The 57,671-nt window shown below is 33.3% G+C and carries 56 protein-coding genes and 1 pseudogene (1 of these 57 running past the window's edge); 42 read left to right on the top strand and 15 right to left on the bottom strand.

Translation table 11 applies throughout. The features are described 5' to 3' along the window. A protein-coding gene (locus J5Y03_RS00285; protein ID WP_209401168.1) for an ATP-binding protein crosses the window boundary here: on the bottom strand, positions 1–744 show its 5' portion. The gene continues 510 nt to the left of window position 1, outside the view; only the first 744 of its 1,254 coding nucleotides appear in the window; its start codon is at positions 742–744; its stop codon lies beyond the left edge, outside the window. A 536-nt stretch (positions 745–1,280) separates the two neighbouring features. Here J5Y03_RS00285 and J5Y03_RS00280 point away from each other — a divergent pair. From J5Y03_RS00280 to J5Y03_RS00240, 9 genes are all read left to right on the top strand, one after another. Next, a complete protein-coding gene (locus J5Y03_RS00280; RefSeq protein WP_209401165.1) occupies positions 1,281–1,880 on the top strand; it encodes a DoxX family membrane protein in 600 nt (199 codons plus the stop codon). Between the two features lie 331 nt (positions 1,881–2,211). Then, the gene (locus J5Y03_RS00275; protein ID WP_209401163.1) at positions 2,212–3,189 is read left to right on the top strand and encodes a sensor domain-containing diguanylate cyclase; all 978 of its coding nucleotides are present in this window, start codon (positions 2,212–2,214) and stop codon (positions 3,187–3,189) included. A gap of 176 nt (positions 3,190–3,365) precedes the next feature. After that, positions 3,366–5,591: an arylsulfatase gene (locus tag J5Y03_RS00270; RefSeq protein WP_209401161.1), complete on the top strand. Its 2,226-nt coding sequence runs from the start codon at positions 3,366–3,368 to the stop codon at positions 5,589–5,591. A gap of 32 nt (positions 5,592–5,623) precedes the next feature. Beyond that, entirely contained in the window at positions 5,624–5,866 is a 243-nt protein-coding gene (locus J5Y03_RS00265) for a radical SAM protein (RefSeq protein ID WP_209401159.1), read from the top strand. Positions 5,867–5,872: 6 nt separating this feature from the next. Then, complete coding sequence (locus J5Y03_RS00260) at positions 5,873–6,862, top strand: anaerobic sulfatase maturase (protein WP_209401156.1); 990 nt, start codon at positions 5,873–5,875, stop codon at positions 6,860–6,862. Between the two features lie 162 nt (positions 6,863–7,024). Continuing rightward, on the top strand, positions 7,025–8,611 hold the full coding sequence (locus tag J5Y03_RS00255) for a spore germination protein (RefSeq protein WP_209401154.1): 1,587 nt from the start codon (positions 7,025–7,027) through the stop codon (positions 8,609–8,611). A 2-nt stretch (positions 8,612–8,613) separates the two neighbouring features. Further along, positions 8,614–9,834 (top strand): Ger(x)C family spore germination protein, encoded by a 1,221-nt coding sequence (locus J5Y03_RS00250; protein WP_209401152.1) that lies wholly within the window; start codon positions 8,614–8,616, stop codon positions 9,832–9,834. Between the two features lie 16 nt (positions 9,835–9,850). Next, complete coding sequence (locus tag J5Y03_RS00245; RefSeq protein WP_209401150.1) at positions 9,851–10,948, top strand: GerAB/ArcD/ProY family transporter; 1,098 nt, start codon at positions 9,851–9,853, stop codon at positions 10,946–10,948. A gap of 344 nt (positions 10,949–11,292) precedes the next feature. Beyond that, on the top strand, positions 11,293–12,408 hold the full coding sequence (locus tag J5Y03_RS00240) for a GerAB/ArcD/ProY family transporter (protein ID WP_209401148.1): 1,116 nt from the start codon (positions 11,293–11,295) through the stop codon (positions 12,406–12,408). Positions 12,409–12,433: 25 nt separating this feature from the next. Here J5Y03_RS00240 and J5Y03_RS00235 read toward each other — a convergent pair whose 3' ends face one another. Next, positions 12,434–12,652 carry a hypothetical protein gene (locus J5Y03_RS00235; RefSeq protein ID WP_209401146.1) on the bottom strand — a complete coding sequence of 73 codons (219 nt, stop codon included), beginning with the start codon at positions 12,650–12,652 and terminating at the stop codon, positions 12,434–12,436. 329 nt (positions 12,653–12,981) lie between these two features. Here J5Y03_RS00235 and J5Y03_RS00230 point away from each other — a divergent pair, with 329 nt between their 5' ends. After that, a complete protein-coding gene (locus J5Y03_RS00230; protein WP_209401144.1) occupies positions 12,982–14,655 on the top strand; it encodes a ribonuclease J in 1,674 nt (557 codons plus the stop codon). Between the two features lie 54 nt (positions 14,656–14,709). On the opposite strand, the gene J5Y03_RS00225 is transcribed toward J5Y03_RS00230, so the two are convergent. Together J5Y03_RS00225 and J5Y03_RS00220 are read right to left on the bottom strand one after the other, a co-directional pair. Continuing rightward, complete coding sequence (locus J5Y03_RS00225) at positions 14,710–15,153, bottom strand: GNAT family N-acetyltransferase (protein ID WP_209401135.1); 444 nt, start codon at positions 15,151–15,153, stop codon at positions 14,710–14,712. Positions 15,154–15,179: 26 nt separating this feature from the next. Next, complete coding sequence (locus J5Y03_RS00220; protein ID WP_209401132.1) at positions 15,180–15,836, bottom strand: nucleoside/nucleotide kinase family protein; 657 nt, start codon at positions 15,834–15,836, stop codon at positions 15,180–15,182. Positions 15,837–16,556: 720 nt separating this feature from the next. On the opposite strand from J5Y03_RS00220, the pseudogene J5Y03_RS00215 reads away from it, so the two are divergent. Next, a pseudogene (locus tag J5Y03_RS00215) lies at positions 16,557–18,178 on the top strand (lactate permease LctP family transporter). A gap of 29 nt (positions 18,179–18,207) precedes the next feature. After that, entirely contained in the window at positions 18,208–19,155 is a 948-nt protein-coding gene (locus J5Y03_RS00210; RefSeq protein WP_209401129.1) for an L-lactate dehydrogenase, read from the top strand. Positions 19,156–19,377: 222 nt separating this feature from the next. Here J5Y03_RS00210 and J5Y03_RS00205 read toward each other — a convergent pair whose 3' ends face one another. The 4 genes from J5Y03_RS00205 to J5Y03_RS00190 form a co-directional block, all read right to left on the bottom strand. Then, a complete protein-coding gene (locus J5Y03_RS00205; protein ID WP_209401126.1) occupies positions 19,378–20,619 on the bottom strand; it encodes a polysaccharide deacetylase family protein in 1,242 nt (413 codons plus the stop codon). Positions 20,620–20,641: 22 nt separating this feature from the next. Then, positions 20,642–21,391 (bottom strand): coiled-coil domain-containing protein, encoded by a 750-nt coding sequence (locus J5Y03_RS00200; protein ID WP_209401122.1) that lies wholly within the window; start codon positions 21,389–21,391, stop codon positions 20,642–20,644. 815 nt (positions 21,392–22,206) lie between these two features. Next, the gene (locus J5Y03_RS00195; RefSeq protein ID WP_407648385.1) at positions 22,207–22,647 is read right to left on the bottom strand and encodes a DMT family transporter; all 441 of its coding nucleotides are present in this window, start codon (positions 22,645–22,647) and stop codon (positions 22,207–22,209) included. Positions 22,648–22,830: 183 nt separating this feature from the next. Then, entirely contained in the window at positions 22,831–23,703 is an 873-nt protein-coding gene (locus J5Y03_RS00190) for an aldose 1-epimerase family protein (RefSeq protein ID WP_209401116.1), read from the bottom strand. Between the two features lie 167 nt (positions 23,704–23,870). Here J5Y03_RS00190 and J5Y03_RS00185 point away from each other — a divergent pair, with 167 nt between their 5' ends. Beyond that, the gene (locus J5Y03_RS00185) at positions 23,871–24,386 is read left to right on the top strand and encodes a DUF3189 family protein (RefSeq protein ID WP_209401113.1); all 516 of its coding nucleotides are present in this window, start codon (positions 23,871–23,873) and stop codon (positions 24,384–24,386) included. Between the two features lie 70 nt (positions 24,387–24,456). On the opposite strand, the gene J5Y03_RS00180 is transcribed toward J5Y03_RS00185, so the two are convergent. Continuing rightward, a complete protein-coding gene (locus J5Y03_RS00180) occupies positions 24,457–24,603 on the bottom strand; it encodes a lmo0937 family membrane protein (protein ID WP_322099537.1) in 147 nt (48 codons plus the stop codon). Between the two features lie 376 nt (positions 24,604–24,979). Next, positions 24,980–26,245, bottom strand: a complete 1,266-nt coding sequence (locus J5Y03_RS00175; protein ID WP_209401108.1) for an APC family permease — start codon at positions 26,243–26,245, stop codon at positions 24,980–24,982. Between the two features lie 131 nt (positions 26,246–26,376). On the opposite strand from J5Y03_RS00175, the gene J5Y03_RS00170 reads away from it, so the two are divergent. Both J5Y03_RS00170 and J5Y03_RS00165 read left to right on the top strand, forming a co-directional pair. Continuing rightward, entirely contained in the window at positions 26,377–27,309 is a 933-nt protein-coding gene (locus tag J5Y03_RS00170) for a LysR family transcriptional regulator (protein ID WP_209401105.1), read from the top strand. Positions 27,310–27,487: 178 nt separating this feature from the next. Continuing rightward, entirely contained in the window at positions 27,488–27,631 is a 144-nt protein-coding gene (locus tag J5Y03_RS00165; RefSeq protein WP_209401102.1) for a hypothetical protein, read from the top strand. Between the two features lie 377 nt (positions 27,632–28,008). Here J5Y03_RS00165 and J5Y03_RS00160 read toward each other — a convergent pair whose 3' ends face one another. Further along, positions 28,009–29,151 (bottom strand): metallophosphoesterase, encoded by a 1,143-nt coding sequence (locus J5Y03_RS00160; protein WP_209401100.1) that lies wholly within the window; start codon positions 29,149–29,151, stop codon positions 28,009–28,011. Between the two features lie 336 nt (positions 29,152–29,487). Here J5Y03_RS00160 and fabZ point away from each other — a divergent pair, with 336 nt between their 5' ends. The 22 genes from fabZ (at position 29,488) to J5Y03_RS00050 (ending at position 49,409) form a co-directional block, all read left to right on the top strand. Next, the gene (fabZ, locus tag J5Y03_RS00155) at positions 29,488–29,913 is read left to right on the top strand and encodes a 3-hydroxyacyl-ACP dehydratase FabZ (RefSeq protein ID WP_209401097.1); all 426 of its coding nucleotides are present in this window, start codon (positions 29,488–29,490) and stop codon (positions 29,911–29,913) included. Between the two features lie 152 nt (positions 29,914–30,065). Beyond that, positions 30,066–30,737, top strand: coding sequence for a deoxyribose-phosphate aldolase (gene deoC / locus J5Y03_RS00150; protein ID WP_209401094.1), 672 nt, complete (start codon positions 30,066–30,068; stop codon positions 30,735–30,737). A 256-nt stretch (positions 30,738–30,993) separates the two neighbouring features. Continuing rightward, positions 30,994–31,167 (top strand): 30S ribosomal protein S21, encoded by a 174-nt coding sequence (gene rpsU / locus J5Y03_RS00145; RefSeq protein WP_003152957.1) that lies wholly within the window; start codon positions 30,994–30,996, stop codon positions 31,165–31,167. 14 nt (positions 31,168–31,181) lie between these two features. Then, the gene (locus J5Y03_RS00140; protein ID WP_209401091.1) at positions 31,182–31,631 is read left to right on the top strand and encodes a GatB/YqeY domain-containing protein; all 450 of its coding nucleotides are present in this window, start codon (positions 31,182–31,184) and stop codon (positions 31,629–31,631) included. A 200-nt stretch (positions 31,632–31,831) separates the two neighbouring features. Beyond that, the gene (yqfC, locus tag J5Y03_RS00135; protein ID WP_209402160.1) at positions 31,832–32,116 is read left to right on the top strand and encodes a sporulation protein YqfC; all 285 of its coding nucleotides are present in this window, start codon (positions 31,832–31,834) and stop codon (positions 32,114–32,116) included. A gap of 49 nt (positions 32,117–32,165) precedes the next feature. Then, a complete protein-coding gene (gene yqfD, locus J5Y03_RS00130; RefSeq protein WP_209401088.1) occupies positions 32,166–33,353 on the top strand; it encodes a sporulation protein YqfD in 1,188 nt (395 codons plus the stop codon). A gap of 3 nt (positions 33,354–33,356) precedes the next feature. Next, positions 33,357–34,319: a PhoH family protein gene (locus J5Y03_RS00125; RefSeq protein ID WP_209401085.1), complete on the top strand. Its 963-nt coding sequence runs from the start codon at positions 33,357–33,359 to the stop codon at positions 34,317–34,319. 123 nt (positions 34,320–34,442) lie between these two features. After that, positions 34,443–36,548, top strand: a complete 2,106-nt coding sequence (locus J5Y03_RS00120) for an HD family phosphohydrolase (protein ID WP_209401082.1) — start codon at positions 34,443–34,445, stop codon at positions 36,546–36,548. Between the two features lie 10 nt (positions 36,549–36,558). Continuing rightward, positions 36,559–37,029 (top strand): rRNA maturation RNase YbeY, encoded by a 471-nt coding sequence (gene ybeY, locus J5Y03_RS00115; protein ID WP_209401080.1) that lies wholly within the window; start codon positions 36,559–36,561, stop codon positions 37,027–37,029. Beyond that, positions 37,013–37,396, top strand: a complete 384-nt coding sequence (locus J5Y03_RS00110; protein ID WP_209401077.1) for a diacylglycerol kinase family protein — start codon at positions 37,013–37,015, stop codon at positions 37,394–37,396. Before ybeY ends, J5Y03_RS00110 begins: the two co-directional genes overlap by 17 nt. 38 nt (positions 37,397–37,434) lie before the next feature. Continuing rightward, positions 37,435–37,845 carry a cytidine deaminase gene (locus J5Y03_RS00105; RefSeq protein WP_209401073.1) on the top strand — a complete coding sequence of 137 codons (411 nt, stop codon included), beginning with the start codon at positions 37,435–37,437 and terminating at the stop codon, positions 37,843–37,845. Continuing rightward, complete coding sequence (gene era / locus J5Y03_RS00100) at positions 37,826–38,734, top strand: GTPase Era (protein WP_209401070.1); 909 nt, start codon at positions 37,826–37,828, stop codon at positions 38,732–38,734. The genes J5Y03_RS00105 and era overlap by 20 nt, the downstream gene beginning before the upstream one ends. Positions 38,735–39,237: 503 nt before the next feature. Then, positions 39,238–39,381 carry a YqzL family protein gene (locus tag J5Y03_RS00095; RefSeq protein WP_209401067.1) on the top strand — a complete coding sequence of 48 codons (144 nt, stop codon included), beginning with the start codon at positions 39,238–39,240 and terminating at the stop codon, positions 39,379–39,381. Between the two features lie 30 nt (positions 39,382–39,411). Then, a complete protein-coding gene (recO, locus tag J5Y03_RS00090) occupies positions 39,412–40,191 on the top strand; it encodes a DNA repair protein RecO (protein WP_209401065.1) in 780 nt (259 codons plus the stop codon). A gap of 115 nt (positions 40,192–40,306) precedes the next feature. Continuing rightward, positions 40,307–40,945, top strand: coding sequence for a helix-turn-helix transcriptional regulator (locus tag J5Y03_RS00085; RefSeq protein WP_209401062.1), 639 nt, complete (start codon positions 40,307–40,309; stop codon positions 40,943–40,945). Positions 40,946–40,958: 13 nt separating this feature from the next. Continuing rightward, positions 40,959–41,768, top strand: a complete 810-nt coding sequence (locus tag J5Y03_RS00080; RefSeq protein ID WP_209401059.1) for a pyruvate, water dikinase regulatory protein — start codon at positions 40,959–40,961, stop codon at positions 41,766–41,768. Between the two features lie 1,024 nt (positions 41,769–42,792). Further along, a complete protein-coding gene (gene dnaG / locus J5Y03_RS00075; RefSeq protein WP_209401056.1) occupies positions 42,793–44,607 on the top strand; it encodes a DNA primase in 1,815 nt (604 codons plus the stop codon). Positions 44,608–44,636: 29 nt separating this feature from the next. Further along, on the top strand, positions 44,637–45,755 hold the full coding sequence (rpoD, locus tag J5Y03_RS00070) for an RNA polymerase sigma factor RpoD (RefSeq protein ID WP_209401053.1): 1,119 nt from the start codon (positions 44,637–44,639) through the stop codon (positions 45,753–45,755). A 316-nt stretch (positions 45,756–46,071) separates the two neighbouring features. Then, positions 46,072–46,611 (top strand): hypothetical protein, encoded by a 540-nt coding sequence (locus J5Y03_RS00065; RefSeq protein ID WP_209401050.1) that lies wholly within the window; start codon positions 46,072–46,074, stop codon positions 46,609–46,611. A gap of 149 nt (positions 46,612–46,760) precedes the next feature. Further along, positions 46,761–47,135, top strand: a complete 375-nt coding sequence (cccA, locus tag J5Y03_RS00060; protein WP_209401044.1) for a cytochrome c550 — start codon at positions 46,761–46,763, stop codon at positions 47,133–47,135. A gap of 451 nt (positions 47,136–47,586) precedes the next feature. Beyond that, positions 47,587–48,291, top strand: coding sequence for a tRNA (adenine(22)-N(1))-methyltransferase (locus J5Y03_RS00055; RefSeq protein WP_209401035.1), 705 nt, complete (start codon positions 47,587–47,589; stop codon positions 48,289–48,291). Next, positions 48,288–49,409 carry a Nif3-like dinuclear metal center hexameric protein gene (locus tag J5Y03_RS00050; protein WP_209401032.1) on the top strand — a complete coding sequence of 374 codons (1,122 nt, stop codon included), beginning with the start codon at positions 48,288–48,290 and terminating at the stop codon, positions 49,407–49,409. Before J5Y03_RS00055 ends, J5Y03_RS00050 begins: the two co-directional genes overlap by 4 nt. Before the next feature lie 53 nt (positions 49,410–49,462). On the opposite strand, the gene J5Y03_RS00045 is transcribed toward J5Y03_RS00050, so the two are convergent. Further along, entirely contained in the window at positions 49,463–50,407 is a 945-nt protein-coding gene (locus tag J5Y03_RS00045; protein WP_209401025.1) for a 4-hydroxy-3-methylbut-2-enyl diphosphate reductase, read from the bottom strand. A 78-nt stretch (positions 50,408–50,485) separates the two neighbouring features. Continuing rightward, positions 50,486–51,502, bottom strand: a complete 1,017-nt coding sequence (gene vrrA, locus J5Y03_RS00040) for a VrrA/YqfQ family protein (RefSeq protein ID WP_209401021.1) — start codon at positions 51,500–51,502, stop codon at positions 50,486–50,488. A 212-nt stretch (positions 51,503–51,714) separates the two neighbouring features. Here vrrA and J5Y03_RS00035 point away from each other — a divergent pair, with 212 nt between their 5' ends. Both J5Y03_RS00035 and J5Y03_RS00030 read left to right on the top strand, forming a co-directional pair. Then, complete coding sequence (locus J5Y03_RS00035) at positions 51,715–53,022, top strand: DEAD/DEAH box helicase (RefSeq protein WP_209402159.1); 1,308 nt, start codon at positions 51,715–51,717, stop codon at positions 53,020–53,022. Positions 53,023–53,145: 123 nt separating this feature from the next. Next, entirely contained in the window at positions 53,146–54,039 is an 894-nt protein-coding gene (locus tag J5Y03_RS00030) for a deoxyribonuclease IV (protein WP_209401015.1), read from the top strand. 262 nt (positions 54,040–54,301) lie between these two features. Here the strand turns inward: J5Y03_RS00030 and J5Y03_RS00025 are convergent, their stop codons facing one another. Together J5Y03_RS00025 and J5Y03_RS00020 are read right to left on the bottom strand one after the other, a co-directional pair. Continuing rightward, entirely contained in the window at positions 54,302–54,604 is a 303-nt protein-coding gene (locus J5Y03_RS00025; protein WP_209401012.1) for a hypothetical protein, read from the bottom strand. Between the two features lie 530 nt (positions 54,605–55,134). Further along, positions 55,135–55,470 carry a hypothetical protein gene (locus J5Y03_RS00020; protein ID WP_209401009.1) on the bottom strand — a complete coding sequence of 112 codons (336 nt, stop codon included), beginning with the start codon at positions 55,468–55,470 and terminating at the stop codon, positions 55,135–55,137. A gap of 238 nt (positions 55,471–55,708) precedes the next feature. Here J5Y03_RS00020 and J5Y03_RS00015 point away from each other — a divergent pair, with 238 nt between their 5' ends. The 3 genes from J5Y03_RS00015 (at position 55,709) to J5Y03_RS00005 (ending at position 57,518) form a co-directional block, all read left to right on the top strand. Continuing rightward, positions 55,709–55,912, top strand: coding sequence for a helix-turn-helix transcriptional regulator (locus J5Y03_RS00015; protein WP_209401006.1), 204 nt, complete (start codon positions 55,709–55,711; stop codon positions 55,910–55,912). 15 nt (positions 55,913–55,927) lie between these two features. Beyond that, positions 55,928–56,257, top strand: a complete 330-nt coding sequence (locus tag J5Y03_RS00010) for a hypothetical protein (protein WP_209401003.1) — start codon at positions 55,928–55,930, stop codon at positions 56,255–56,257. A 274-nt stretch (positions 56,258–56,531) separates the two neighbouring features. Then, positions 56,532–57,518 (top strand): S66 family peptidase, encoded by a 987-nt coding sequence (locus J5Y03_RS00005; protein WP_209401000.1) that lies wholly within the window; start codon positions 56,532–56,534, stop codon positions 57,516–57,518. The last annotated feature ends 153 nt before the right edge of the window (positions 57,519–57,671 follow it).

The raw sequence follows: 57,671 nt of genomic DNA, 5'->3' as shown, positions 1-57,671 counted from the left end.
CATAACTTGTATATATTCATCCTTATTTATTTCAGGGATTTCGTTTCTTTGAAATAACTGCATGAATCCATAAACTGCAGTTAGTGGGTTTCGAATCTCATGCGCAAAAGCAGCAGCTAATTCACTAATTGCATAAAATTTTTCTTCTCGCTGAATTTTCTCTTTCATTATATACTTCTCAATCATTCCTTCAATTAAATAGATAGAGATTAATCCCGTTAAGGTAATCGTGACAATATAATTGATTATAAAATGAATAAAAGTAGGAGAGATACTGCCGTTTATATTCAATTGGTTTACTAAAGCAAAGGTAGCATAAGCACAAGTGCACATAAAAATGATGAGTGCACAAAATAACATTTTTCCTTTTTTAAAATAAGGTTTTAAATATTTAAATAGTATAGTGATTGAAACAGTCATGCTATAAACAATAAGTGAAGGAATTAATCCATTTCCTCCTAAGTAAAATCGGTATGAAATATAGATGATGGTAATAATAACAAAACTTCTTAGCCCTCCATATAATAGAGCTATAATGATTGGAATTAGGCGTAAATCATAAATATATCCAGATTGATAGTGGAAAGGAAATGTCATACATAGAACAATTGCGATTGATGCAAGTATGGAAATCAATAAATCATTCTTTAAAGTTTTTCCTTCCCTATCTAACCAAAAAACTTGATAGCAAAGAATACAAAGGATAATAATGAATGCATTTAATAATAGTGTAGGTACCCCCATACTCTACTCTCCTTCTTTATATTTATATGAGTGTAAAAAGAGATCGAAAATTAACAGAATATCATAATTATTATACATTGTTTTGTTAGATAAAAAATAAGAACATTCTAAATTTTGATATAAAAATATTCAATTGTTGTTTAGTAGTTTTTGAAAAGTATTGTTTCGTATTTTTTAGTATTTTGGGCCAAAATTATATTCGAAACAAAATGAGAATCGTTTAGAAGGATATGCGGTATGAATAACATTGGAAAATTTTTGATAAAAAAGCTGTAATATACAATCTAAACTGTATGAATTAGAAATAAAAATACACCTTTCCACATATTACTTAAAATGTAGAATAATAATTTTATCCCGCATTTATGGGCAGTAAGACCCCCACCTCAAGATTAAGAGAGATGCGAAGAAGATAGGTGGGGGATAACTGCCCGTAAAAGCCCAATTGGTCGGCCTAACTAATCAGTGGGGGAAAATGAAAAACCCCACTGATGGAAGTTTCACTTTATGTAATTTGTAGAAGGGAAGGGTTACAAATGGTAAACTCCAATGTGGTGGAGCATGAAATTGTTGTTCGAGAAAATCCGGTTTCAAGATTTTTGTTTAATAGTAGTAAATCTGCGTGGATTTGGTTAATTGTTCGATTATATTTAGGCTATGAATGGCTTTCAGCTGGATGGGATAAAGTTAACTCTGAAGTCTGGACTGGATCAAAAGCTGGAATGGTAGTCAAAGGTTTTACAGAAGGAGCATTAGCAAAAGCTAGTGCAAACACACCTCATCCAGATGTATCCGGATGGTATGCAGATTTTTTGAAAAATATCGTTCTACCACATACTAAACTCTTTTCATATTTGGTAGCATACGGTGAGGTTCTAGTTGGATTAGGTCTAATATTAGGATTACTAACTGGTTTTGCTGCATTTTTTGGAAGTTTAATGAATGTTTGTTATTTATTTGCTGGAACAGTCAGCACAAATCCACTATTATTTATTCTGGCAACATGGCTAGTGTTAGCATGGAAGATAGCTGGATGGTATGGTTTAGACCGCTGGGCACTCCCATTTTTAGGAACACCATGGGAAAAAATCCATAAAAAAGAAACATCAACTGCCACTGATCAAAATGCAACTTAGTATCACACTGCTACGGAAACAGGGGCCAATCAACCAGAGTCATAATCTAAAGAAATCCTCGAGAAATTAATCTATTTCTTGAGGATTTTTTAGCGTTTTAGAAAGTTATGATGAAAATTCAGATTAACATTTCTTTAACTTTATTTAATTGGAATTACAAAGTCATGAATTCATTTTAATTCTTTATTAACTAAAAAATATCCTAATATAGGTAAATAGAATTAAGAAAATTAAAATGAACTACTATATAATAACTACGTAGTTTCGTTTTTTGAAATAATAAGGTAAAAACTCCTAGGTTTCTAAGAGCCAAGAAAGGAAAATAGTATTAATGAGAGGCGTAATTCTTATTTTAGGGATAACGATCGTATGTATTATTTGTTATAAAATTTTTCGGAAGTTATGGGTAGAAGTGATTCAAAAGGTTATCCATTTACGCACTATAGTAGAATTAGTGGGAAATTCGAGAGATATCATTTATTATTGCAAATTGAAACCAACATTAAAGTTTAGATATTTAAGTCCTTCTATTGAAACGATTTTGGGACGAAATTTAATTGAAAAAAGTATGAAAAATCCATACATTCTTTTTGAAAGAGTTCATCCGGACGATTATTACCTCTTAGAGAAAAAGTTAGCAGGAGAGATAGATTATAGTAAACCTTTAATAATAAGATGGAAAAATGATAAAGGGAAATATATATGGTTTGAAGAATATGCTACTCCTATTTTTAAATATGGTGAAGTAGTTGCATTACAAGGAATCATTCGAAATATTGATAACAAAGTACTATTACAACAAAAATTAGAGTATAAAGCTTCACATGATTCATTAACGAAACTTTTTAATAGAGAATATTTTGAAACTAAAATTAAACTGTACAACAAGCACAAAGATGTTCCAATAGCGATTGTCATATGTGATTTAGACGAACTAAAGTATATGAATGATCAATATGGACATAAGATGGGAGATAAATTAATAAAAGCAACAGCTAAACTGTTAAAAAGCTTCTCTAATGATGAAGTGGTAGTTGCAAGAATTGGAGGAGATGAATTTGCTATATTACTAGCGAATACAAATCCTTCTCAAATTGAATCGTTTTTGGAAAAAGTAAAAAATGAAATAGAAATTTTCAATCATCATCATTGTGACGTATTTAAAATTAAAATCTCAACAGGGTATGCTTATAATCAATCGTCACTTGGGAAAATGGAAGAATTGTTCGTTGAAGCTGACAATAAAATGTACGAAGAAAAAAACAAAAAACCTTCTAGTAGATATAGACAATTAGTGAGTGTGGATTAAAGAATGATTTAAAAATGAAAGAGGAAGTCTCGGTAATTTGAGGTTTCCTCTTTTTGTTTTGTTCTATTTTTAGTAACTAAATTTAAACAGTTTACTCATTATAAAACCGTGACTTTAATAAATTTCTTAATAGACATTATCCATTTTTTAAAATCTGTATGAAAGGATAGATGCTGATGGAGAACAGAACTGGGCTTGAAGATTCTAGTGAAGAATCTGCTCTCAATGTTATTTATATCGTCCTAGATGATTTAGGATATTCTGCTTTAGGATGCTATGGTTCAGAGATTGAAACTCCTCATATCGATTCGTTAGCAAGAAATGGTCTAAGGTACAATAATTTTACTGTTACTCCTTTATGTTCTCCTACGCGTGCTTGTCTTTTAACGGGTCGCAATTGCCATTCGGTAGGGGTGGGAATCGTCACCGAAATTGATTGGGGACCTGAATTTCCGAATAAACGCGGGAGAATTTCTGATTCAGCGGCTACATTAGCTGAGATGTTAAAACTACATGGGATTGCTACTTATATGGTGGGGAAATGGCATCTTGTTCCTGGTCATGAAACATCATCTAGCGGACCATTTGAAAATTGGCCACTTTCAAAAGGGTTTCAACGGTACTATGGTTTTTTATTAGGAATGACTGACCAGTTTGCTCCGGATTTAGTGTACGATAACCATCGTGCCTGTAAACCGTATCATTCTCGTTATCATTTATCAGAGGATTTACTGAATAAATCGATTGAATTTTTGACAGATCACATTTCGATTACACCTGACCGACCATTTTTTCTGTATTTGGCCTTCGGTGCACAACATGAGCCTCATCAGGTACCAAAAGAATTTATCGATAAATATGAGGAAGTGTACGATAAAGGGTGGGATCAGATTAGGGAAGAGCGTTTTCAGAGGCAAAAGGAATTAGGGGTCATTCCACCTAACACAGAACTTGTTGGTCATAATCCAGGGATTAAGGGGTGGGATGAGCTAACAACGAAAGAAAAAGAATTATTTATTAAATTTCAACAAACATATGCTGGATTTTTAACGCACACTGATCAACAAGTTGGTAGACTACTAGAATTCCTACAATCAAAAAACAAGCTAGATAATACAATTATCGTTTTACTGTCTGATAATGGAGGCAGTCAGGAAGGAGGCTGGAACGGTTCCATTAATGATACTGCTTATTTGAATGGAATTGAAGAGAGTGTTAATTCCATGTTTGAAAAGATTGATGAAATTGGAGGACCAAAGGTAAGCTCTAATTATCCTAAGGGTTGGGCGCAGGTGTGCAATACACCATTTAAATTTTATAAGCAAGATACCTTTTATGGCGGAACACATGTCCCACTAATTATCCATTGCCCTCAAAATATACGTGATCCGGGTTCCGTTCGTTCACAATTTTATCATGCGATCGATATTACACCTACTATTCTTGACCTTTTAAATATTGAAGCTCCTAAAGAATATGAAGGTGTAAAGCAAATGCCACTTCACGGTGTTAGTATGAAGGATACATTTACAGAACCATATGCCCCGTCAAAACGAAAAGTACAGTATTTTGAAATGTTAGGGCACCGGGCAATTTGGCAAGATGGGTGGGTTGCGGTCACTTATCATGAACAGGGTGTACCTTTTGCTGAAGATAATTGGGAGTTATACAATACAAACGAAGATTTTTCTCAAAAATATAATCTAGCAAAGGTGTATCCGTGGAAAGTAAAGGAGCTACAAGGATTATGGTGGGAGGAAGCCGTGAAGTACGGTGTTTTACCTTTAAATGACAATCCATTTCGAAAAGGATATGAAGGCTTACAGGAAGGACGGACATTATTTACTTTCTATCCTAATATGGCACATTTGCCAACACCAGCTGCTCCAAATCTTACACTTTCTTCTTATTCAATCACCATTCCAATTTACCGAACTGATAAGACAAATGAAGGTGTGTTAATTGCACATGGTGGCCATTCAAGTGGTTATACGATCTATATAAAAGATAACTACTTATTCTATGAATACTATTATGTTGACACTGTATATACCATTCAATCTTCTACCCCAGTACCTGTTGGGTATTCTATCATTCAATTTGATTTTATTCGGAAACTGATTCTTCAAGGAACAGGTATTCTTTCAATTAATCAGCAATCAGTTGGATCTGTATTTATGACAAAAACCTTTCCATTTTTTGTTTCTGTTGAGGGATTAGATGTTGGCAGAGATCGGTTAACACCTGTGAGTACAAACTATCCAGTCCCTGAATTTCCTTTCAGTGGTCAAATAGAAAAAGTAGTTATTGAGGTTCATGAAGATGAATTTTCTACACTATTTAATAGGATAAAAGAAGATCCTATTTCGATTAATATAAATGGAACTATCCGTTTTCTTTAATCAATATTATGGATAGTAGGATGAGGTGAAGAATGGGTAAGCAAAACGGTTTCCATATCCTTGCTAAGCCAACTGGACCAATTTGCAATCTAGATTGTGACTATTGCTATTACACTAAAAAAGAATCTTATTTTCCAAAAAATCATACCTTTCGGATGTCTGATGAAGTATTAGAGTCGTATATTAAGCAGAATATCGCTTCCCAAGACACTGAGGAAATTGTCTTTTCATGGCAAGGTGGAGAGCCGACATTAATCGGGTTGGATTTCTTTTGAAAGGCTGTGTCTTTACAAAAAAAGTATTCAAACGGAAAAAAAGTTACCAATACGATTCAAACGAATGGAACCTTATTAACGGATAACTGGTGTGAATTCTTTAAGGAACATCAATTTTTAGTCGGACTAAGCTTAGACGGACCTGAGCATATTCATGATCAGTATAGAATTGACCGTGGTGGGAAACCAACATTTGGTCTGGTCATGAAGGGACTTTCTTTATTAAAAAAACATCATGTAGAATATAACATTCTGACATGTGTCACAAGGTACTCTTCTTATAGACCTATAGAAGTCTATGAATTTTTTAAACAGGAAGATATTCAATATATTCAGTTTATCCCTGTTGTTGAAAGAAAAGAGAATATGAAAGTAAAGGAACTATCACTTCGCCATGGAACTTCTTCTGTAGAAATAAAAGATGCTCCGCATGATGTAACTCCATGGTCAGTAGAAAAAGAAATGTATGGTGAGTTTCTTATTCATATTTTTAATATGTGGGTTCGGAAAGATGTTGGTTCAATTTTTGTTATGAATTTTGAATGGGCATTAGCTTCCTGGATGGGAATCTCTTCACCAATCTGTATTTTTTCGGAAGAATGTGGTAGAGCGGTAGTAATGGAACATAACGGCGATGTATATTCCTGTGATCATTTTGTCTATCCTAGATTTCAATTAGGGAATATTAAAGAGGGCTTAGTAAATCTCGTAAATTCTTCCACGCAGCTTGCCTTTGGTAAGAAAAAAAGAGATTCTCTTCCATCTGTTTGCAGAAGCTGTGAGGTTCGCTTTGCATGTCATGGAGAATGCCCCAAAAATAGATTCCTAGTATCAGAACAACATGAACCTGGATTAAATTATTTATGTGCATCCTATAAAAAGTATTTCAAGCATATTGATCCATATATGAAGATGATGAAGCAGCTTTTACAAGAAGGATTGCCTGTTTCAAATGTGAAAGAAATAGTACGTGATTGGAATGAAAAGGTTATTTAGAAACCTCTTTCCTAAATATAAAATAGGAGAATTAATAGAAGCATGGATACTTTATCTTGCTTCTATTTTTTTTGTGTAATTGGGTTATTCTTCCTATCGTGAATAATTCTTACTTTAATTACAAATAATTGTCATGAATAAAATTCAGAATGGGGTGGAAAAATGACTCGGCGATGGGGAAGGTACAGTTTTGATAAAGATAAAAAGGAAAATGAAAAATCGGTGCCGTTTGGCGATCGTCCTTTCGTTTCTGCAGACATAAACAAAAATTTGAAACGAATCAAGCAGGATATTGGGAATAGTCCTGATATGACGGTTCGTGAATTTCAAATAAATGAATTAAGAGTGATAGCAGTTTATTCTGACAGTTTAGTTGATATTGATGTCGTAAATAACTTTATTAAACAAGCGTTAACAATGGAAAAGGGACAATCAAATGATGAAAATAATGTTTTTGACATAATTAAGAAAAACGCACTGGCCTCTCAAGAAGTCAAAGTAATTAGAGAGTGGGATGAAATCCTTCTGTCTATTCTTACTGGAGATACTGTTCTTTTAATCGATGGTTTTGCTTATGCAATCACTGGAAGTACAAAAGGTGGAGAACAAAGAAGTATTGCGGAACCAACTACTCAAACTGTCGTAAGAGGGCCTAAGGATTGCTTTACGGAATCAATATCTACAAATATTTCATTGGTTCGTAGACGTGTTTCAAGTCCTAACCTTTGGCTAGAGACAATGAGAATTGGGGAAGAAACTCAAACAACTGTCGGAATAATTTACATGAAAGGAATCGTCACCGATGGTCTCATTCAAGAGGTAAAAGAAAGATTAAATCGGATTAAGATCGATATGATTTTAGATTCAGGTCAGATTGAAGAATTTATTGAGGATCAGCCATCATCACCTTTTCCTACAATATACAATACAGAAAGACCTGATAGTGTAGCCGCTAACTTAATGGAAGGGAGAGTTGCAATCCTTGTTAATGGTTCGCCGTTTGTATTAGTTGTTCCAACAATATTTGTTCAGCTTTTCCAGTCCCCTGATGATTATTACTATCGGTTTCATATTGCCATTTTTTTAAGATTATTACGTTACATTGGTTTTTTTATTTCATTAGTAGGACCTTCAGTCTACATTGCTGCTATTACGTTTCATCAGGAAATGATTCCTACAACGCTTTTAATTAGTATAGCAGCTTCTCGTGAAGGGGTTCCATTTCCTGCTTTTGTCGAGGCACTAATAATGGAGGTTGCTTTTGAACTGATGCGTGAGGCTGGAATACGAATGCCGCGAGCGGTTGGTCAAGCTGTTTCTATTGTAGGGGCGCTTGTATTAGGCCAGGCGGCTGTGCAAGCAGGGATTGTTTCTTCCATCATGGTCATTATTGTTGCGATTACAGGAATCGCTAGCTTTACGACACCTGCTTATAATCTAGCTATTTCTGCAAGGCTGATTCGTTTTGTCTTAATGATTTTAGCGGCAACATTTGGGTTTTATGGTATTACGTTAGGATTAATCATTATTATTGCTCATTTAAATAGCTTACGGTCTTTCGGCATTCCATATTTAGCACCTTTATCTCCTTTAATCCCATCGGATCAAAAAGATGCTATGATTCGTTTTCCGCTGTGGTCTATGTTCAAAAGACCTCGCTTAATTAATCAAAACAATACAATACGGGAAAACGGTAATCTCCAGCCTTCGCCCAAGCAGAATGGAGGGGAATCTAAAAGGGAGGAATAAGTTTGAAAGTTAGAAGATGCATTGTTATCTTCACGGTATTACTCTTTGTTTTGACAGGTTGCTGGAATCGTAGGGAGCTTTCTGATTTAGCGATTGTTTCTGCATTCGCAGTTGACAAAGGGACGAAAGAAAATGAATATCTAGTCACATTTCAAATCATTAATCCAAGTGAAAATGCTACAGGTGTTGCAAGTGGTGGAGGAAAGGCAACACCTACATTTACAGTAAGTGAAACAGGAACGACCATTTTTGAAGCGATTCGAAAGGTGTCTAAAAAGTTATCAAGACAATTATTTTTTGCTCACATTAGACTTATGGTGATCAACGAAGAGTTAGCAAAAGAAGATGGTATTCTTGAGTTGTTTGATTTATTCGAGAGATCCCATGAAGCTAGGTTGACCTCAAATGTTCTAATTGCCAGAGGAACTGATGCAAAGTCTATTATTAATATGGTCACCCCGTTAGATAATATTTCAGGGTATGTGACTGTAAAGAAATTAGAGGCTACAGAAAAAGTTTGGTCAGAAAATATTAAGGTCGAAGTTGATGATGTAATTAATGGAATAGTAAGTCTAGGTTCAAGTCCGGTTATTAGTGGAGTTCGAATTGAAGGCGACCCAAAGGAAGGTCAAAAAAAATCCAATCTTGAAAGTACCGATGTACCTGCGATGATAGAAATAAGCGGAATTGCAACCTTTAGAGGTGGAAAATTGGTTGGTTGGCTAGATAATGGAAAAGCCAAAGGATTTATGTGGGTAAAAAATAAAATGAACAGCACGATTGTACGGATGGATTGTAAGAAAAAAAACGGAGGAGTAGCAATTGAACTTACTGAGTCAAAATCAAGTATAAAAGCTGAGATTCATCGAAAAAAAACAATTTTTCATGTTGATATTAAAGAAGAAGGAAATATCGCAGAAATGAATTGTCCTACCGATTTAAGTAAATCTGAAGAAATCAAAAAGTTAGAAAAAGCCTTTGCTATAGAGACGAAAAAAGAAGTAATGTCAGCTATCAATTTTGCTCAGAAAAAGAAAGTTGATATTTTTGGTTTTGGAGAAGTTATAAATCGAGAAGATCCAAAGGCCTGGGAAAAAATGAAAAAAAATTGGAATGCTGATTTTTCTAAAGCTGAGGTTAAAGTTAAGGTTGAGGCTTATATCCGAAGACCGGGAATGATTATGAAGCCTTATATTAAAGAAGTACCAAAATTGCAAGATTAGTTAAGGGGGAACAACTGTGGAAAATGTGAAAATATCTAGCAAACAACTATTTGCCCTAATCGTATTGTTCGAGCTAGGTAGTTCCCTTGTTGTTGGATTAGGGGTAAGTGCAGGTAAAGATGCATGGTTAGCTATCCTTTTAGGGTGGGTAGGAGGGATGGCACTCCTTTGGGTCTATGGATATCTTTTTCAACAATATCCGCATCTACCTTTAACTGGTTATTTACAAAAAATCATGGGGAAATATGCCGGGTGGTTCATCGGTTTAATCTATACGATCTATTTTATTTATCTCGCCGCTCGTGTACTAAGAGATTTTGGAGAATTATTATATATTTCTGGTTATGATCTCACACCTCTAATTGTTATTAATTGTTTATTGATTGTTACAATTTCATATGTTCTTCATAAAGGGTTTGAGGTTTTAGCACGAACAGGTGAGAATTTATTTATAGTAATTATCATGACTGGTTTAACTGGGATTTTACTTGTTTTTTTTTCAGGAATAGTTGATGTGAAGAACGTACTACCAATTCTTGAAAAGGGATGGAAGCCTGTATTTAAAGCAGCTTTTCCTGTTACATTTACTTTTCCGTTTGGAGAGATAGTTGCATTTACAATGCTTTTTCCTTACTTAAATAACAAAGAGAATGTACTAAAGGTAAGCTATCGTGCAATGTCATTAAGCGCTGCAATCCTAATCCTTACAACTTTTCTTAACCTTGCAGCTGTTGGATTGGATATCACTAGTCGTTCTACCTTTCCATTACTAATGACTGTCGGTAAGATTAATATTGCAAATTTCATACAGAATGTAGACTTTATTTCAATCATAACACTGATCATCGGTGGTTTTTTTAAGGTTTCTATATTTTTTTACACAGCCGTCATGGCAGCAGCTGATTTATTTAAAGTTGAGAAGAAGGAAAAATTAGTATTACCTTTTTCGATTATTATCTTGCTTTTATCTCTTCAGATTGCAAATAACTTAACTGAACATTTTAATGAAGGATTAAAAGTTGTACCACTATACATTCATCTTCCTTTACAAACAGGAATCCCTTTATTACTACTAATTGTTGTTTGGTTTCGAAAGCGATTAAATGCCAAGTAGTCATAGTATGGTGAAAGGAATAATGAAAGGGAGATAGCATTTGAAAATATGGGCTATATTTCTGTTTCTTTATTTATTGTGTTTATTATGTATTCTTTTAATTGATGGAGTACTCGGCTTAACTCTGTCACAATCATTTGATAGTTTCATTCACCCATTTAAAGTCAAGTATGGGGCAGAGGTTATAACATTAGTCATATTGTTTTCGATTTGGATAGCTGATGAGATTTTAAATTATGTAAGGAATAAAAGACTATCAAAGTTAAATGGTAAAAAAGTAGAGTAAAGAGTAAGGAATATTAAAATCCAAAGCCAAAAGTAGAAAGCATTTAGGAGGATTTAACTTGGAAAAAATTCATATTAATGGAAAACAGCTTTTTTCGTTACTTGTTTTATTTGAGTTAGGTACCGCAATAGTAGTTCCATTAGGTTTGTCTGCTAAACAGGGTTCTTGGTTAACCATTCTTCTTGGTTTAGTAGGTGGAGTTGGACTAATTCTCCTTTATAGTTATCTTTCGTGTTTATTCCCAGGACTTACACTAACTAGCTACTCTAAAAAGGTTTTTGGAAAATATGTGGGCTCTTTAATCAGTTTTGCTTATATTGTATTTTTTATTTATGGAGCTGCTAGAGATTTGCGCGACAGTGGAGAATTTTTGCAGACGGCAATGTACGATGTCACACCTATATTTGCTTTAAATGCCTTAATGATATTAACTATCATGTATGTTTTATATAAAGGATTAGAAGTATTAGCAAGAACGGGTGAAATTTATGTCGTTATCATGTTTCTTTTGCTTGGAATTGGATGCCTTCTCATATTATTTTCAGGAAATATTGAACTGCATAATTTACAACCACTTCTAGGGAAAGGATGGAACCCTATTATAACGACTGCTTATCCGAAAATGCTCATGTTTCCATTTGGAGAAGCAATCTGCTTTACGATGATTTTATCTAATTTAAATAAACCTGAAATTGGTATAAAGACAGGGATCGTAGCGATTGTAATAAGTGGAATAACTTTATGCTTAATCTCTGCATTAGAAGTCTCAGTTTTAGGTTCAGATATCGCAAGTAGATCAACATTCCCTCTATTAACTACAATTAGTAAAGTAAGCATCGCTGAATTTCTTCAGCGCGTCGATATTATTGTTGTATTAGCTCTAATAACAGGTGGTTTCTTTAAAACGGCAATTTTTTTCTATGCTGCAGTTATCGGGGCTACAGACTTATTTAAAATGAAGAAACATCAGAATCTTGTTGTACCAATTGGAATTATCATCCTTTTGTCTTCAATGTCTATAGCTAGTAATTTTATACAGCACCTTATTTTAGGAGATGTAGCACTGAAAACGATTTTTATCGTTTTTTCGTTCTTGATTCCAATCATATTACTATTAGCTGAACTAATCCGTAAGAAATTAAGTAAAGATCAGTCTACATTAATACCTAATTAAATACAAAGGAACATATTGCTAAGTGTCAATTCTGCGTTTTACGTTTTTTCCATAAGTAGCCAATTGGTTTTATCATCAAAAGTAAAAATAGTACAAAGATAATGATATATTCTGTTATCGTCATTGTCTTAAATTCACTAGTGTAATTGATAAAATTCATTTTTTCGCCCATTAATTTATACATAAAAAGGTCCATCAGAATACTAAAAAGGAATAGTGAGATAAAAATAGTAAAAATTTTCATGTTTCAATCTCCATTTTCTTTAATATGTTATGTTTGATTGAAGTTTCAATAGTTGTTTTTTGTTCATATCATCTATTTTTATGGTAGGAAATATACATTTTTTTAAGTTATTAAAGTTTGTAATGGTTATGAATTAGAGACATTGTATTTCAAAGGTTGGTCAATTTTTGGCTAACCTTTTTTAGTGGTGCCAATGTAGTTTATAAAAGGAATGTGGAAACGTTTCAGTTCAAATTCATTTACTTGTATTGTAATAATTTCAAAGGTACATACTAAGAAAAATATGGGAAAAGTATTGCTAGAAATTACTAAAAAGTAGGTGGAATTACTTGAGCTCAACAGAAAATATACTTTCAATTTTCGCCTTAGGAGGCGTAAATGAAATTGGAAAAAACATGTATGCCATTCAATTTGCTAACGATATTATCTTAATCGACTGTGGTTCTAAGTTCCCAGATGAAAGTTTATTAGGGATTGATTTGATTATTCCTGATATTACCTATTTACAAGATAATAAGGAGAAAATTCGAGGCTTATTAGTTACTCACGGTCATGAAGATCATATTGGCGGGATTCCTTATCTTTTAAAACAATTAAATATACCGATCTATGCAACACGTTTAACGCTTGGTTTAATCGAAATTAAATTGAAGGAACATGGTTTATTAGGTGACTCGCAATTAGAGTTGATTAACTCAGATTCAGATCTTCACTTTGGAGAAATAAGAGTAACCTTTTTTAAAACGAATCATAGTATCCCTGATTGCTTAGGCATTGTCTTTCAAACGCCTGAAGGGACGGTTGTTCATACAGGGGACTTCAAATTTGATTTAACACCTGTAAATAATCAATATCCTGATATTCATCGTATGGCTGAGATCGGTAGAAATGGTGTATTAGTTCTGTTATCTGAAAGTACAAATGCGGAACGTCCTGGTTCTACACCATCTGAACGAATGGTAGGAGAACATATTGAAGAAGCATTTAAGAAAGCAAATCGAAAAATCATCATTTCTACATTCGCTTCTAATGTCCACCGTGTACAGCAAATAGTAGATGCTTCACTAAAAACTGATCGAAAGCTTGCCTTGTTAGGGAGAAGTATGGTTAATGTCGTATCAGTTGCAATGGAACAAGGCTATCTTACAGTTCCAGAGGGAATGCTGATTGATGCGCAAGAAATAAACAGCTTTGCACCTGAGAAGGTAACAATCCTTTGTACAGGAAGTCAAGGAGAGCCACTGGCTGTGCTAGCTCGTTTAGCTAGTTCAAATTATAGGGATGTAGAAATTTTACCTGAAGATACCGTCATCTTTGCTGCAAGTCCAATTCCTGGGAATGAACGGAATGTAACAAAAATCATTGATAATTTATATCAGCTAGGAGCAAAAGTTATATACGGTTCAGGAAGTTCAACAGGAATGCATGTTTCTGGGCATGCTTACCAAGAAGAGCTCAAGCTTATGCTCACTTTAATGAAACCAAAATACTTAATACCGATCCATGGTGAGTTAAGAATGCTACACCATCACCGTTCTTTAGCAGAATCTGTAGGGATTGAGAAAGAAAATACGTTCATTATTAGTAATGGAGATGTTGTCGACGTCAAAGAATCAGAAGCTCGCCAAACGCGCAAAATTCCTTCTGGTAATATTTATGTAGATGGAATGGGTGTTGGTGATGTAGGAAACATTGTCTTAAGAGATCGAAAACAACTTGCTGAAGATGGTATGCTTGTAATTGTAGTGACACTTAGTAAGGCAGAAAGAAAAATTATTTCAGGACCTGATACGATTTCCAGAGGGTTTGTGTATACTCGTGATTCAGACAATCTAATCAAAGAAGTAAATCGCCTCGTCGTCACAGCAATTAAGGAATTACAAGAAGTAAACAGACATCAATGGAGTGTCATGAAGCAAAATATTAAAAAATCTGTTGGACAGTATTTATATTCGAAAACAAAGCGAAAACCAATGATTCTTCCTATCATTATTGAATTATAATATTTTTAGCGACCTAAAAAACCACCAATTTGGTGTTTTTTTAGGTCGCATTACTTATCTTTGCTTTTCCCAGTAAATCATTCCATCCGCAGCGTTCGTTTTCTTCATACCTATTTTTTCTAAAACCTTAATGGAAGGGATGTTGTCTTCAAGACACTCTGCAACTACCTTTTGTACAGAAGGTGAAGAGAATGCCCAATTCACAATCATATTAACTGCCTCTGTAGCAATCCCTTTGTTTTGCATTTCAGGTACGATACCGTAACCAACTTCTACGCTTCCTTTTTCATCTGGCTTCCCTTTAAATCCTAAATCCCCTATAATCTGGTTGCTCTCAGCTAAAGTTACATACCAGACGCCCCATCCGAGTAATTCTGAATCGTTCTTAAGTTTTTCAATGTAATTGATGATATGTTTACCTGTGTACGTTTCAGTTATTTTTTTATAATTTTCCAGGTTGAATGCTGTAAGAATTAAACGTTCAGTTGTTATTTGCAATCGGATTCCTCCTATAGTTTGGTAAGTTAACAAAAAAATGGATGATCTATATCATTATTATTAATGACCACATTTGCATGAAGTTTTGGTTCATGTTGTTCTAAATAGAGTTTTGAAGCAGAGTTATACCTCTTTTGGAAGATTTCTTCAGCTTTTTCATAGCTTCCAAAAGCCTGTTCTTCTCTTTGAGACCCTCTTTTTCTAGCCAACTCAAAGTCCGTGTCTACAAAAATTTTATAATCGAATAGGTCACGTAACTCATCTTTGAATAAAAAGGTTCCATCAATGATAAAAATCGTATCTTTATTTGCTAGTTTTGCTTCTGAATTGACAATTTCATCCTTTTCTAAATCTAAAGAAATTGTTTGATATTGACGATTTCCATCTGGACCTAAAGGAATTAAAAGTTTTTCCTTAAAAGCATTGTAGTCATGAGCATCTTCATAATAACCAATTGCTGATTCCTTTCCTTGCCTATATCGAATAACTCTTGGATTATGAAACTGATCAATGCTCGTTCTAACTACTTGTTTCTTTCTGTCTTGAAGTTCTTTCGCTAGCTCATTTGCCAAAGTTGTCTTTCCAGATGCAGTTATTCCACTAACTCCAACTCTAATGGGATGAATTATTTTTATATCTAAAATTCTATTTGCTAATTCTGAAATCAGTTCGTTTCTTAACATCAAGCTCCTACTTTCAAATTTGATTTTTAGGATGTTTTCGTAAACATTGTTGCTATTTTAGAATGCGTTAGTTGATTACAACTCCAGGACGCTCCCTTTCCGTGGGGCGAGAGCTGAGCCTCCTCGGGAAGCCTGCGGGGTCTCAGCCTTCCCGCTAATCCCACAGGAGTCTCGCACCTTCCATTGTAATCAACTTCTGTCTTCAAAGTAACAAATCTCAAAAGCAACAATCTTTTAGAAAAGAGACATCCATGCTAATAAAATTCGCACCTTGGCCATGAAAATAAGGAATTCATCTTAAAACATTTGTCTTTTAAGATGTTATTTTCAGGATAGCCTATTTTTAAATTTATGCCTCGCGTAGAGATTAACTGGATTTTTAGAAAATTCACCCAATTTTATTTTATCACATTTTAATCTCTGCATTGAATGTAAGGTATTATATAAATATTTTCACGGATGCTCTTAAAATAGAGGAATCACATTAGTTTAAGTTTATTATGTGAAACATTTCACATTTTAGCCACAAATTATGTGAAACATTTCACAAATAGGTGCTATACTTGGCTTGTCAACGTAACAAGGACTAAAAAGTAACCTACTAGTAGAAGCTCAACCTTTTTAGAACCAATTGTGAAAAAATTTTATAATAGTTCGAAGTTACGTTTATATTAACAAATAACTAAGAAAAGAACTTATCGGAACTAGGAGTTGAACAGCATGAGTCTGTGGGAACAAGTATATTTACCGTTTAGTAACATTTGGTTGTCAGCCATTGTAGCTGCAATACCAATCATCTTTTTCCTTGTTTTGTTAGTCGTATTTAAATTAAAAGGATACGTAGCAGGGGGCTTAAGTGTTATCGTAGCTGGAATTGTTGCACTCTTCGTTTATAAAATGCCAGCTACAATGGTCGTAGCTTCAGCTGGGTATGGCGTTCTTGCCGGTTTATGGCCCGTAGTATCTATTGTACTAGCAGCCATCTTTTTATATGAAATAACTGTGCATACCGGACAGTTTACGATAATAAAAAATAGTATTTCATCTGTAACAGACGATCAGCGGATTCAAGTGTTACTTGTAGCTTTCTCTTTTGGAGCTTTTTTAGAAGGAGCTGCGGGATTCGGAGTTCCAGTAGCTATCACCGCTGCAATCCTTGTTGGTCTTGGCTTTCGCCCATTATATGCCGCAGGTCTTTGTTTGATAGCTAATATTGCAGGGGGGGGTTCGGTGCAATGGGGATCCCAGTAACAGCACCTGCAATCTTAACCAATTTAAGTCCTTTAACTGTTGGAAGAGACGCAGCTTTAGTACTACCTTTAGTAAGCCTTATTGTAGCCTTTGTACTAATCTTTATAATTGATGGAATGAAAGGAATACGTCAAACTTTTCCTGCTATATTAGTAAGTGGTGGTTCATTCGCACTTACACAATTTGTGGTATTGTATTTCTTAGGAGCCGAATTAGCAGATATTTTAGCTTCTGTTGTTAGTTTATTAGCACTTATATTATTTTTAAGAAAATGGAAACCAAAAGAAATTTATAAAATGAGTGAGGCAAAAGAAAACTCATCATCAGTAAAAGAAACTTACTCAGCTGGTAAAATTGTCTACGCTTGGACACCATTTATTTTATTAACTGCGTTCGTAACGTTATTTAATCTTTCTTTCATAAAAAACTTATTTGCGCCAGGTGGTGCACTTGAAAAACTTGTTTTTCTTATTCCGATTCCAGGACTAAATAACTTAATAATTAGACATGCACCTGTAGTACCTAAAGATGTTCCATATGCTGCAGTGTTTAAACTAGATCTATTCTCATCTACAACGACAGCTATTGTACTTGCGATTATTTTTACATTAATCATATTCCGTTGTAACTGGAAACTAATAAAAGAAACAGCAATTAAAACAGTAAAAGAATTAATTTCTCCAATCTTAACAATTTGTAGTGTGTTGGCATTTGCTTATATTTGTACTTATTCTGGCATGTCATCTACGCTTGGACTTGCATTAGCTTCTACCGGAAAGATTTTCCCTCTATTTTCACCAATTCTTGGTTGGTTAGGAGTATTTTTAACCGGTTCAGTTGTAAATAGTGGATCACTATTTGCTCCACTTCAATCTGTAACGGCAACACAAATTGGGATTGCACCAGAAGCGATGGTTGCGGTCAACGTTATGGGTGGAACAGTGGCGAAAATGATTTCTCCTCAATCAATTGCAGTAGCAGCTGCAGCTGTAGGACTTGTAGGAAAAGAAAACGAATTATTCAAATTTACAATAAAATACAGTTTAGTATTCCTTGTATTAATTGGTTTAGTAAGCTGGTTACTATTTTAATCATTAACATTAAAAGGAGATAGGTCATTATGTATAAAGAAAAAGTTAATCGTGTTGTATTAGTAGGTACAGGTGCTGTAGGTTGTAGTTTTGCGTATTCAATGATAAATCAGGGTGTTGCGGAAGAATTAGTTCTGATTGATGTGAATGAAGCAAAAGCGGAAGGGGAAGCGATGGATCTTAACCATGGTGTACCATTTGCACCTTCACCAATAAAAGTATGGAATGGTTCTTATCAAGATTGTGAAAGTGCAGACTTAATTGTCATTACTGCTGGATTAGCTCAAAAACCAGGAGAAACGAGATTAGACTTAGTAGAAAAAAACACTAAAATCTTTAAAGATATTATCAAAAACATTATGCAGAGTGGGTTTGATGGAATCTTCTTAGTAGCTACAAACCCTGTGGATATTTTAACATATGTAACTTGGAAAGAATCAGGTTTACCAAAAGAACGTGTCATCGGTTCAGGAACAGTATTAGATTCTGCTCGCTTACGTTTTAGTCTTGGTAAGTACTTTGACGTAGATCCAAGAAATGTTCATGCTGTAATTATTGGTGAACATGGAGATACAGAACTTCCAGTTTGGAGCCATGCAACAATCGGAAGTGAGCAGGTTGATACAGTTTTAGAAGGAAAAAATGATCTGAAAAAAGAATGTTTAGAAGATATTTTCGTAAATGTTCGTGACGCAGCGTATCACATCATTCAGCGTAAAGGCGCAACATATTATGGAATAGGAATGTCACTTGTGCGAATTACTAAAGCGATTCTAAATAATGAAAACAGTATCCTATCAGTATCAGCTTATCTAAACGGAGAATATGGACAAAATGATGTATATATTGGAGTACCAGCAGTAATTAATCGTTCTGGTATTCGCGAAATAATCGAAATTAAGCTAAATGAAAAGGAACAAGAACAATTTAATCATTCTGTTGACGTTTTAAAAGAAACGATGAAGCCTGTTTTATAAATGAATTTAATTAAATCCATCTATTCCTACAATAAGAAATGTGAAATCTTATGGGAATGGTGATTTAAGAGATAACCTTGTTTTCATATGGTGAACTGTAATATATGAAAACAAGGTTTAAAAAAAGATCTTATAGGATTAAGTAATAAATTAACCTATAAGATCTTTTTTTATTTGTTTGAATTGATTAATGTTTTTTACACTAGTTATTCTTACATCCATTTACTTTAAGCTGATAATTTTTAGATTTTGTTCTTGCAAATGCTCAATTATTTTAGGTAATGTATCAACTACAGCTTGAGTTTCGTGCAAAAGGATTATTGAACCGGATGCTTCTGTTTTACGAATATAATTATATATTTTATCTGGATCACGAATTTTCCAATCTTTTGGATCCCTATTCCAAAGTATCATTTTATCATGGTAATTATAGATTATTTCTTTCGTCTGTTCATTTAACGCTTCATAAGGTGGTCTAAACAGGACTACTTTTTCATGTGTAATATCTTCTATTGCTTTTGAAGATTGTGTGATTTCATTTTCCTGCTTTGCATAGGAAAGATTCGACATTTTTACATGATTCATAGAATGGCTACCAATTGAATAGTTATTTGAATGGACATATTGAACAAAGTTGGGATGTTTTTTGACATTATAGCCAATAAAGAAAAAAGTACCACCAACCTTGTATTTCTTTAATATATCAACGATTTCCACAGTATACTTTGAAGGGCCATCGTCAAATGTAAGAGACACGTAGCCTTTCGGAATGTTAAATGTTATCAGGTTATTTAGTTCTATTTCTGGAAGACTAGATTGAGTAGAATAATCATTTGCTAAATTAGTAATAGGTGTAACAATGTTTTTTTTATTTTCTAAATTGACCTTGGTAGTTTCAACTTCTGAATTTAGAGTAATTGTTTTTTTGATAGTTTTGTGTTTAACATTTAGATTTTTTGAATATCCAAACAGTATAAAAAATATAACACCAATCATTGCTACCATTATTAATTTCAATGGAAGATTGTATTTCTTAGAAACCACTAAATTATTTTGCCTATTTTTCTGTTTAATCTTTTCATCATCCATTGCTAATGGATCAATGGATATAAATTTCAGTCTGTTTAAATCGTTCAAACTTTGTGTGTTTTTAATAGATTCTAAATTATTTTTGTAATGCAACGAGCAATCAAAATAAATTCGATCACTTTTATCTAGGTAAGTCCTTGTAATAAAGCTTGTATATTGTTTATTGACTGCGTCGAATTTTGTATGTAAGGATAGCCTGTATTTATGATTTTCATCAAATTCAGTAATTGTCTTTAATTTTTCAGCGGTATCACTGTCAATTTCCCAAAATAGTTCAGCTTGTTGTTCAAAGAAAAATTTTATGTGTAAATATGATTTTTCGTTACACTTTTCAATAGCTACTAGTTCAATTACTTTTCCGTGGTAGCCTGTCATGGTTGCCTCCTACTCTAATTGATTATTCTGATTCGGATAGATTAGAAGCAGTTGTATTTGTTGAGAAAGAGAAGGACATTCTTTCAGTAAAATCATTAATGGTCTGCATTAATTTAGCTTTATCATCAACAACTTTTTGATATTGTTCTACATATTTTTGATTTTCTATTTCTAGGTTTCTGATTTTTTCTTCCAGGTCGTTTATTTTCAGCATACTTTGATATTGAGCATTTGTAGATTCTTCATTAAGTTTGTTATATTTAGCTGTTACCGTATCAAGTTGATTTGAAATCTTTTCATATTCAAGGTTTGATGTAAGTTGATATTCCTTATAGTCTTCAAGGAGCTGATCATACCTCATTTGTTTGTTTGTCAGATTAGATTCTAATTCGCGAATTTCTTTATTTTTTTCTTGTAAAAGTTGGTCTCGCTTAATCTGTTCATGTTTAAAACGATTGATCGTTTCATTTGCTAGAAATAATTGTTCCTCAAGTCCTTTATATTTATAAGAAAGTAATTGACGTTCTTTAAGTATGTTTTCAATAGAAACAATTACATCTAATGCTATTTTATCCTGGTCATCTTTTGAAAAAATGTTTTTATTTGTATTAGTATCAGGTTGTTCAAATTCTTCCATAGTATTTAATGTCTCTTCTCCATTCATTTCAGTTACTACTTCTGGTTGTTCTACATTCATTTTCTTTAATTGATTTTGATTAGACAGGACGCCCTTAAACCAACTTATTCCTTTTTTTTCTATTTCACTGGCCAAACTATCATCTCCTAATTATTAAAAGCTTAAAGATTGAAGACCTTGCAACTAGGTCAAGAAAATAGCCGCAGATTTCAACGCTAATTTTAGAAATTAAAATTTCTTGCAGAGAATCCTGTTTTCTACTCTTTGCAAGAAATTCTAATCTGCTTTATTTGTAGTTCGTATCCGTTTTGTATTAGATGTGTTCTTTTTGAATTATAAGAATTCAATGTATTTTAACAACTATTTAAAATATTAACATACATAAAGTAGTATAAAATGTTAAAAAAGTCCTGATTTCATTACATAATAATGTGAAAGGATGTGAACAGATGCTGAAGTTTAGTTGTTTAAATAAAATTGCTATTAATATTGAGTTTTAGGGAATCTAGTAACTCTGTTGTAAGGTAATTAAAAAAATATATTAAAATTTTGGGTTTGACATCTCTTATATCCATCTAATTAGAAGTGGTATATTTGTACTAGCTATATTGTTTGGGTAGTTATTTAGGATGAAAAATACATATTAGTGAAGTGGGATAAAAAGCATGGTCGCCAATTTAGAAACATTACTGCGACCGTAAATAAATTAGAATTACAGAAACTCCATAGAGTATTTCAAAGTAATTGATTTCTAAATAGGAAAGACACTCTTTAGTTCATGGGGTATTTTACATATCAAAATGTTCAATTTCTTAAGAAAAAGAGTTAGGAAAAGCGAAATGCGAACTTGAATAGGAAGAAAAGGAGATTTATGTTGAGGAGACAAGTATATAATTCATGGAGATGTATTGGCACATCTCCATGTAATTAAATGAAGTTTTTCTATATCATTATTTTTTATTAAATAAGAACAATGAAACAAAAAGTAACAGAATCGCAATGATTTTTCTACCATCAATTGGAATTTGTGTTCCACCTAAAAGGCCAAAATGGTCAATAATTGCACCAATAACAAGCTGCCCAGCGATAACAGCCACTAATGTTGGAGCAACACCAATTTTTGGTACGGTAAATACCATAATAAATACATAAACAGCGCCTAATACTCCACCTAGTAGTTGCCATTTAGGAACAGTTGTCGCAGCTGATAAATTCCCTTTTCCAAAGAATATTACGACAAGTAATAAAGTTAGTGATCCGATCAAAAATGAAATAAGTGCGCCTTCAATTGCACCAACTTTTTTACCTAGTCCTCCATTTATTTGTGCTTGAAATGCAATCGCCATTCCGCCAACTAATGCAAGTAACGAAAATAATAATTTCAAATTCATTCCCCTTTTATTTTTAGACTTTACCTCTTTAAGATTAGAAAATTCCTATATAAAAATATCATGATTAAAAGTGAAATGAAACTATTCAATCTGGAGCTAAACTAATCCATCAGAAAACAAAAAAATAGGAATGGTCATCTAAGTAGATTACCATTCCTATAATTTTATGCACAAATAATATAATTATCCAATTATAATCTTGTATTCACATGTGAAGTGTTCGCCTTCTTCAAGTGTGATAATCCCTTTTTTATCCTTTAGTTTAATTGGGCTTCCGACTTCATCGGCAACTCCTTGCCATGGTTCAATACAAACAAATGGTGCTTCATTATATGGCTTCCAAATGCCTACAAATGGGAAATTAGGAAATTCCATTTTGATAAATTTTGAATTCTTTTTAGAACGAAGGGTGATTTGATTTTCTTTTAAGTTTTCAAAAATAAGTGCATCATCTTTAAATAGTTCATTTGTTAAAGAAAGCGTTTTGGAAGGGTCGGAAATTGTTCGTTTGCCTTGCTGACGACATCCATTTTCTAAAACGTATATTTCCATTTGTTCTTCTGTTCCAAATTCTAAATAATAATCTTCAAGTGTTTCTTCATTATTGAATGGGCAATTAAAAGCTGGATGGGCACCGATTGAGAAGTGTATTTTTTTATTCCCAGTATTTTGAACAGTGTAACGAACCTGGATGGTTTGGTCGCTTATTTCATATGTAATTGTTAATTTGAAAGGGAAAGGGTATTTTTTTAATGTTTCTCTAGTTGAATGTAATTCAAAACTGATTTGATCATCTGATTTATGACTAACTGTAAAAGGTAAATCACGAGCAAAACCATGTTGCGTTAAATGGAATTCATTAGAATCGACGTAGTATGTATCTTCGACTAAGCGACCAACGATTGGAAATAAAACTGGTGCATGTCTTCCCCAAAAGGTAGGGTCTCCTTGCCATAAATACTCTGTGTTATCTGATTTTAAGGTGATGCTTGTTAGTTCAGCACCGTCTTCTTTCATTTTTATTCGTAATGTTTGATTCTCTAGCTGATGTGTCATTTTATTATCTCCTTATCTACAATTCATAACTATTTTAAGTGATTATAAAAATTTTCTCCAATAATTGTCATCTATAAACGAATGAGATGTATCAGAAACTACTGAAATGTATTAAACGAATGTAATGTGACCATAATACTTTTAGAATAAAGATAAGGGATGATTGCATGATTTATATCTATAATGATTTCGGTGGGACACATACAACAATGATGGCTGTTGCCTATCACTTAAATCAATTACCGCAGTCTGAACGGAAATTAACGACTGATGAAATACTAAATATAAAGTATTTTAATAAGCTTACAAAAGAAGATTTTGGAAAGTTGATTTTTCATGGAAAAGATGAAGATGGTCATTCAGTTTACACAATTGGACGGAGATCTCAAGACCTTGTGGTTCCAGCTTTGAGAGATTTGTTCCTATTGTTACATGATAAATATAATTTTGATGAAAGAATCGTTTTCTCAAATACATCACCAACTGTACCTTTTCCAATGACTATGGGAGGATTTTTTTCTAGAACATTAAAAATTAATTCGATAGGGGTACCCTTATTAGTAATGGGTGCAAAACAATGTTGTGATAATGTCTTTCGATTAGTAGAATATACGAAAGAAGTTGGAAAGTCTAATTTAGGGAAGAAAGTAGTTGTTTTAAACAATGAATTATTTAAATCATAGGATTTAAATAAAAGATAAAAAGCTATTTGCATTTTAGATTATTTTGCAAATAGCTTTTTTGATATGATAATCATTTTTTACGAACTAATCTAACGATTAAAACGATAATGGCGATAATTAAAATGATATTAATAAATCCACCAGCTATATGGAATATGAAACCTAAGAGCCAAATAACTAATAAAATTATAAAAATTGTCCAAAGCATTTTCATTATTCCTTTCTTAATTGAAAATCAAATTGCTTTCCTTTTATTATTTTCCTTATCGTTTTTTTAATACATGATTAAAGAAATCTTTGAAAAGGCTGTTTTTGTATACATTGTTGATGATTTCATGTGTATTGATTTCCACTCCAGAATGCTCGCTTTTCGTGGGGAGTGAGCTGAGCCTCCTCATGGTATACGCTCCTGTGGGGTCTCAGCCTTCCCGCATTTCCCACAGGAGACTGTCATCCTTCCGTTCCAATCAACTTCTGTCTTTAAAGTTACAAAACCTTATAACAACAATCTTAAAAAGAGTCTTTAAAAAAAGAAAACTTCTCAAATAGGACAAATTTTTGAGAAGTTACTTTAAATTTTACTGATTCATTTTTTAATTTTCAACTTGTTTCAATAATGTTTTTTCACGATTGTTCTCCCTTTTTTGAATCCATATAAAATAAACTGAAACAAGTGCGATTCCTACCAAAATAATTGGTGAAGAGAATAACAATATGATAAGAAAACAAATTGAAAGTACAGCGGCGCCTATTTTTAAGAACCATGATTCGAACAAACGCATGCAAGCTAATACACCAAGTAAAGCATTACAGAGGAAAAAGGCATTCGCAATAGCAACAAGCTGTCGAATGTTTACGATGTTTAATAAATAAAGTGAAAACACACTTAAATGAATACAAAGCATCAATATAAGAGCTCTAGATGGAACATTATTTTTATTTTTAAATGCGAGCCATGATGGTAGTAGTCCGTTTTTGGCTTGATCATGAATAAGTCTCGTAACCGCACCGAGAACAAGTAAAATTGTACTGATGCAAAGCGCAATTGTAATTGTTGAAATGAGTGGAGTTGCCCACGAACCAAATAAACTCTCCAGTAAAGGTGCTAATGATTGATCTGTATTTCCGGTGTTACCAGAATGGACCCATTGGAAAGCAAGAGCGACAGTTAAGCTCACTATGGCAATAATTGAAAAGCTTAAAGCAACAGCTTTAGGAATAGTCCGTTCAGGAGTTCTAACTTCCATAGAGTAACTACCAATAACCTCCCAACCAATTAATGCCCAAAATAAAAGGAGTAGGCTGTGACCAAAATCAGTAACCGTAATTGATTTATTTAAGTTGAAATTTCCATCTACTGTAAAAAGTGTATGCATGCTGCTAACGAGTAAGGTCACTACGATAAAGCTTGACATAAAAAATGCGATTTTGCCTACAGATGTGATGTTACGGGTTAATATAATATAGATCACGAACAAAATACAAAGTGTAAGCCACTTCTCTGGAACAATTGTTTGAGAAGTTAACAATTGTAGATAGTGAGCTGCAGTTCCAAGTACTGCAATTGGTCCGAAACAAACCGCTAGCAGAAAGAAAGTTGCAGATAAGTTTTTGATATTTGTTCCAAATGCACGTTCTACTGCAAGAGGAACACCAGAATCGCCTGGAATCATTAAGCTTAATTTTCCGAACAAATAAGCAAATAACATACTTAAACCTAACATAATAATCCATGCAAAGATTGCGTAGTTTCCAGCTGTTTCATAAACTGCTGGTGGTAAAATAATAATGCCTGATCCAAGAATTGGCCCTATCATTAATCCACTTAATAGTAAAAATCCCATTTTTTTATTTTTCAAAAAAATCACCTCGAATGTTATTGAAACTAATAGTAATCTCGTATACTTTAATTATATGGAATGTCATTTAATCGGTAAAATGAATAGTTATGATATATAGTATCGGAAAAATCGATAATAGGAGATTGGTTATGGAAATTAGACATTTAATTACACTTAAGGCAATTGTGGATAAGGGAGGATTTGCAAAAGCGGCGACCCATTTAGGATATGCACAATCAACCGTTACATCTCATATTCAATCGCTCGAACAAGAATTAGGTGTACCTTTGTTTGATCGAATTGGTAAGAAGGTGCAACTTACTGAAGTTGGTGAAAAATTTTTAGCACATGCAGTTGATATGATGCAACTCTATACGAAAGCAAAGGATGTTTTTAAAATGGAGAAAGAAGAAACAGGTACACTACGTATCGGTGCACCTGAGTCTTTGACAATTTATCGTCTACCCTTTATTATTCAGTCTTTTCGTAAACGATATCCAAAAATAAATATCATTATGAAATCAGGAACATGTTGGGAGTTAAAGGAAGAGTTACGAAGGGGTGAACTTGATATAGCATTCTTTTTGCAAGCTCCACTAACGGATCAAGAATTATATACAGAAACACTTGTAGAAGAGCCTCTTGTCATCATTGTACCGCCTGACTCAGATAAAAATAGAATGTTACCTACTTTTCAATTAGGTGAAAACGAAAATATTTTGCTCACTGAGCAAGGGAGCTATCGTGATTATTTTGAAGCATTTTTGAGAAGCAAAGGAATTGCAACGGAAAACGCTATGGAGTTTTGGAGTGTTGAAGCAATCAAGCAATGTGTAATGTGTGGGCTTGGGATTTCAATGCTTCCATTGGTAACGGTAAGAAAAGAAATTGAAAAACAACAAATGGATTATATAAAGTGGGATTCTAGCTTAGGAAGTGTATCGACCATCATGTCTTGGCATAAGGATAAATGGCTTTCACATGCTGCAAAAGGGTTTATGGAAATGGTAAAAGAATATGCTGAGGGATGGGAGATAAAAGATTTCGAAAGCGGAGTGTTTTATAGGGGGATAATAAATTGAGACTTATGGATTACAAAAAACAGTTGTAATAGTAATCAAGTTTTAAAAAGCTTTCAAAATTCAAATTTAGCATTCATGAAAAATCAATCAACTTAAATGAGAAAATAGAAATAGGCACAACAAAGCATAGGGGTGGCAAAAGCTCACTTCCACATTAAAGTGGAAGGAGGTGATGCCAATGACATCTTACGAGGCGATTTCACTTGTAATAGCAGGGATGATGTTTGTAGTTACATTAACTGCAACAATTATCGCATTAGTAATTGCTATAACAAAAAAAATAGCCCCTACTGCTCCAACGGTTCGGGCTATTTCTCACTAGTGAGCGAATGCCATGACCGGCATTGTTGTTGCTCGGCCAAGTGTTGGTAGCACTTGATCTTTTTTAATATATGTTGCTTGGTATTAGTATATCACAGGGAAATCGTAAATAATCAGATATTATCATGGACAATTTTTTAAAGATTATCTTTAATTTATGAAAAGGAATAGCTGTTAATTTAACATTATAGGAATCAGTCTTCAAAATTCAAAAAAAGAGGTTCTAACCGATAAAATAGCGAAACTGGCTGATAAAAAAGGTGAAGCGGCCGAATTAAAAGGAAAAATACCCGAATTAATAGAAGCTCGAAAAATTAATAAATAAATAAAGTATTCATTATAACAAACGGTTATTCCGTTGCTATAATGAATACTTTTTTAGTCAAACTTCACGTTAATCGTAACAATTTCTGAGTTATTCCCACTTCGAATTGGTGGACCCCACGTACCGAATCCAGAAGATACAATGAAGTGACTATTCTCTTTCTTTAAATAGCCCCAATCTAGCTCGAAAATTTTTCTTGTTATGAAGTGATTTGGCATGAATTGTCCTCTGTGCGTATGGCCAGATACTTGTAAATCGATGCCTAGATTTGTAGGAACCTCTAATTTTAAAGGCTGATGATCTAAAAGGATGAGTGGTTTAGTTAGATCAATTTCTTCAAGTATTTGTTCTACTTCTAAACGATGTTTACTTGCTAAATCTTTTCGACCAATTATATAGAAACTTTCATCCACTAACTGAAATTCATCTAATAAAAAGTTAACATTTGCTTCTTTTAAGTGATCAGCAAGATGATGAAGATGACCACCATAATAATCGTGGTTACCGGGCACAGCAAATGTACCTAGTTTTGGTCTAAGCTTCTTTAATGTTTCAGTCATTTTTTCTTCAACAAATGGTGTAATGTCTTCATCAATAATATCACCAGCAATTAAAACTAAATCGGGTGACAAACCATTCACTTCGTTTACTAGCCAATCTAAACGATTGTTTGTAACGAGTGTACTTAAATGTAGATCAGAAATTAAAACAATAAAAAGTTCTTCGTATTTCTCGTTCTTTTTATGAATTGTTATATCATAGTGTGAAATCTTCGTGTTTAAAGCATTCCAGCGACTTTTACTAATAACAATAACGATAAGTAAAACGACAAATGTACCTAGGGTTATTGTAATCCCACGTTCTGAAAAGTTTGTTACTCTTTTTAAAATAGAAGCAACGATATCTGCAGCTAAGACCAAAAGTAATGCATAATAAAAAACTGCTATCCAGTAGGCACCTATTTTATGTAAGAAACGAAATGCATTTCTAGATAAAGCATTTTTAAAGACTCTCGAAAGAATATACGAAAAAGTGAAGAACCAGAATGCTACCCAATAAATTGGTTTTAAAAAAGAGGGTGGATTATAACTAAAAATACTATCGATATATTTCCAACCTTGAATACCAAGAAATAAATTAATACCGATAAAAATAACGGTAAAGATTGTAAGTGGTAATATCACTTTTTTCCTCATTAAAATCCCTCTCCATCAACAAATACATTACGTATTTTGGAATATTCTTCATTATATCAACTGAAGTGTAGTGTAGTAAATTTTAAAGAATTTTATCTTACTAATAAAATACTCTTTTCTAAAAGATTGTTGATTTTTACAATACATTTTTATATGAAACTGTTGATTAAGAAGTTGATTGGAGCGGAATTCAACTTACCGCATACTTAAATAACAACAAAGTTTTACATATACAGCCTTATGAAAAATTAGATTACTTTTTTAGTACCAACTCATAACAACTAGTGTTAAAATACTTGTAAGAACATTAAAAAAATAGAGAAGTGGGGTGTGAAAATGTTGGATATACAACAAATAAAAAATGTGATTAAACATCGATATCCTTTTCTTTTAGTGGACCGGATTGTTGAAATGGTAGAAGGAAAAAGTGCAGTTGGGATAAAAAACGTTACAGCAAATGAAGAGTTTTTTAACGGTCATTTTCCCGATTTTCCAGTTATGCCAGGTGTGTTGATTATTGAAGCGTTAGCCCAAGTAGCTGGTATGGTCATGTTATCAAAAACAGAAAATCAAGGTCGCTTAGGATTTTTAGTAGGTATTGATAACTGTCGATTTAGACGCCAAGTAGCCCCAGGAGACCAACTTCGACTAGAAGTTGAAATCACACGTTTAAAAGGCTCAATTGGAAAAGGGAAAGGGATAGCTACAGTTGAAGGAGAAGTAGTATGTGAGACTGAATTGCTATTTGCATTTGAAAATTGATCTACCATTAATTTCTTAAATAAAAAATGTTGTAATAATCTTCCACAAAACATCAAACAATACATAACGGTACTATATCAATTGAAGAGATTGCACGAGATAAAGAATTGTCTCTAGTTAGGAAAACTTATTTATGAAAAGGGGTATTAAATATGACGAAAAATTACGCAAAGCTGATTGATCATACAGTTTTAAAACCGGAAACTACAAAAGAACAAATTGAGAAACTTTGTGCTGAAGCAAAGGAATTTAAATTTGCCTCTGTTTGTGTAAATCCTACTTGGGTTAAATTATGTGCAAGTTTATTAAAAGGTACAGAAGTAAAGGTTTGTACTGTAATTGGTTTCCCATTAGGAGCTAATACGAAAGAAGTTAAAGCATTTGAAACAACAAATGCAATTGAAAATGGTGCTGGGGAAATTGACATGGTCATCAATATTGGTGCTTTAAAGGATCAAGATTTTGAAACAGTTGAGCAAGATATTGCAGCAGTTGTACAAGCAGCGAAAGATAAAGCTCTTGTAAAAGTTATTATTGAAACAAGTTTATTAACAAATGACGAAAAAGTTGTTGCTTGTCAGTTATCTGTAAAAGCTGGAGCGGATTTTGTTAAAACGTCAACTGGTTTTTCAACTGGTGGTGCAACTGTTGAAGATGTTGCATTAATGCGTAAAACAGTTGGTCCTGGCATTGGAGTGAAGGCTTCAGGGGGAGTACGTGATTTGGCAGGTTTGGAAAAAATGGTAGAAGCTGGAGCAACTCGTATCGGAACAAGTAACGGAATGACAATTGTTCAAGGAAATGTTGCAAAGGAAGGCTATTAATAATAGGGAAATACGCTATGTTTAAGATGAATAATCTATTCTTAAAAGAATAAACTAAGTAGGTGGTTAGTGATAAAAATACTTTCCACCTATTTTTGCTCTCTCAAAAAACCACTCTGTTAAGGTCTTACCTTGACAATTACTTGTTGCCAATTATTAGCTTATGTATTATAATCGTAAAAGACATGTTGAAAAGTGATTTCTTTTTACATGCTTTATTGATTGCAAGTGGTAGCTTGGAGGGAGGGAAAGTAAGATGTCTAAAACAGTCGTTCGTAAAAACGAATCTTTAGAAGATGCTCTTCGTCGTTTTAAACGTTCAGTTTCTAAAACTGGTACGCTTCAAGAAGCAAGAAAACGCGAATTTTATGAAAAGCCAAGTGTAAAACGTAAGAAAAAATCAGAGGCAGCTAGAAAACGTAAATTCTAAGAGAGGGTGTTACTATGAGTCTTCTCGAACGTTTGAATCAGGATATGAAACAAGCGATGAAGGAAAAAAATAAAGATAAGTTAACTGTTATTCGAATGGTAAAAGCTTCATTGCAAAATGAAGTGATTAACTTGGGTAATAATGTTACCTTGTCAGCTGATCAAGAGTTAACAATTTTAACTCGTGAAGTTAAACAACGTAAAGACTCCCTCCTGGAATTCGAAAAAGCTGGTCGTCAAGACCTTGTGGATAAAATAAAGCAAGAATTACTTATATTAGAAGAATACTTGCCTCAACAATTATCTGAAGACGAACTACTTGAAATTGTCAAAGTGACAATTTCTGAAGTTGGCGCTACAACGAAAGCTGACATGGGTAAAGTAATGAGCGCAGTAATGCCTAAAGTAAAAGGACAAGCTGATGGCTCTTCCGTGAAAAATGCTGTAGCTAGTCTACTAAAATAAACGCCTAATTTTAGGCGTTTATTTTTTTTTTTTTTTTATATTGAAGTCCTTTCTTTTTCTCCAACAATACCCCGGATCCTAATTTTCCTAAAGATTCTTTCACCTTTTCCATATCTCCTTTCCTTTTGCTCCTTTCCTCTGAATTCCTTATCATACCTTTCCATTTTCAATCATACATATGAGATGAAAGGGGTGAGTCGATCTTGAAAAAATTGGGCCAAAACATAAAAAATTGGGTGTCTAATAAGATGGACTTACCACCGGATGTACTTCTAGAATTACCAAGAATTACAATGATCGGTCAGTTACATATTTACATAGAGAACCATAGAGGATTACTTGTCTATTCTGACAAGGAACTTCGGTTGCTATTGAAAAACGGTCAATTATTAATAAAGGGGAAGGATTTTGTCTTAAAAACAATGCTTCCTGAAGAGATTTTGTTAGAAGGAGTTATTGAACACGTTTACTTTGTAAATGAATAGACACCCGAGTGATGACACCATGGACATTTATGAGACATGGGGGAGTAAAATGAGAAATAATTGGACATCCAAGATAACCGGTATTGTACAAGTAAAAGTTACAGGGATTGGACCTGAAAGATATTTAAATGATTGCATGAGGAAAGGTATACCTTTAAAAGATATTAAAAAGGTTGGAGAACAATGTATTCTGTTTAAAATCGAATTAACAGATTTAAAAAGATTGAGAAAAATACCAAGGAAAAAAATATATAAGGTAGAGTTTCTTAGTAGAAAAGGATTCCCTTTTCAATTAAAAAGAGCCATTAAACATATTGGATTTGTAACGGGGATTCTTACCTTTGTTAGTCTCTTATTTATATTGTCAAATATGGTTTGGAAAATTGAAATAGTCGGTGCTTCGCCGAGTGTTGAGTATAAGGTAATGAAAGAATTAAATAGTATGGGGATTAAAAGAGGGGTTACTCAGTATTCCATCCCAAAACTACAAGAGATACAAAAAAAATTGCAAGATAAAATTCCTTCTATTACTTGGGTTGGCGTAAAATTATATGGGACGACCTTCCATTTTCAAGTTGTAGAAAAGAAATTACCAAAACCTGATCCGATTTTAAAACCTCAACACATTGTTGCGAAGGAAAAAGCGATTGTAACAGGGATGTATGTCGAAAAAGGAAAGCCTTTAGTAACGATCAATGATTTTGTTCATAAAGGACAAATTTTAGTATCAGGCTTACTTGGTACGGAAGAAAATCCGATACCGGTTCCTGCTGTTGGTGAAATAATGGGAGAAGTATGGAGAGAAGAGTACGTTACTGTACCAATTCATACGAATTTTCAATTATTATCTGGTAAATCAAAACGAAATTATTTTATACGAATCGGTAAAATGAAAATAAAATACTGGGGATTTGATAAAAATACTTTTAAACGGTATAAAGATGAAAAGCAAGAGTATCAAATAAAATTTTTAAAATGGAAATTACCAATATATCTAGCAAAAAATACGCAATTTGAAAGCAAAGAAGTAACAAGAACTTATACAAAAGAAGACGCAAAAGAGGTTGCATTAAAAATTGGTAGGAAAGATGTCATGAAAGATTTAGATAAAGATGCGAAAATTTTAAGTGAAAAAGTTTTGCACGAGTCAATTGACAATGGTAAAGTTAATATAAGAATATTTTATAAAATAAATGAAGTAATATCAAAACCACAAACTATTGTTCAAGGGGACTGAGTAATGCCAGAACAACTTACAACGATTAATCAACAATTAGATGATCCAAATGAAGCAATTGCCTTATTTGGTACGAATGATACGCATATAAATATTATTGAGCAAATGCTAAAGGTTAAAATCGTTTCAAGAGGAGAATCTTTACAAGTCTCAGGTGATCAAGAAGCAGTTCAATTAGTTGAAAAAATTATACAAGCTCTGTTAATCGTTATTCGAAACGGAGTATCTATTACGTCAAGAGATGTTACATACGCAATTCAAATGGGGAAGGAAGGGCGTCTCGCTTCTTTTAGTAAGCTATATGAAGAAGAGATTATCAAAAACTCCAAAGGTAAGATTATTCGTGTTAAAACATTCGGTCAACGTCGTTATTTACGAGCAATTCAAACGAATGACCTTGTGTTTGGGATAGGTCCCGCAGGTACTGGTAAAACCTATTTAGCAGTGGTCATGGCAGTACAGGCATTGAAAAATGGTACAGTCAAAAGAATTATTTTAACACGCCCTGCGGTAGAAGCTGGTGAAAGCTTAGGGTTTTTGCCAGGCGATTTAAAAGAAAAGGTTGACCCGTATTTACGTCCATTATATGACGCCTTACATGATGTTTTAGGGCAAGAACATACTGTCAGATTGATTGAAAGAGGGACAATTGAAATAGCGCCTCTTGCCTATATGAGAGGAAGAACGCTAGAAGATGCATTTGTTATTTTAGATGAAGCACAAAATACAACTTCGGCTCAAATGAAAATGTTTTTAACTCGTTTAGGGTTCGGTTCGAAAATGGTTATTACTGGAGATCCATCACAAATCGATTTACCAAAAGGTATAAAATCAGGTTTAATTACAGCTCAGCATACATTGCAAAACGTAGATGGAATCGCCATGACAATTCTAGAACAAACAGATGTCGTACGTCACCCACTTGTACAAAAAATTATTCGAGCATACGATCATATAAACGAGTGATTTAAAATGGCCCTAATCTGTTTTGTAGGGTCATTTCGTGTTTAATTACAAAAACTACGGAAAGTACTACTAATAATAAACTTTTTTACATTGTTGTTATTTTTAGTGTAAGAGGGGGAAGAAATGGATCGTCTTAAGAATTTACTTCAAGATAATAAGAAACAATCAGTTATCATTTCTTTTTTAATCATTTTGTTCAGTGTGTTAACCTACTTCCTGTTACTCAATAATGTGAAACCAGTACAATATGATTTAGAACTATTATCCATCTCAAACAAAACGATCTACTCACCTATTACAATAGAAGATAAAGCTGCAACAGCGAAAAAGAGACAAGAAGCATCTGATCGAGTAAAAGATCAATATGTCTATCGAGAGGATTATAATCAAAATCGAATTGACATTGTAAATTCAATATTTGATGTAGTTGTAGAAGTACAACAAAATACAGGAACAAAGAGTAAAAATAAGGGACAAGCCTTAATAGATGAGGAAGTAAAAAATGTAAAAGGTAAACTTCCTAATGATATAATAGATAATTTTGATGATAATGTATTTGCTGCATTATTGAAAGCTTCTCCGCAGGAATTAAATATTGCCAGAGCATCATTAACAACTTCGATTAATCGTGTGATGTCAGACCAAATTCGGACGGATCAAGTTAAACAAGCAAAAAAAGAACTTTCAAATGAATTATCATACGTTAGTTTAAATTCTACTTTGAAGAAAGCGATGATTACAATTGGGCAATTTGCGATTGTGCCAAATTATTTTTATGATGCGGAAGCAACAAAAGAACGTAAAAGAATAGAAAGTGAACAAGTGAATCCTGTTTATATTCTCCAAGGGCAAGTACTGGTAAAAGAAGGAGAAACCATTACGAAAGAAAAGTATGATCAATTACAATTAGTTGGATTGTTAAATAAAAACCAAACTTATCAACCATACATAGGATTACTATTACTAATCGGTTTGTTTGCTTACTTTATTTATAAGCAATTACATATGTTAGAAAAAAAAGAATTACTCTATAGTGTTGCTTATTTTTCTATTCTTATTTTTACTTTGCTTATAATCAAAGGGATAAGTTTATTTCAAAGTGTTCAATTTACTGGACTAGAATATATTACACCGGTGGCGATTGGTACACTTTTGATAAAATTTTTATTTGGTAATCGATACATTATTGTGTCATCACTTATTTTTTCAATATGTGGCAGTATCATGTTTAATCAAGGTGTAAATGGAACACTAAATTACGATGTAGGTGTTTATATACTGATGAGTGCGGTCGCTGTATTATTCTCGAATAAGGAACGAGATAAACGTTCAATGGTTATGCATTCTGGGATGTTAATTTCCTTAGTGAATGTTGCGACAATCTTAATCTTATTACTTCTTCGTAATGGTCAATATTCATCGGTAGAAATCGGTATAAATTTACTAATGGGTTTAGGGTCTGGTATCCTTTCAAGTATCATCACGATGGGAGTTTTACCATTTATTGAAGATTCATTTGGAATGGTCTCACCATTTAAACTAATGGAACTAGGAAGTCCTAATCACCCATTATTAAGAAAAATATTATTAGAAACTCCAGGTACATATCATCATAGTATAATGGTTGCCAATTTAGCTGAAGCAGCTTGTGAAGCGGTGGGTGCCAATGGCTTAATTGCAAGGGTTGGATCATATTATCATGATATTGGAAAAACAGTAAATCCAGGATATTTTATTGAGAATCAAATGAATGGTAGAAACCCGCATGACTTTATAACGCCTGAAAAAAGCAGAGATATTATATTTGCACATGTTAGCGAAGGGGTTAAGATTCTTCAAAAATATAAAATGCCAAATGATATCATTGATATTGCTGCAGAACATCATGGGACTACATTATTAAAGTATTTTTATTATAAAGAAAAAGAAAAAAATCCGACTGTATCAGAAAAAGAGTTTCGATATTCTGGGCCAAAAGCTCATTCGAAGGAAACTGCGATTGTAGGGGTTGCTGATAGTGTTGAGGCAGCTGTAAGGTCTTTAAAACAACCAGATATGGAAAAAATTGAAGAACTAGTCTCAGCTATTATTAATGATCGATTACAGGATGGACAATTTGCATTATGTGACTTAACCTTTAAAGAATTAAGTTTAATTGAACAATCTTTATGTGAAACATTAAAGGGAACATTTCATTCAAGAATACAATATCCAAACCAAGAAAAGTAAGGTGATTAACGTGAATCTAGAAATCGATTTTATTGATGAAACAAATGAAGTAACTGAGGAGCAAATGGAAGAACTTCAAAAGCTTGTACAATTTACACTAGAATTCGAAGGTGTAGATGGAGACGTTGAAATGAGTGTTTCGTTTGTTGATGATGAAAGAATACATGAAATTAATAAAGAGTATCGAAATAAAGACAGAGCTACTGATGTAATTTCGTTTGCCATGGAAGAAATGGGTGAAGGTGAAATTGAAATAATTGGAGCGGATTTTCCAAGAACATTGGGGGATATCGTTATTTCCATTCCAACAACAAAGGCACAAGCAGAAGAATATGGCCATTCTTTTAAAAGAGAGTTAGGTTTTTTAGCAGTGCATGGATGCTTACATCTTCTTGGCTATGATCATATGACAGAAGAAGAAGAAAAAATTATGTTTACAAAACAAAAGGATATTTTGGATCAATATGGGCTCGGGCGATAATTTTGCGAAGAATACTCTTTTAAAAAGTTTCTTTTATGCATTTAGCGGAATTTATAAAACTGTCTTAACAGAACGTAATTTTCGAATCCATATGTTAGCTGCTATATTTGTTACCTTCTTAGGTTTCTATTTTCAAATAAAACGGATTGAGTGGATCATTCTTGTCATCTCAATTGCATTAGTTATGGCGATGGAAATGATGAATACTGCCATCGAATCCATTGTTGATCTCGTCTCGCCGAATTACCATCCTTTGGCTAAAGTTGCAAAGGATGTAGCAGCAGGTTGTGTTTTAGTAACAGCAATAGCGTCAGTTATAGTTGGAGTTTTGCTATTTTATCCATACTTCTCTATACTACTTAAATAAGGATTCACATAAAATTCTTTCATTGGAGGTACTGTCAGTTGGATAAAAATCTTTTAATAGAAGAAGCAAAAAAAGCACGTTCACAAGCATATGTACCATATTCTAAGTTTCAAGTAGGTGCAGCTATTTTAGCAAATAATGGTGAGGTTATTCGTGGATGTAACGTGGAGAATGCATCATATGGTCTATCTAATTGCGCTGAACGTACAGCCATTTTTAAAGCAGTATCAGAAGGAAAGAAAGATTTTGCTGCAATTGCGATTGTAGCAGATACTAAGCGCCCTGTACCACCTTGTGGAGCATGCCGTCAAGTTATGGTAGAGTTTTTTGATGGAGACACTCCAGTGTATTTATCAAATCTACAAGGTGATATGGAGGAAACAACAGTAAAAGAATTGCTGCCAGGAGCATTTACACCGGAGGACTTAAATGAAAAAGGATCGTTTTAAATCAGGCTTTGTCTCAATTATTGGAAGGCCAAATGTAGGAAAAAGTACATTTTTAAATCGAGTGATCGGCCAAAAAATTGCCATAATGAGTGATAAGCCACAAACAACACGTAACAAAATTCAAGGTGTGTATACAGAAAATGATGCACAAGTTGTTTTTATTGATACACCAGGAATACATAAGCCTAAGCACAAGCTAGGTGACTTTATGGTTAAAACGGCACAAGAGTCTATAAAAGACGTTGATGCAACATTATTCATGATCAATGCTAACGAAGGTCTTGGTCGTGGTGATGAATTTATTATTGAAAAGCTTCAAGGTACAAAAAGTCCAGTTATTTTAGTTGTAAATAAGATTGATACAATTCATCCTGATGAATTGTTCAAAATTATTGATAAATACAAAGACTTGTACCCATTTGCAGAAATTGTTCCGATCTCTGCACTGCAAGGGAATAATGTAGATCGACTTTTAGATGTTGTTAAGAAATATTTACCTGAAGGTCCGCAGTATTATCCTGCTGATCAAGTAACAGATCACCCAGAGCGTTTTATTATTTCGGAGTTAGTTCGAGAAAAAGTTTTACATTTAACGAGGGAAGAAGTTCCTCATTCAATTGCAGTTGTAATTGAACAAATTGAACGTCGACCAGAAGGAAATGCGATTTATGTAAATGCTACGATTATCGTAGAACGTCCTTCTCAAAAAGGGATCATTATTGGAAAACAAGGTAGTTTGCTAAAAGAAGTTGGGAAACGAGCACGACTTGATATTGAAAATTTACTTGGTACGAAAGTATTTCTTGAATTATGGGTAAAAGTTCAAAAGGATTGGCGTAATCGCATGTCACAATTACGTGATTTAGGATTCCGTGAGGATGAGTATTAAAAAAGGCTACCTGAAAATAACATCTTAATAGACAATCATTATAGGATGAATTCTTTATTTTCAGCGTAATGGTGTGAACTTTATTAGCATGGATGTCTCTTATTTAAAAGATTGTAGTTTTACGAAAGGCTCTTTTTTTAAGATTGTTGCTATAAGGTTATGTAACTTTAAAGACAGAAGATGATTGGAACGGAAGGATGCTCGACTCCTGTGGGAATAGCGGGAAGGCTGAGACCCCACAGGAGCGTATGCGACGAGGAGGCTCAGCTCACGCCCCTAGGAAAGCGAGCATCCCTACGTTCTAATCAACTTATCGCATTCTTAAATAGCAACAAAGTTTACGAAAAATCCTTAAAAGAAAATTTGGGGAAAGTCAAGTTTTTTAGAAAAATTTTAAACACATGAAAACGGGGAGAGAAGGTCATCTTAATAGTAAGCTGGGAAATAAATTAGCTAAAGGTAATACGCAATGAGTGGTACTATTCTTGAAAGGTGGTTTCTCAATGTTGAATTTTACCTGGGATGTCTTTTCAAAAAGTGGAAATGTCGAAACATATCTTCTATTTAAGGAGCTTGAACAAGATATAGCTGATCTGAAAAGTTACATTGAAGAAGAAATAGCTGATATTGATTCCCCGCAAACTTAGCCTTCTTTCCATTTTTGGACGGTGAGCTAAATGCTACAACGTGTAGAAGGGATTGTCTTACGGACAAATCCGTATGGAGAATCAAATATAATTTTGACATTACTTACAAGGGAATTAGGTAAAATAGGAGTTGTGGCAAGGGGGGCAAAGAAAACAAATAGTCGTCTTGCATCTTCGTCACAGCTCTTTACATACGGAAGTTTTTTAATACAAAAAGGATCTGGATTAGGTACCTTAAGCCAAGGTGAAATTATTCATTCATTTCGTGATCTCAGGGAGGATTTAGTTGCAACTTCTTATGCATCTTTACTTGTGGAATTAACGGATAAAGCAGTTGAAGAAAAAAAGAATAATCCATTTTTATTTGAATTGCTCTATCAGTTACTAAACTATATGAATGAAGGTACGGATGCGGAAGTGTTGGCGTATATTTATATGACAAAAATGATTCCAGTTCTTGGTTTACATCCTTTCTTTGATGAATGTATAAACTGTGGCTGTAGTGCAAATGATTGCCTATTTGTATCATTTTCCGTTAAAGAAGGCGGATTCCTATGTCAAAAGTGTCAACAAATCGATAACTATAGTTTTAAAATTAGTGAAAAAGTAGTCAAGTTACTTCGTTTATTCTATCATTTTGATGTTCACAGACTTGGTAAGATTGAAGTAAGTGATGGAACAAAGAAACAACTCCAGAGTTTATTATTTGCCTATTATGATGAATATAGTGGTATCTATTTAAAATCTCGAAAGTTTCTAGAACAACTAAATACAATGCATCAATTTATTTCTGAGTTAAAAAAGAAATAAATTGGTCATAAAAATGAAGGAAATGTGTTATTATATTTCCTTCTTTCTTTTTTATATTTGCAAAATAGTATATAATATTTAGAAGATAGTATAACATAGTTTGGCTAGTTAGGCGGTGATTAAAATCGAATTGACAAAAAGGCAAGAGCAGATCATCGAGATTGTCAAAAATAAAGGACCTATTACAGGAGAAAATATAGCAGATCTATTAGATTTAACGAGAGCAACTTTAAGACCTGATTTAGCGATATTGACAATGATAGGATACTTAGAAGCACGTCCTAGGGTAGGCTATTATTTTACAGGCAAAACAAACGATACACAAATTCTTGAAAAAATTAAAAAGCTATCAGTTGAAGATTTTCAATCCATACCTGTAGTTGTAGATCGTAACTCATCGGTATATGATGCGGTATGTGCAATGTTTTTAGAGGATGTTGGTACATTATTTGTGGTTGATCAAAACTCAGTCCTTGTGGGAGTTCTTTCTAGAAAGGATCTATTAAGAGCGAGTATTGGTTCAAAAGATTTGCAAACGCTACCTGTAGATATTATTATGACTAGGATGCCCAATATTACGATTTGTTATAAAGAAGATAGTATTTTTGAAGTAGCAAAAAGTTTAATTGAAAAACAAATCGATGCAGTACCAGTTGTTCGTGAAAGCCCAAATGGTCTTGAAGTAGTAGGACGTTTTACAAAAACTAATTTTACAAGAGCACTTGTTGATATTGTGCAGAATAAATTGTATTAAAAGGGGTGAGCGAATGAGTAATACAATTGTCTATGCTGTATCTGATTCAGTAGGAGAAACAGCTGATCTAGTAGTAAAAGCTGCCATCAGTCAATTTCATCAAAAAATTGAAGTTAGACGAGTTCCTTATGTTGAAGATGTTGCTACATTAAAAGAAATTGTTCATATCGCAAAAGAGAATAATGGAGTCATTGTCTTTACATTAGTGAAGCCTGAAATGAGAAATGCACTAATAGAAGAAGCGAAAGCAAATGAAGTAGTAGTATATGATGTGATTGGACCTTTAATTGAAACGATTGCATTAAACAGTAATTTAGAACCGAAATATGAACCAGGCATTGTTAGAAAGCTTGATGAAGATTATTTTAAACGAATTGAAGCAATTGAATTTGCAGTAAAATACGATGACGGACGAGATCCGAAAGGGATAGAGAAAGCAGATATTGTCTTAATTGGTGTGTCTAGAACTTCTAAAACTCCACTTTCTCAATATTTAGCACATAAAGGATATAAGGTGGCTAATGTTCCGCTAGTTCCTGAAGTTGATCCTCCTGAACAAATATTTGGAGTACCGAAAGAAAGATGTTTTGGTTTAATGATCACACCTGAAAAATTAAATCATATTCGAAAAGAAAGATTGGCTTCTTTAGGATTACATGATGGAGCTAGTTACGCTAATCTAAAACGAATTGAAGAAGAGCTTCAGCATTTTAGAAAAGTTGTCGATAAAATTGGTTGTAAAGTAATTGACGTATCAAGCAAAGCTGTAGAAGAATCTGCAAACGTCATTTTAAATCAATACATGAAAAATAGACATATCTAATTAAAAGATGTGTCTATTTTTTAGTCTGTTTTCTAAAAGATTTTATTAAAGAGAAATTTATTAATAATAAAGTTGATTGGAGCGGAAATCAACTAATCTCATTGTGACAAAGCAACAACATATACTAAAATAGCCATTTTTTAATTAGGTTCTTTTCTAAAAGATTGTTACTTTTGAGAATTTTTATTTTAAAAACAGAAGTTGATTGCAATGGAAGGTGCGAGGCTCCTATGGGAATAGCGGGAAGGCTGAGACCCCACAGGCTTGCCGAGGAGGCTCAGCTCACGCCCCATGGAAAGGGAGCAACCTGGAGTTGTAATCAACTAACGCATTCTAAAAATAGCAACAATATATACGAAAACTGCTATTTTTTAATAAATTTAACAAATAAAAAAATCTTGCGTTTATGAGTGCTTTTTAATGGATTTCAGCGCGTAAATAGATTATAATAAAAAATTGTATGAAAACAATCAAATTTAGGTTTAACTTTTTAAACTTACGAATAAACTAGGAATATGTGTGTTAAGTATTTTTTAGGAAGCTTTGATTAGAAGTATTCAGTCGATCTTCGTACATAAAACAATTTTAAGTAAAAAGGATTTTTATGAAAGAATGTAGAAATAACATTTATGCAGAAAATAGCCCTATAAGATTATGCTGATACTTTTCCAGCTTAGGAAAAAAGATTGATTGCAGTAATTAATCTGAGAAGGCAGTTTTTTATCAAAACGTATTTTTTTATTTCTTTCAAAGTAATAGTAACAATTTAATTGTTACAAAACAAATTACATTTGCTTTTTTATTTAAATTGTAAATCCACAACTAGTTTAATTCATTCGAGTATGGATTGTTAATCAAGTACCAAGAGAAACTCGTGTTCTTTCAATTTAAGTTGACAATATTTTAAATATGAGAATTCATTTCATTAAAAATGAAAAATTCTACAAAAAATAAAAAAATATTGTCGAAACTTGAAGGAATACGCTGAGTTTTATCGAATAAAATAGTATATGGAGCTGTCGTTATGGGAAACAGAATTCCCGATGAACTAGTTGAGAAGGTTCGTCAATCAGTAGACATAGTTGATGTAGTAAGCGAGTATGTTCCATTGAAAAAGCAAGGAAGAAATTATTTCGGCCTATGTCCATTTCACGGAGAAAGCACACCTTCATTTTCTGTTTCACCTGAAAAGCAAATTTTTCATTGCTTTGGATGTGGAGCAGGGGGGAATTCATTTTCATTTCTAATGCAACTAGAAGGAATTAATTTCCAAGAGGCAGTGCAACAACTTGCTGAAAAAACGAATATTGATCTACCAATTGATCAAACAGACATCGTTCAGAATCCACAATCAACTGAGCAGGCAGTTATGTATGAAGCTCACGAATTTGTAAAAAAGTATTATCATCATCTTTTAGTTAATACAGAAGAAGGCAAAAAAGCATTTGACTATTTGCAAAGTAGAGGTATTACGAAAGAAGAGATAAAACAATTTGAAATTGGTGTAGCGTTAAATTCATGGGATGCTGTCACTAAAGTGCTACAAAAAAGAGGCTATCCAATGTCAATAATGGAGAAAGCCGGCTTAGTTGCTCGAAGTGAAAAAGATGGATCATATTACGACCGTTTTAGAGATCGTATTATTTTTCCAATTCATAATCATCAAGGGAAAATTGTTGCTTTTAGTGGGAGAATAATGGGTGAAGGATCACCAAAATATTTGAATAGCCCAGAATCAACAATTTTTCATAAAGGTAAGCTTTTTTATCACTTCTATCAGGCGAAAAATGCAATTCGTAAAAAAAATAGAGCTGTACTAATGGAAGGCTTTGCTGACGTTATTGCTGCTTATCAAGCAGGTGTTACAGAAGCCATTGCAACAATGGGAACAGCATTGACAGAAGATCAAGCAAAAATCTTAAAACACACTACTGAGCAAGTCATTTTATGTTATGACTCTGATAATGCTGGTATAAACGCAACTGAGAAAGCTGCAAACGTGTTACAAAAGGAAGGCTTTACAATAAAAGTTGCTACTTTACCTGATGGATTAGATCCTGATGAATACGTAAGAAAATTTGGTGTAGATAATTTTCAGAGTGCTATTATTGATGCTAGTGTATCATTAATGAGTTTTAAAATGCAATATCACCGAAAAGGCAAAAATTTTCAAGATGAGACTGTTAAATTTCAATACATAAATGAGATGCTACAGGAAATTAAAAAATTGCCTCAATTAATTGAGCAAGATTATTATGTAAATGCATTAGCAAAGGAATTTTCAATCTCTGCAGATGCATTAAGAAGTGAATTACAACAATTTCAAAATCAAAATCAAAATCAAAGCTCTAATAAAAATGTTCAAAGGAATTATGATCGCAAAAACGATTATTCAACTAGCACACTTCTACCAGCACATCTTAAAGCTGAACAAATTCTTTTAGCACACATGCTAAATAGCAATGAAGTTACAGAGAAGGTTCAAATCCAATACAAAGGTTTATTTTATAATCAAGAACATTCAGAAATTATTATTCATCTTTATGCATATTATGAAGATGGAAATGAACCTAATATTAGTAAGTTTATGAATTACCTTCCTTCAAAAAGGCTTCAGGATGTTGTAGCAAGAATAGTAAATGTACCAGTTGCACCAGATTTGACAGACCAAGAGCTTAAGCATTATTTAGATGCTTTAAACAACTATGATAAACAACAGCAAATAAAAGAAAAAGAAGTAGACTTAAAAAAAGCTGAACGTGAAGGTGACTTTGTCAAAGCTGCGACCATTCTACAGCAAATCACTCAGTTAAGGTCTAGCATGAAATATGTTAAATGATTCGCGAACTTTTGGTAGGAGGGGAACATATGGCTGATAAATCGGCTCGTTCTAAAGAAATGGAAAATGAATTAACACTTGAGCAAGTAAAGGCACAATTAATCGAACATGGTAAAAAACGTGGTGTGTTAACATACGAAGAAATTGCTGACCGCTTAAACAGTTTTGAAATTGACTCAGATCAATTAGAAGAATACTATGAACAACTAGGTGAACAAGGAATCGATTTAGTTGGTGATGCTGATGATGAACCAGGAGTTCGCCAATTAGCGAAGGAAGAGGAATTTGACTTAAACGACTTAAGTGTTCCTCCAGGAGTAAAAATTAACGATCCAGTTCGTATGTACTTAAAAGAAATCGGCCGAGTAGATCTTCTATCTGCTAGTATGGAAATTGAACTTGCAAAGCGGATTGAAGAAGGCGATGAAGAAGCAAAACGCCGTCTTGCAGAAGCAAACTTACGACTTGTTGTAAGTATTGCTAAACGTTATGTTGGCCGTGGTATGTTATTCCTTGATTTAATTCAAGAAGGAAACATGGGTCTAATTAAAGCGGTTGAAAAATTTGATTACCGTAAAGGTTACAAATTTAGTACGTATGCAACTTGGTGGATTCGTCAAGCAATTACTCGTGCAATTGCTGACCAAGCAAGAACAATCCGAATCCCAGTTCATATGGTTGAAACAATCAATAAATTAATACGTGTTCAACGTCAATTATTACAAGACCTAGGCCGTGAACCATCTCCTGAAGAAATTGGAGAAGAAATGGATCTACCACCAGAAAAAGTTAGAGAAATCCTTAAAATTGCTCAAGAGCCAGTTTCATTAGAGACACCAATCGGTGAAGAAGATGATTCACATTTAGGTGACTTTATTGAAGATCAAGAAGCAACTTCTCCAGCAGAACATGCTGCGTATGAAATGCTAAAAGAACAATTAGAAGATGTATTAGATACATTAACTGATCGTGAAGAAAACGTTCTTAGATTACGTTTTGGACTGGATGACGGTAGAACAAGAACACTTGAAGAAGTAGGAAAAGTATTCGGTGTAACACGTGAACGTATCCGTCAGATTGAAGCAAAAGCATTACGCAAGCTTCGTCATCCGAGTCGTAGTAAACGACTTAAAGATTTCTTAGAATAGAATAGTTATATAAAAAGTTTACTTCTTAAAAAAGGAGTAAGCTTTTTTTTGTCGAATAAAGAAAATAGGTAACAAAATGCAGGAAACAAGTTACAGGTAACAAAGAAAAACAAGGTATTAAGGAAACGAGTAACAGGTAACAAGGTATTAAGGTGCTTTCGTTTTTCGTTCTAAAGTAATGAAAAATGTTCACAATTTATACAAAAAATCAAAACGATTGTCCATACACAAAAATGTCGAATGATGTTATTGTATTAAATAAGCTGGATTTTTTTGAATCTTTAAAATTCTACTCCTATATTTTGGAGGATAATCAATGGATGAACAAAGAAAACAAATTATATTAAAAGAAATAAACTTTTGGAAAGAAAGTAGAATGCTTCCAGAACAATATTGTAATTATTTGCTTACAATTTATTCAGAAGGCAGCAACTTACAAACAGAGAAGGTACAAACTAAAGTAAGAAGTAATATACCGATTTTAGCAATCTTATGTGTGCTATTTTTACCAATATCTGTTTATGTACTTTATTTTACAGAATTGTCTTTAAATTTGCAAATATTCATTTTAGGCTTAATTCTAGTAATTACTACTCTTTTTATGATTAGATTGACAAAAAAACAAATAATTTGGCGGCATTTATCATATTGTGTATTCGCATTTCTTTGTTTAGAAATTAGTATTGAATTATTTAGTAGGATCTTTAAATTAACAACAGTAGGGTTTGGGGTTATTCTTTTATTAAATTGTTTAATTTGGATCTTAATTGGTTTAGTAAAAAAACTAAATTATTTTGTTATATCAGGAATTGCATGTTCTATCATTTTTATAGCATATGTTTTTTTCACTTTCTAAGTGGAATATAATCTAATTAGTTTTTCTTTTAAAACTATTTTAAAAATAATAAACTTTGTACTTTTTTTATTGTTTTTAATCGTTTACAATAATAATGTTATAATAATTTATTTTTTTGGTAATTGGGGATACATAAGGGGGATTTTTTTATGAAACGTAATCCGTTAATTCCTTTTGCTTTGATTGCTGCAATTGGAATCGTACTAATCATTATTCTTGGTTTTAAGGGTGTAGACCAAAAGAAAGAAATTGCAGCTGCTAAAGACGGAGGCAAAAAAACTACTGAGACAGCGTCAGCTAAACCAGAAGATATTTATAAAAATACTTGTATTGGATGTCATGGTGATCAAATGCAAGGTGGAGTAGGTCCAAACCTACAAAAAATTGGTGGCCAATTAAGCCAAGATGAAATTAAAAACATTTTACAAAATGGTAAAACAGGTAAAATTGGAACAATGCCTAAAGGATTACTTCCAGCTGAACAAGTGGATGTAATGGCAAAATGGCTTGCATCTAAAAAATAAAATGTTTTGAGAAAAAGATCTTATCTTATGATAAGGTCTTTTTTACATTTTTCCATTAGTTTGCTACACTGTTTAAGTAAATAATGAGTTTTAGAAATTGGCTTTGTTAAAAGTTTATTGTTGAGAATAAATCTTTTCTAAAGGCTCTTTTTTAAAAGATTGTTGCTTTTGAGATTTCAAGGCAGAAGTTGATTCGGGCGGAAGGTGCGAGACTCCTGTGTGATAGCGGGAAGGCTGAGACCCCGCAGGCTCGCCAAGGAGGCTAGATCACGCCACGCGGAAAGGGAGCATCCTGGAGTTGTAATCAACTACGCATTCTAAAGTATCAACAATCTATACGAAAACAGCCTTTTGAAATACGAGAAAAGTCTACGAATAGAAAGTGGATCTTAGCGAGTATCAACAATCTTGTTTAACAAGGACTAGAAATAAATATAAATATGGTGATGAAATGAACGAATTAAATTTATCAAAAAGATTGAAAAACGTAGTAAATTATATTCCAAATAATTCAAAGCTAGCGGATATTGGATCTGATCATGCATACTTGCCATGCTATGCGGTTTTAACAAATCGTTGTCACTCTGCAATTGTCGGTGAAATTACTGAAGGACCATACAAATCTGCATGTGCAACGATTAGACAAAGTGGCTTAGATGGAAAAGTAGAGGCTCGTAAAGGTGATGGGTTAGAGGTCCTAAATCCGAATGAAGTAGATGTCATTACGATAGCTGGTATGGGCGGTTCCTTAATAACTAGCATTTTAGATAGTGGAAAAGAAAAATTAGAGGGAGTAGAAACGCTTGTTCTACAACCAAATATTGGTGCTCATCAAATACGATATTGGTTAAAGGATCACAACTGGTCTTTAGTTGATGAGGATATTCTTGAAGAAGATGGTAAGATTTATGAAATACTTGTTGCCAAAAAATCTGTACATAAAAATCCTTTTTCTTCAGAAATGGAGAAGGAGTTATTTATCGGTCCTTATTTAATTCAGAAGAAAAATGAGGCTTTTTTCAAAAAGTGGAAGCACGAAAAACAAAATTATGAGAGAATCTTACATCAATTAGAATCAGCTCAACAAACGGAAGAAACCATCCAAAAAGTAAAAGAAATACAGTTGAAATTACAATGGATTGGAGAGGTGCTTTGATGAAATCTGTAAATGGTCATCAAATTATTCAACAGTTTGAGGCATTATTTCCAAAATACTTAGCAGAAGAAGGAGATCCAATTGGTTTACAAGTTGGTTCTCTTTCTCAAAAGGTAAATAAAGTATTAATCGCGTTAGATGTTAATAAAGCTGTTATTGAAGAAGCGATTGAAATAGGTGCAAATTTAATTATTGCCCATCATCCAATTATTTATCGTCCACTTAAAAAAATCGTTATAGATAATGAAGTTGGACAAATTTTTCAGCTATGTTTAATGCATGATATTTCGATTTATGCAGCTCATACGAATGTAGATTGTGCTGAAACTGGAGTAAGTGATTTTCTTGCAGAGGCTTTAGAATTACAAAGTACAAAGGTTTTAGCTCCAACTTATGTTGATAAACTTGTTAAAGTGGTTGTTTATGTTCCTAAAACACATGAAGAGCAAGTGCGTAATGCACTAGGAATTGCTGGAGCAGGTCATATTGGTAATTATATCCATTGCACGTTTACTTCTGAAGGATTAGGTACATTTATGCCGATGGAGGGAACAAATCCTTTTATTGGAGAAGCGGGCAAACTTGAAAAGGTAGAAGAAGTTAAAATTGAAACAGTTATTGTTAAATCTAAGCTGAAACAGGCTATTAGCGCTATGAAAAAAGCTCATCCATATGAAGAAGTTGCTTTTGATACTTTTGAGTTAGAAAATGACGGAGTATCTTATGGTGTAGGACGAATAGGTGAAATAGCTCATGAAATGACTGTCGAAGAGTTTGCTCATTTTGTAAAAGAAAAATTAGACTTAAAAGGTGTGCGTGTCGTAGGGAATTTAACTGATAAAGTAAAAAAAGTAGCAGTTGTTGGTGGAGATGGAAATAAGTTTGCTTTCCATGCAAAACGACAAGGTGCGGATATTTATATCAGTGGAGATATTTATTATCATGTTGCCCAAGATTTCAAAATGGAAGGTCTAAATATAATAGATGCAGGGCATAACATTGAAAAAGTAATGAAAAATGGTGTGAAAAAATTATTGGATCAAAAATTAGAGAGAGAAAAGTTATCTTGTGAAATTGTTGCTTCTTCGATTGATACTGATCCATTTATATTTATTTAGAAGGCTCTGTTAAAGGTTATTGTCTCATAAAAAAAATCGCCCGAGGGCGATTTTTATTTTTTTTCACGAACTTTAGGTAGAATTTTGCTGATTTCAACTTGTGATTTTCTTTCCCATGTTGAAGGGTTAGATGGATCATAGTTTTCTAAAAACTCGATGACTTCCCTTGTAATAGGTGTAGGTGTTGATGCACCAGATGTTACGGCTATCGTTTCAACACCTTCAAGCCATTCTAATTGTAATTCACTAATATCTGAAATTCGGTATGCTTTTGTATCAGCAATTTCTTTAGAAACTTGTGCTAAACGTTCAGAGTTATTACTTTTTGGGTCACCTACAACAATGGTTAAATCTGCTTCTTTAGCTTGATCAGCAACAGCTTCTTGGCGTACTTGAGTAGCTAAACAAATTTCTTTATGAACATGTGCAGTTGGGAATTTTTGTAAAGAAAACTGGATCAGCTCTTGTACATCCCATTGGCTCATAGTTGTTTGGTTGGTAATGATAATTTTCTCTGTTGGAATCGTAAGTTCCATAATATCTTCTTTTGTTTGAACTAAATGGACAACCTCAGGAGCAATACCTACAGCCCCTTCAGGCTCTGGATGGCCCTTTTTACCAATGTAAATAAAATGATAGCCATTTTTCATTTGCTCTTCTATTAAATCATGTGTTTTTGTAACATCCGGACAAGTTGCATCAATTGTCATTAATCCTTTTTTGATGGCCTTTTGCTTCACTTCTGGTGAAACTCCGTGTGCCGTAAAAATGACAGTACCTTTGTCAATTTTGTCCAAAATATCTAATCGGCTATGTCCATCTAATGTAATAATACCTTCTTCTTCAAATGCATCAGTGACATGTTTATTGTGAACGATCATCCCTAATATATAGATCGGTCTTGGTAGCGATTGGTCTCTAGCAGCGTTACGTGCTATAACCATTGCATCTACAACGCCGTAACAGTATCCTCTTGGGGTCACCTTTAAAACCTTCATAAAAAGACCCTCCTTATAATTTTATACGATCATTTTCTATTATAAAGGAGGGACCATATACTATTCAAAGAAAAATGTTTAAATAAACAATTTTGGCCTACTTTGTTGTCCGTTTGAATTTTTATCTCTTTTCTTATTACGTAAACTATTGTCAGTTGATGATTCTTGGGAAGAAATTTCATCAAGTTTATTTTCTGTCTCATTATTTATTTCTTGGTTGTTCGTAAGAAGTTTTTTTTCCTTCTTGTTTTCATCCTTCTTTTTATTATCTTTTGTGTTCGTTTTTTTTTCTGTATCATCCGTATTGACAGCTTTGAAAATACGGTAAAGAGAAGGGAAATTACGAACAATTGGCCCATACTGTTGTATCATAGGTGTTACTTGCTGTGCTGTTTGCACTGCTTTCTGCATATGTCCGATTACGCCAGAAAATGAGGTGTCTCCTCCTAAAAGTCGAGAAAAAATACCAGGCGTAGAACTACCACTTTGACGCTGCCCTGTCATTGGAAACTGGTTTTGCTGAATCATTTTAGGTGATTGAAAAGAATTCTGCGCTTGTTGGATAGGAGCTTGGTTTTGAAACGGATTCTGCGCTTGTTGGATAGGAGCTTGGTTTTGAAACGGATTCTGCGCTTGTTGAAAAGGAGCTTGGTTTTGTAAAGGGTTCTGTGTTGGTTGAAAAGGAGCTTGGTTTTGAAACGGATTTTGTGCAGGTTGAATTACTGGTTGATTCTGAAAAGGTACAGGTTGTAATAATCTATTTTGTTGAACATATTGCTGATATGCATTTGGTTGTGGTTGTGGTTGTTGAAAAGTTTGAGGAGTAAACTGTTGGATTGGCTGGTCAAATGGTTGGTCAATTTGCTGAAATTGTTGTACTTGTTGTTGATTCTCCCCAGAATAAAATTCAAACTGGTTAGGAAATTGTTCATATTGTTGTGAATAAGGTTGGATTGGTTGATCAAAAGGTTGAGGAAAAGGCATAAATGGTTGTTGGTATCCACCATTTTGACCCGGACCAAATTGAAAAGGGGAATTACCGTTCATTGTCTGCTGTTGCCGACGCTTATTTTTTAACTTATCAAATATCCCCATAATGCACCCTCCTTTTCTAAAATATCATTAATATCTAGCCTATGCATTTACTTGTAAATTGGTTAGTATAGGACAATCAAAAATATACGAAACTAAAATAAGTAAGAATGATTAGCTTTTATTAGTCAATATGATGTATAATGAATAATTGTAGCTATCAAGGGACGTTAATATAAGAAGAATAAACAGAAAGTATTAAAAAAGAAGGTGTTATAATGACAACTACATTTAAAAATTATCAATTTAAGCCATTTATTATGGATGCGATAGAAAAAAATCATTTTACAGAACCAACAGAAATTCAGAAAAAAATATTTCCACTAATTAAAACAGGTAAAAGTATTATTGGACAATCACAGACGGGTTCTGGTAAAACTCATGCTTACTTAATTCCAACGATTAATACACTTGATGCATCTATAGATCAAGTTCAAATGGTAATTACAGCTCCAACGCGTGAGTTAGCTACTCAAATTTATAAAGAAATTGAAAAAATCATCGACTGCTGTCCAGAAGATGAACAACTTACTGCTAAAGTGTTTGTTGGAGGTACTGATTATCAACGAACAGTAGAAAAATTAAAAAAACAACCTCATATTGTGGTTGGTACAGCTGGTCGAATAAAAGATTTAGTAAATGAAAATGCATTACAAGTGCATACGACAAAATATTTAGTTATAGATGAAGCTGATCTAATGTTAGATATGGGATTCATTCATGATGTTGACCAAGTAGCAGCGAAAATGCCTAAAAACTTACAAATGCTTGTATTTTCAGCAACAATCCCACAAAAGTTAAAGCCTTTTATGAAAAAATATATGGAAAATCCAGAGCATGTTCATATTGATCCAAAACAATTGGCATCTCGTCAAATTAAACATATTATTGTTCCAAGTCGTCATAAGGATAAAACAAAAATAGCGAAGAATATTTTATTAAGCGTTCAACCGTATTTAGCGATTGTCTTTACAAATACAAAGAAAAAAGCTGAAGAAGTAGCTGATCAATTAGCAGCTGAGGGATTAAAGGTTGGTCGTATTCATGGAGATTTAACGCCACGCGAACGTAAAAAAATGATGAAGCAAATTCAAGATTTAGAGTATCAATACATTGTGGCAACTGATTTAGCTTCTAGGGGTATTGATATTGAAGGTGTTAGTCATGTTATTAACGTAGAATTACCTTCTGATTTAGATTTCTATGTACACAGAGTTGGGCGTACAGGTCGTGCAAACTTTGATGGAATTGCAGTTACAATTTATGACCAAGAAGATGAACAAGCATTAGATAAATTAGAAGATCGTGGAATTGAATTCGAACACAGTGAAATTAGAAACGGAGAATGGGTTGAATTAGCACCTCGTGCGAAACGTAAACTTCGTAAAAAGACAGACCGCAATTTAGATGTGGTTGCAAATAAAGCAATTAAAAAACCATCAAAAGTAAAGCCAGGTTACAAACGTAAATTAAATGAGCAACGTGAGAACTTCAAACAACGTGTAAAGAAGAAAACAAAATAATGAAAACGAAGAGTACTTTATGTGCTCTTTTTTTCTTGGAATTAAATAGAGGAATTCATTTTCCTTATTTTAATGACATCATGTTACAATAGAATGTATGAAAAATAGGTAGGAGTGAAAAAGATGTTACGAATTGGTTCGCATGTATCAATGAGTGGAAAGAAAATGTTATTAGCGGCAAGTGAAGAAGCTGCTAGCTACGGAGCAACTACATTTATGGTGTATACTGGTGCACCTCAAAATACAAGAAGAAAACCAATAGAAGAATTAAATATTGAAGCAGGACTTAAGCATATGGCAGAAAACGGGATAGCAGATATCGTTGTTCATGCGCCGTACATTATTAATATTGGTAATACAACAAACCCTTCAACTTTTGAGCTAGGTGTAGAATTTCTTCAAAAAGAAATTGATAGAACTGCAGCAATTGGTGCAAAACAAATCGTACTTCATCCAGGTGCGCATGTTGGAGCTGGTGAAGAAGCAGGGATTGCAAAAATCATTGAAGGACTAAATGAGGTTTTAACTGCAGAAACTCCAGTTCAGATTGCATTAGAAACAATGGCTGGAAAAGGTTCAGAATGTGGAAAGTCTTTTGAAGAAATTGCAAAAATTATGGAAGGTGTTCATTTTAATGACAAGCTATCTGTATGTTTTGATACTTGTCATACGAATGATGCAGGATATGATATTGTAAATGACTTTGATGGAGTATTGGCACAATTTGACAATATTGTAGGGCTAGACAAGCTGAAAGTTATGCACATTAACGATAGTAAAAATCCAATGGGAAGTAGAAAAGACCGCCACGAAAATATTGGCTTTGGTCATATTGGATTTAAAGCATTAAATTACATTGTCAATCATCCACAGTTAGTGAGTATTCCAAAAATACTTGAGACTCCATATGTAGGTGAAGATAAAAATAACAAAGTTGCACCGTATAAACTTGAAATTGAAATGTTACGTAACCAAGAGTTTAATGAAAATCTTATCAACCAACTATTAAATAAGTAAAGTCAAATTTTGAGACAACTTTAGTTCAGAATAAAAAATTACCTCAACTCTATAAAGAGATGAGGTAATTTTTTTGTTAAGGAATTAATAGCTCAATGATACGGGTAATAATATTGTAAGCTTCTGAACTCAAGTGTTAATCGATATCCTGCTTCTTCATACGATTTGTCAAGATCGAATAATTGTTATTCGTGTTCTTTTATCTCGTGCAGAACAGGATAGTAAAAAGCACGATCTGTAAACTTTCAGTATTTGTTTTTTCTTATGGAATTACAACTTCTACCATTTTTTTATTTTTAGTATCCTTAAACAGAGATACGATCTTTCCATCTTTTTTTCGTTTTACAAGTTCTGTATTACGTATATGCTCTTTATCTTTATGGTCAAAAAATAACAAATCAATCGTAACAGAATGTGCTTTGTCACGTTCAATTAAACTACCTGCGATGTTTCTTGCGAGATCGTGACTTGAATCTGTTGATTCAAATAAATGTTTGAATCTGACGTTCTTGTTAGTTAATTTGTCTACATACTTAATTTCGTAATGTAAGTCATGTTTTGTCATAAGTTCACTCTCCCTTAAGTTTGTCGAATATAAAAGTTGGTATTCAACTTTACATTAATATATAACATTTTCATGCAAAGATTTATTAGAATCCTTTCATATGAGAGAGTTTTAATCATGTGTATATTAGAGTTTTAATCTTATGTATAACAGCAAAAATTCGGTCAAATAAATCCATTAATTTTGAAACAATTCAGTGCATTATGATTGTTTTTGTTTGCGAAATTAGATTTAGCAACGCAATAAAAAAATCTTCAAATTGAAGATTTTGTAATTAGTATTTAAGAGGAAATTCCTTTTGTTTAAGGCTGTTTTCGTATAAATTGTTGCTATTTCAATATGTGTAAGTTGCTTTCCACTCCAGGATGCTCGCTTTCCTAGGGGCGTGAGCTGTGCCTCCTCGTCGCATACGCTCCTGTGGGGTTTCAGCCTTCCCGCATCTCCCACAGGAGCCTGGCACCCTTCCGTTCCAATCAACTTCTGTCTTTTAAATTACAAAACCTATAAGCAACAATCTAAAATAAACCTAATTATGCTAATACACGTTTATATAAAGTAATACTATACGTACCACTTGATGCTGCAGGTACAGTAATTGAAAATTCAGTAGGCTTAGTCACTGTGCGACCTACTGAAAAACCAATTGGAGTTATAAATTCGAGACAATCAGTTGTTGTAATACAGCCACATACTGTCCCGTAACTTACAGATGAATTAGAAATTTCAAAAGTTCCTTCAAAATATGCCCCCGGAGATGCTGACCATACTATTTGAGTAATATCGTAAGTAGACGCACTGAAATTACCTGTAATTGTTTCCTGAAATATGTGAACTGGAGGGGAGGAACTATGAGTTGGATTTACCACACTAGACCATTCCTTTCAGACACCTGAGTTATATGCCTATATTGCTATTAAATGCACGTTTTCACATTTTGTTACATAATAAAGAATACTTTGACTGAAATTTGTTTGAAAATGAGTTCTTTTAGAGATGTGAGTTTCTCATAATCAACTTTGATAAAATGATGTAAAGATATCTTTACAAAACGGAAGAATTTATATAATGTAAAAGTAAAGATATCTTTACAAAATGGGTGAAAAAATGAGTGTTAAAAATCGGATTAAAGAATTAAGAACAGAATCTCAAATTACACAAATTCAAATGGCGAAGGATTTAAATGTTACAAGGCAAACAATTGTTGCAATTGAAAACAATCATTACAATCCTAGTCTAGAGCTTGCTCTAAAGTTAGCGCGCTATTTTAATACTACAGTAGAAAATATGTTTACATTAGAAGGTGAATAAAGGGGAGGAGTAAAGATGAAATTAAGAAAACAAGATGAAATGGAGCAATTACATGTAGGAAAAGCAGCTAAGAATACTTTCGTGTTTTATAATATTTGCTTGTTGGGATTGTCAGTATATGGACTTATTACAGCAAATCACATGGGGAATGCCTTTTTAGTTTTATGTTTAGGTAATGTCGTTTTCTATGGAAGTTTAATCATTCAGCGGCGGAAAATTGAAAAATTAGAAGAAGAATATGTAAAGTCTAATGACATTAAAAAGTTTTTTAAGAGAAATCGTTATATACTTTGGACAGTATTTTACATAATTATTATTGTCATTATAGGGTTATTGGTAAAGTAGAGACTTACATCTTAAACAGATGAGTCTTTTCTGAAGGGTCTTTTCTAAAAGATTGTTGCTTTTGAAATTTAAAGACAGAAGTTGATTCGGGCGGAAGGTACGAGACTCCTGTGGGAATAGCGGGAAGACTGAGACCCCGCAGGCTTGCCGAGGAGGCTGAGCTCACGCCCCACGGAAAGCGAGTATCCTGGAGTTGTAATCAACTAACGCATTCTAAAAAAAGTAACAATGTATACGAAAACAGCCTTTCTAAAAAAGGAGTGTATTTCAAGTAATGTTTCCGAAAAAATTGAAACAAGGTGATGAACTAAGAGTAATATCACCATCACGGAGTTTAGAATTAATTGATGAACAAACTCAGGCTTTAGCTATAAGTAGACTTGAACAATTAGGATTAAGTGTAAGCTATTCAAAACATGCGAAGGAAATAGATGAATTTAAATCTTCTTCAATTCGTTCAAGGATAGAGGATCTTCATGATGCATTTAAAGATCCTAATGTAAAAGGCATTATTACAACATCAGGTGGATTTAACTCAAATCACCTCCTTGATTATATTGACTACGACTTAATTAAAGCGAATCCAAAGATTTTTTGTGGTTTATCTGATATAACAGCAATCCATAACGCAATTCATTCAAAAACTGGACTAGTAACCTATTATGGTCCGCATTTTTCATCATTTGGAATGGTAAAAGGAATAGACTATACTTTGGACTATTTTAAGCAATGTTTGTTTGAGAATGAACCATTTAATGTATCTCAGGCAAAAGTATGGAGCGATGATGCATGGTTAAAAGATCAAGAAAATAGACAGTTTCATACTAATGAAGGGTACCTTGTTATAAATGAAGGAGAGACAGATGGAAAATTAATAGGTGGCCATCTCGGTACACTTATTCTTTCATTAGGAACAGACTATACCCCTGACTTAACTGACTCAATTTTATTAATAGAAGAATGTAATACATGTGGTCCTTCAGCAATTTTTATGTTCGAAAGATGGCTTCAAGCGTTAATTCACCAACCGGCTTTTAAAGGTGTTAAAGGGTTGATCATAGGTACATTTCAAAGAAACTCAGGTTTTAATCAGGAGCTATTGATTAAAATAATTAAATCAAAAAGGGAACTTGCACATATACCTGTTATCGCAAACGCTAGTTTCGGTCATACAACTTCACGCTTTACTTTCCCAATCGGTGGATTTGGCAAATTAACGGCAAGGAATGAAAAAGCTGAATTTTCGATTGTGAAATACTAATAAATAAATTAAATAAGCTGTTTTCGTATGCATTGTTGCTATTTCAGTATGTGTAAGTTGATTGGAACGTAGGGATGCTCGCTTTCCTAGGGGCGTGAGCTGAGCCTCCTCGTCGCATACGCTCCTGTGGGGTCTCAGCCTTCCCACATCTCC

It is taken from the genome of Gottfriedia endophytica (assembly GCF_017814275.1).
GTDB lineage: Bacteria > Bacillota > Bacilli > Bacillales > Bacillaceae_G > Gottfriedia > Gottfriedia endophytica.
The sequence above is the reverse complement of the archived record's forward strand: the minus strand, read 5'-3'. Positions and strand labels throughout refer to the sequence as shown.

What these genes read in the sequence shown, in the direction of transcription:
- J5Y03_RS00255 (WP_209401154.1), top strand. Translation starts at nt 7,025, where the DNA reads ATGACTCGGCGATGGGGAAGGTACAGTTTTGATAAAGATAAAAAGGAA.
- cccA (WP_209401044.1), top strand. Translation starts at nt 46,761, where the DNA reads ATGAAACGTAATCCGTTAATTCCTTTTGCTTTGATTGCTGCAATTGGA.
- J5Y03_RS00005 (WP_209401000.1), top strand. Translation starts at nt 56,532, where the DNA reads ATGTTTCCGAAAAAATTGAAACAAGGTGATGAACTAAGAGTAATATCA.
- J5Y03_RS00265 (WP_209401159.1), top strand. Translation starts at nt 5,624, where the DNA reads ATGGGTAAGCAAAACGGTTTCCATATCCTTGCTAAGCCAACTGGACCA.
- J5Y03_RS00025 (WP_209401012.1), bottom strand. Translation starts at nt 54,604, where the DNA reads ATGACAAAACATGACTTACATTACGAAATTAAGTATGTAGACAAATTA.
- rpoD (WP_209401053.1), top strand. Translation starts at nt 44,637, where the DNA reads ATGGCTGATAAATCGGCTCGTTCTAAAGAAATGGAAAATGAATTAACA.
- J5Y03_RS00195 (WP_407648385.1), bottom strand. Translation starts at nt 22,647, where the DNA reads ATGAATTTGAAATTATTATTTTCGTTACTTGCATTAGTTGGCGGAATG.
- deoC (WP_209401094.1), top strand. Translation starts at nt 30,066, where the DNA reads ATGACGAAAAATTACGCAAAGCTGATTGATCATACAGTTTTAAAACCG.
- J5Y03_RS00015 (WP_209401006.1), top strand. Translation starts at nt 55,709, where the DNA reads ATGAGTGTTAAAAATCGGATTAAAGAATTAAGAACAGAATCTCAAATT.
- J5Y03_RS00045 (WP_209401025.1), bottom strand. Translation starts at nt 50,407, where the DNA reads ATGAAGGTTTTAAAGGTGACCCCAAGAGGATACTGTTACGGCGTTGTA.
- J5Y03_RS00205 (WP_209401126.1), bottom strand. Translation starts at nt 20,619, where the DNA reads ATGACAGGCTACCACGGAAAAGTAATTGAACTAGTAGCTATTGAAAAG.
- yqfD (WP_209401088.1), top strand. Translation starts at nt 32,166, where the DNA reads ATGAGAAATAATTGGACATCCAAGATAACCGGTATTGTACAAGTAAAA.
- fabZ (WP_209401097.1), top strand. Translation starts at nt 29,488, where the DNA reads ATGTTGGATATACAACAAATAAAAAATGTGATTAAACATCGATATCCT.
- J5Y03_RS00170 (WP_209401105.1), top strand. Translation starts at nt 26,377, where the DNA reads ATGGAAATTAGACATTTAATTACACTTAAGGCAATTGTGGATAAGGGA.
- J5Y03_RS00275 (WP_209401163.1), top strand. Translation starts at nt 2,212, where the DNA reads ATGAGAGGCGTAATTCTTATTTTAGGGATAACGATCGTATGTATTATT.
- J5Y03_RS00120 (WP_209401082.1), top strand. Translation starts at nt 34,443, where the DNA reads ATGGATCGTCTTAAGAATTTACTTCAAGATAATAAGAAACAATCAGTT.
- J5Y03_RS00280 (WP_209401165.1), top strand. Translation starts at nt 1,281, where the DNA reads ATGGTAAACTCCAATGTGGTGGAGCATGAAATTGTTGTTCGAGAAAAT.
- J5Y03_RS00080 (WP_209401059.1), top strand. Translation starts at nt 40,959, where the DNA reads ATGAGTAATACAATTGTCTATGCTGTATCTGATTCAGTAGGAGAAACA.
- vrrA (WP_209401021.1), bottom strand. Translation starts at nt 51,502, where the DNA reads ATGGGGATATTTGATAAGTTAAAAAATAAGCGTCGGCAACAGCAGACA.
- J5Y03_RS00220 (WP_209401132.1), bottom strand. Translation starts at nt 15,836, where the DNA reads ATGTTAAGAAACGAACTGATTTCAGAATTAGCAAATAGAATTTTAGAT.
- J5Y03_RS00110 (WP_209401077.1), top strand. Translation starts at nt 37,013, where the DNA reads ATGGGCTCGGGCGATAATTTTGCGAAGAATACTCTTTTAAAAAGTTTC.
- J5Y03_RS00010 (WP_209401003.1), top strand. Translation starts at nt 55,928, where the DNA reads ATGAAATTAAGAAAACAAGATGAAATGGAGCAATTACATGTAGGAAAA.
- J5Y03_RS00235 (WP_209401146.1), bottom strand. Translation starts at nt 12,652, where the DNA reads ATGAAAATTTTTACTATTTTTATCTCACTATTCCTTTTTAGTATTCTG.
- era (WP_209401070.1), top strand. Translation starts at nt 37,826, where the DNA reads ATGAAAAAGGATCGTTTTAAATCAGGCTTTGTCTCAATTATTGGAAGG.
- recO (WP_209401065.1), top strand. Translation starts at nt 39,412, where the DNA reads ATGCTACAACGTGTAGAAGGGATTGTCTTACGGACAAATCCGTATGGA.
- J5Y03_RS00165 (WP_209401102.1), top strand. Translation starts at nt 27,488, where the DNA reads ATGACATCTTACGAGGCGATTTCACTTGTAATAGCAGGGATGATGTTT.
- dnaG (WP_209401056.1), top strand. Translation starts at nt 42,793, where the DNA reads ATGGGAAACAGAATTCCCGATGAACTAGTTGAGAAGGTTCGTCAATCA.
- J5Y03_RS00185 (WP_209401113.1), top strand. Translation starts at nt 23,871, where the DNA reads ATGATTTATATCTATAATGATTTCGGTGGGACACATACAACAATGATG.
- J5Y03_RS00270 (WP_209401161.1), top strand. Translation starts at nt 3,366, where the DNA reads ATGGAGAACAGAACTGGGCTTGAAGATTCTAGTGAAGAATCTGCTCTC.
- J5Y03_RS00125 (WP_209401085.1), top strand. Translation starts at nt 33,357, where the DNA reads ATGCCAGAACAACTTACAACGATTAATCAACAATTAGATGATCCAAAT.
- J5Y03_RS00055 (WP_209401035.1), top strand. Translation starts at nt 47,587, where the DNA reads ATGAACGAATTAAATTTATCAAAAAGATTGAAAAACGTAGTAAATTAT.
- J5Y03_RS00210 (WP_209401129.1), top strand. Translation starts at nt 18,208, where the DNA reads ATGTATAAAGAAAAAGTTAATCGTGTTGTATTAGTAGGTACAGGTGCT.
- J5Y03_RS00095 (WP_209401067.1), top strand. Translation starts at nt 39,238, where the DNA reads ATGTTGAATTTTACCTGGGATGTCTTTTCAAAAAGTGGAAATGTCGAA.
- J5Y03_RS00030 (WP_209401015.1), top strand. Translation starts at nt 53,146, where the DNA reads ATGTTACGAATTGGTTCGCATGTATCAATGAGTGGAAAGAAAATGTTA.
- J5Y03_RS00140 (WP_209401091.1), top strand. Translation starts at nt 31,182, where the DNA reads ATGAGTCTTCTCGAACGTTTGAATCAGGATATGAAACAAGCGATGAAG.
- J5Y03_RS00065 (WP_209401050.1), top strand. Translation starts at nt 46,072, where the DNA reads ATGGATGAACAAAGAAAACAAATTATATTAAAAGAAATAAACTTTTGG.
- rpsU (WP_003152957.1), top strand. Translation starts at nt 30,994, where the DNA reads ATGTCTAAAACAGTCGTTCGTAAAAACGAATCTTTAGAAGATGCTCTT.
- J5Y03_RS00190 (WP_209401116.1), bottom strand. Translation starts at nt 23,703, where the DNA reads ATGACACATCAGCTAGAGAATCAAACATTACGAATAAAAATGAAAGAA.
- J5Y03_RS00160 (WP_209401100.1), bottom strand. Translation starts at nt 29,151, where the DNA reads ATGAGGAAAAAAGTGATATTACCACTTACAATCTTTACCGTTATTTTT.